Genomic DNA, 44139 nt, shown 5'->3' with positions numbered 1-44139 from the left:
GGCTGCCCCTTTGAGTCCCACCCAGCCCCGCACCTCACGCCTCCCCAGCCTCGGCGGGCGGACCGTCGCGGGCACGCCGCTCCGGTCCGCCGCCTCCACCGGAAATCAAAGATTTCCGAGCAGCCGGCGCTCCGCGCCGGCGACCTCGCGCGGTCCGCTCGCGCCCTTCGGGCACTCGCAGGCACGCGCCGACGCTCATAAACCGCGTCACCACCAATCGACGATATGGACGACGACGCACGTTCGACCGGATCGGGTCTCCTCGTGGCCGCGGCGCTGGGCGCGGCGGCGACCGTCGCCGGCGGGCGACTCCTGGGTCGGCTCACTCGCGGTCGGTTCGGAGACGCCGAGGAGTACAACGTCGCGAAGGTGTCGATTTCGGGGCCGATAAAGCGGGATAAGGGCCGTCCCTCGCCGATCTCCGGGGCGGGGGGGACGACCGCCGACGAGGTCGTCGAACAGGTCGAGGCGGCCGACGACGACGAGGACGTCGAGGCGCTCCTCGTCGAGCTCAACACGCCCGGCGGGGAGGTCGTCCCCAGCGACGACATCCGGCGGGCGGTCGCCGACTTCGACGGGCCGACGGTCGCGTACGCGACGGACCTGTGTGCCTCCGGCGGCTACTGGATCGCCAGCGGCTGTGACGAGTTGTGGGCCCGCGACGGGAGCCTCGTGGGCTCCATCGGCGTGATCGGCTCGCGGCCGAACGCGGCCGGGCTGGCCGACAAGCTCGGCATCTCCTACGAGCAGTTCACCGCCGGCGAGTACAAGGACGCCGGGGTCCCGCTGCGGGAGATCGAGGAGGACGAACGGGAGTACCTCCAGTCGCTCATCGACGGCTACTACGAGCAGTTCGTCGAGACCGTGAGCGAGGGACGGGGGATGGACGCCGAGGCGATCCGCGAGACGGAAGCGCGCGTCTATCTCGGCCCCGACGCCCTGGATCTCGGACTCGTCGACGAGCTCGGCGTCGAAGAGGACGTGGAGGCCCGGATCGCCGAGGAGATCGACGTCGACGTCGACGTCAAGGAGTTCACGCCCGAGCGCGGGCTTGCGGAGCGGCTCGGGATCGGCGCGGAACGCGTCGCGTTCGCCGCCGGCAACGGCGTCGCCAGCGTCTTCGCCGGCGACGGCCGCGACGTCGAGGTCGAACTTCGGTAGGATCGCCGGTCGTATCGCCGCCGGCTGCGACGGTGCCCGTGACGGCGACCACGGAGAGCCTTTTTACTCCGTCGGGGTATGGATCCATCCGTGACGACGCTGGTCATCTGCGTGGACCGCTCGGGGACGATCGGGCGGGCCACGAACGTCCCGATGCCTGTCGCCGGGTGGGAGGCGGTCCGTTCGCTCGTCACCGACGCGGGCCTCGCCGACCCCGAGGACGCCAGCGTCAACTGCCTGCTCGAGGCGCTTCGGGTGGCCCGTGACCTCCGCGACGAGCGCGAGGACGCGATCGTGGCCGTCGTCTCGGCGGAGAGCGAGAGCCCGGTCGGCGCGGACCGGTCCATCGCGGCACAGCTCGACGACCTCGTCGACCGCTACGACCCGAGCGCCGCCATCGTCGTCGTCGACTCCGCGGAGGACGAGCGCGTCCTCCCGATCGTCGAGTCGCGGATGCCCGTCGACGGCGTCGACCGCGTCGTGGTCCGACAGGCCCGCGACATCGAGTCGACGTACTACCTGTTGAAGCAGTTCCTCGCCGACGAGCAGCTCCGCTCGACCGTGCTCGTCCCGATCGGGATCGCGCTGTTGTTGCTTCCCGTCCTGTTCGTGCAGTTCTCCGCGGGGGCCGCGGTCGCCGGCGTCGCGGGCCTGCTCGGCGCGGCCCTGTTGTACAAGGGGCTCGGGATCGACCGGCTGGTCGCGGGGATGCCCGAGCGGGTCCGGGAGGCGCTGTACGCCGGACAGGTGTCCGTCGTGACGTACGTCGTCGCCGGGGGCCTCTCCCTGGTCGGCGGCTTCTTCGGCGTGCTGGCGGCCACGAACCTCGAGGACGCGCTCTTGACCGTGCAGGCGATGGAGTTCACCTACGCGGCCGTCCCGTGGCTCGCGGTCGCCGGGGTGACCGCGGCGGTCGGCCGCCTGCTCGACGAGCTGATCCGCGACGAGGGGATCCGGACGCCGTACCTCAATCTCCCGTTCGTCATCGTCGCGGTCGCGCTCGTCGTGCGCGGGTTCGCCGGCTACTTCCTCGAACAGGAGGCGCTCCTCGCTCCGACGGTCGTCGCCGGCTACGTCGTCGCGCCCGCCCAGCGGCTGGCGGGGTTCATCGTCGCCGGCGTCGTCGTCTCGCTCGTCGGCGTCAAACTCGCGAGCGACGTGGGGACCGAGACGCTGGAGGAGGTCATCGAGGCCGACGCGGACGCCGAGGTGGAGGGAGCCGCGGGAGAGGGCGGGGCCGAAGGCGAGTGAGTCGGGTTTTTGTCCGTTCGGGTCGCCCGGACGCGTATGGACGTCTACGGACTGATCGGCAACCCGGTCGGCCACTCGCTGTCGCCGCCGATGCACGAGGCGGGTTACGACGCGCTCGGCATCGACGCGCGCTACGTGACCTTCGAACCGGCTCCGGACGACGCCGCGCGGGCGGTCGAGGGCGCGGCCGCCCTGGGCGTGGCGGGACTCAACGTCACCATTCCCTTCAAGCGGGACGTGCTCGCGGCCGTCGACGCCGACCCCCTCGCCGAACGGATCGGCGCGGTGAACACAGTCGCCTTTCCCGACGGCGGGAGCGGAACCCCACGCGGCTACAACACGGACGCCGCCGGCGTGACCCGGTCGTTCGCGCGCCACGACGTGCCCCTCGGCGGGCGTGACGCGGTCGTCGTCGGCGCGGGCGGCGCGGGGCGGGCCGCGGCGTTCGCGCTCGCGGACGCCGGCGCGGACGTCCACGTCGCCAACCGCACGACCGAGCGGGCGGTCGAACTCGCCGCCGACGTGCCGGACGCGACCGGCGGCGGGCTCGACGGCCTCGACGAGCGGGTGCCCGCGGCCGACGTGCTCGTGAACGCCACGAGCGTCGGGATGGAGGAGGACGCGACGCCGGTGCCGGCGGAGCTGCTCCACGGCGATCTGGCGGTCCTCGACGCGGTCTACGCGCCCATCGAGACGCGGCTGCTTCGGGACGCCGCGGCCGCCGGCGCGACGACGATCGGGGGCGCGTGGATGCTGCTCTACCAGGGCGTTGAGGCGTTCGAGCGCTGGACCGGGGAGGACGCGCCGGTCGAGGAGATGAACGCGGCGTTGCGTGCGGCGTTGGAGTAGGATCGGGAGTTCGATCGTACGGAGTCGTTGACACGGACCACCGCCAAAGCCCCAGTCGCGAGGACGACGCGTGACTGCCGCTTTGAGTCCCACCTCACACCGCCCAGTACCGCACCGCACCTCACGCCTCCCCAGCCTCGTCGCTGGCGCAGTTCCGCGCCAGCGACTCCCTCGCGATCGGTTCGCGCCCGTTCGGGCGCTCACCGGTCGCGCCACGGCGGGGCGTGGTGGACCGCCTTACAGTCCGGTCGGATTCGCCAGCAGTCCGGCGGTGAGGATCAGTCCGATCGAGAGCCCGGCCGCGCCGTAGAAGAACGGCTTCGCGTCGCGGGCTGGGGTGCGTGAGAGGGGATCGAGGCCGTCGAGGAGCTTCCCGCTGCCGGCCTCGACGAGCCCCGTGATCACGAACCAGAGCGCGAGCATCGTGAGCACGAGGTGTCCCCGGCCGGTCCCGGTGAGCGTCTCGGCGGTGTACAGCGTCGCGGCCATGTGCCCGCCGGATCCGAGGAACGCGAGCGCCGCGATCCGCGTGATCCACCGGAGCCGGCCGACCACCGCGGCGAGCGCGTCGCCGCCGATGTCGCCGCGGGTCGCCGGCGGGACCACGGCGAGCGCGACGAACAGCACGCTTCCCGTCCAGAGCACCGCGAACCCGACGTGGACGGACCACATGACTGCATCGAGGATCGACATGGCCGATCGTGTGCCCGCGACGACTTAACGGCGGCGAGAGCGTCGGTGAGAACGGTGACGGTGGAGGGATCGGGCCAGCCGGCGGGAGCCCGACCGAGTTCCACCGGTCGCAGGTTTTTAAATATCGGGCGCGTGTATCGGACGATAATGGCTCTGCTACGGAAGATCAAGGAGAAGCTCGGGTTCGGGAGCGATTCGTCCGACGGCGGGAGCGGGGAGACGACGGTGACCGTCGAACGGGACGCCGAGGAGGGCGGATCCGAACCGACGGACGACGAGGAATCCGGAGTCGAGACGACGGCGTCGACCGAGGCGGCCGTCGAACCTGATGAAAGCGATGAAGGTGACGAAGGCGACGACGCGGCCGCCGAAACCGATGCCGAACCGGCGGATGAGGACGAGCGGGCTGACGCGGATGATGACGGGGTGGAAGCCAACGGGACGGAAGCTGACGAGACGGAAGCCGAGGCGGTGGAAGCCGACGCGGCCGAGGACGCCGAGCCGGTCGAGGACGACGCCGCGGAGCCGGACGGCGAACCCGTGGACAGCCTTAAGGGTATCGGCCCGGCGTACGGCGAGCGGCTCGGAAAGATCGGGATCGAGACCGTCGAGGAGCTCGCGGCGGCCGACCCTGCCGAGGTGGCCGAGGGAGCGAGCATCGGCGAGAAGCGCGCAGTCAAGTGGATCGACCGCGCGAAGGAGTTCTGAGGTGGCTCCCGGCGACCGCCCGGTTCGGCAACGCCGATGAACGACGGTTCGGACGGTCCTGACGGTTCGGCCGGCTCGGACGACCCCGACGGCTCGGACGATCCGGACCGCCGATACCACGTCGACGGCGAGGTCGTGGCCGCGGATTCCGCGACGATACACGTCGAGGACCGCGGGTTTCGCTACGGCGACGCGGCTCGCGAGACGATGCGAGCCTACGGCGGCCGCGTGTTCCGCTGGGACCGACACGCCGACCGGCTGGCTCGAAGCTGCGAGGCGCTCTCGATCGACCACGCGATCCCGGTCGCGGAGCTGAGAGCCCGGATCGACGAGACGCTCGCGGCGAACGACCTGATGGACGCGGTCTGTACGGTCTCCATCACCCGTGGTCGCGGAGCGAGCACCGCCGATCGGTTCGATCCCCGGATCGAGAGCGATCCGACGGTCGTCGTGACGGCGCACCCGCTCCCGCGCGGCGGGCTCGGGTCGGAGCCGGTCTTCGATGCGCCGGCGACGCTCCAGACCGTCAAGACCCGGAAGACGCCGGACCGGTCGGTGCCGGCCGACGCGAGGACTCACGCCCGGGTGAACGAGACCCTCGCGCGATTCGAACTCCGCGTGACGGGCGCGGACGAGGCGCTGCTCATCGATGCGGACGGCCACGTCGCCGGCGGTGCGGACTCGACCCTCTTTTTCGCCGACGGGGAGGGGCTCAAGACGCCCTCGGTCGACGGTCCGGTCGTCCCCCGCGTCACTCGATCGGAGATCGTCGACGTCGCCGAGGAGGAGGGGATCCCGGTCGAGGAGGGGAGCTACACCCCCAGCGAGGTGCGCGAGGCCGACGAGGTCTTCCTCGCGAACGCGACGTGGGAGGTCCGTCCGGTTCGGACGGTCGACGGGATCGCCGTCGACGGCGACGGTGAGGGCGTCTCCGGGGCGCTCACGACCCTTCTCTCGCGGCTGTTCGACCGCCGGGTGGAGGGGGCGTGTTACGGCGGCGGCCGGGAGTCGTAGGAACCGCTCGGGATCCGACGGCGATGGCGAGAAGTGTTCGTTGAACCACAGGACTATCAGACTAGAGGACCTAGTCAGAGGATGGCAGACGACAAGAGCGGTCGCGACAAACAGGCTCACAACGAGGAGAGACGCCAGCGCGAGCGCGAGATCGCGGCGGAGTTGGAGCGCGGAGACGAGGCCGAACCGCCGGTCGACGCCTCCGAGCTCGCCTACTTCGAGCCGGAACTCGAACCGCTGGAGTTCCCGGCGACGGGGGCGGAGATCGTCTCGGCGGTCGGCGACCGCGAGATCGAGTCGACCGCGGGGACCTACGCGATCGCGGACCTCGTTCCGGACGCGGACGGGGAGACGTTCGACTCGCCCGACGAGATCGGAGTACGGATCCGACGACCAACCGTCGCCATGGCGATGAAACGGGTCGTTGAGGCGGGCGACGAGCTCCCGAACGCGGAGATGAGCCGATCACAGCGTGACGCCTACGAGCGGACGTTCCGGGAACTCGAGGCCGTCGACGCCGACGATGACGACGAGGGCATTCGGGTCATCGCCGACTGAATCGTCGAACGGATCCACGACAAGGAGGCGATCCCCGGCTCCCGGGACGTCCGACGGCGGGCGGCGAAGTTCTGCCGGGCGAACGGGTACGAGGTCCGCAACGACGAGTGGCTGGGGATCTGAACGGGACGCGTCGAGCGTGCGACGACGCAAACGGTCTCCGGGCGACGCGCAACGTTCAAACCCGACGCGGGCCACCGGTTCGTATGGACGCGGACCGGCGGATCGCCGCCCTCGACGAGGTGCCGGAGGACAGCACGCTTCTCGTGACGCTCCGCCCGGTCGACCCCGACTCGGTCGCGGACGGCGAGGGCGACGTGGGCGCGGACGACGACGGCACGGTCGAGGCCGAGGCGATCCTGATCCGGCTCGACGACGGCGTCTCGGCGTTCCGCAACTACTGCCAACACTGGACCGACGTGCGCCTCGACAAGGACGAGGGCGCGTTCGTCCGGAACGGCGAGGTGTTCTGTCAGAAACACGGCGCGACCTTCGAGGGTGAGGGCGGCTACTGTAACTTCGGACCCTGTGAGGGCGCGGTGCTCGAATCGGTCGGCGTCGCGGTCGCCGACGGTTCGGTGTACCTGGACGACGACGCCTACGAGTTCGTCCGGCGGGGCCCGAGCCGCCGTGACGACGCCGGTGGCGACTCGCGGATCGACTTCACCGGGAACTGAGTCGGAGACGCCCGGTCCTTGTCGACTCGGGCCCCGGAAACCACAACGGCTCTTTGCGTAACGGACACGCATTAGGAGGGCGACGGAGAATCACGGACGTGAACGATCCAACGCCCTCTCGGCGGCGAATGCTCTCCGCCGGACTCGCTGCGGTCGTCGGCGCGACGGCCGGCTGTCTCGGCGACCGACCGCTCGGCGGCTCCGACGACCGCGGAGGGAGCGGCGACGGCGATCGGCCCCTGACACTCGCGCTCTCGGACGAGGGAGAGACGCTTCGCGGGGGTCGCGTCACCGATCCGACGGAGGACGATCCCCGGTGGGACGAGCCGGCGTTCGCGGCCGTTCGAGCGGGGGAGTCGCATACGACCCAGTACCGGAAGCCGTTCCTCTCGAGGGCGGACGACCCGACGTACGCCGTCCACGAGGGGACCTACTACCGATTGGGGTCCGTCGTCGTCGACGAGGCCGAGACGACGCGAGCCGTCCTTCGACTGTTCGACGACGGCGAGTCGGACGGGTCGAGCGGGACGAACGGATCGGCTGACGAACCGGCGAGCGACGCCTCCGGCGTCGTCGACGCGGACGCGCTCCCGGAGGGGGACCGACCGGCGGTCGAGATCGCACACCTCGCCGCACGGGCCCGCGGCAACGAGGGAGGTGTCCCGAACGGGCTGGTCCAGCGCGGCGGCTACGTCTACCGTGACGAGGCCGCGGCCTCGTCGAGCACGCTCCTGGAGGCCGACGGACCGACACACGTCCGATACCGAGACACGGTCTACCGGATCGAGACCGCCCGGGAGCGGTTCTACGAGCCGGTGTACCGTGCGACCGGCGAGCCGGTCGCCGAGTCGTCGGCGCGGATGGAGGCGATCCTCCGCGTGGCGCTCGTCGGCGCGCGGCTCTCCCCGGACGATCTCTCGAGTGATGCCCGGGAGGTCCTCGAGGAGGCTCGATACGGCGGGTACAGCGAGTCACACCCGTTCTCGGCCGCGTACGAGGAGGTGCTCCGCGCACTCCACGAGCGTCCGTTCATCGACGGAAACGTCAGGAAGGACGCGTTCTCGGGCGCTCGGGAGCGGGAACTGGTCGAATACGAGGATCGGTACTACGACTATCGACTCCGCTTCGGGTCGGGCGACGACCGATGAGGACTCAAAAGCGCGTGCGGCCGCCGCCGGCGTCCTCCCGCCCGAGCGCCTTCTTCAGGAAGTTCATCCAGCGCTTCCGGTCCGCGGCCTCCTGTCGCTTCGCCTCCGTCTCCGGATCCGGCGCGTTCAGCCCCTCCAACGCCTCGAGCGCACGGTCGATCCCGATGATCGACGCCGCGAGCTCCTCGCCACGCTCGTAGCTCACCTCGTTCTCCTCGATTCGCTCGAGACGTTCGAGTCGCTCGCGGCGGAGGTTCCGTTTCGCACGCTCGACGCGGTCGCGCTCCCCTGGCGGGACCGTCTCCCGGCGCTTGATCTCGAAGACGAACGACCGGAGGTCGATCGGCTCGTCCTGAACCTCGATCTCCTCGGGGATCGCCGCGCCGACCGTGGCCGCCTCGCGCTCGACGCGCTCGAGGAGTCCCTTCCGTTCGTACTCTCTCACGCTCCGCCGATAGGGACCGATCACACTTGCCTGCTTCGCTCGGCCTGATGGTGACGAGATCGAGGGACTGCGGACGGATTGAGGGACATCGTTATCTCGTCCGGCCGCCTCCAGGAGGTAGAATGCGTCTTCGAGGGATACTCACATGGCAGGTGGTCGCGGTTCTGTTACTGATCGCGGTCGCCGTCCTCGGACTTGCGTTGTTGCTTCCGCCGGAGCTTCTCGTCCTCGTCGTCGCGGTCGGTGCGATGGCACTCGTGTACTTCAGCGGGGCGGTGTACCTGCTCGGTCGTCCGGAGTGGCTCCCGAAACGGTTCGATCGGGTCCCGCTCGTCCTCGGTATCGGCTTCCCGCTCGTCGTGGTCGGCGTCGTGGGATACCACTACCGGGCGCTGTTGACTTCCGTCGCGGTGGTGTTCGGGCTGGGGCTGCTCTTCGTCTTCCTCTACTACTGGCTCGTGGTTCCGCTCGCGCTGTTTCAGAAGATCCGTCACCAGAGCGTTGCTCCAGAACCCGCCGTGTGGCCGGCGGTGACGGTGTTAGTCCCCGCCTACAACGAGGAACGCTACGTCGGGAGGTGTCTCCGATCGATCCGAGATTCGACGTACCACGGGCCCCTCTCGATCGTCGTCGTCGACGACGGGAGCACGGACGGGACCTACGCGGAGGCCCTCTCGGAGGCCGGAGCGGCGACCCGCGTGATACGAACGGCGAACGGCGGAAAACACGCGGCGTTGAACGCCGCGCTCGAGCACACCGAAACGGACCTCGTCGTCGCCGTCGACGCGGACTCGACGATCCATCCCGACGCGATCGCGGAGCTGGTTCGGGACTTCGAGCGTCACGACGACGTCGGTGCGATCGCCGGCAACGTCAAGGTGGACAACCGGGGATCGCTGGTGGCCGACCTCCAGGCACTTGAGTACGTCGTCGGGATCAACACGTTCCGGCGTGCGTTCGACCTCTTCGGGGCCGTCACCGTGGTCCCGGGCTCGCTCGGGGCGTTCCGTCGCGACGTCCTCGCCGAGGTCCGGGGATACAGCCCCGACACCGTGACCGAGGACTTCGATCTGACGATCGAGATACTCAAGCGGGGATACGCGATCCACGCCAGCGAGGCGGTCGTGTACACCGAGGCCCCCGACACCTGGCGGGACCTGTACGCCCAGCGTCGCCGCTGGTTCCAGGGGAACCTCCAGACGGTGATCAAACACCGGGAGGTGTTCTCCGACGCGCGGTTCGGGATCCTTCACCGGGTGGCGTTCCCGTACGTCTTCCTCTCGATGTCCGCGCTTCCGCTGCTCGGCGTCCTCGTGTTGGCGCTCATCGTCTCGTCGCTCTTCGTCGGGGGAAGCGGACTCCTGTTCCAGCTGGCGGGCTTTTTCGTCCTCCTTCAGGTACTCCTGTCCGCGCTCGCGATCCTGATCGAGGGCGAGGACCTCCGGCTCGCGGTGCTCGCCCCGTTCTCGCTTTTCGGCTACAAGCAGTTCCAGGACGTCGTGCTGCTCCGGAGCCTCTACGCGCTGCTGGCCGACCGCGGGGGTGCGACGGAGTGGCTGAAGCCGACGCGCGTCAGGCAGCGGTCGTCGGACGACGTTTCGGAGCGGAGTGACGGGGCTAGCTCGGTAAACGGCGGGACTGGCTCGGTAAACGGCGGGACCGATCCGGTGTCGGCCCGCGATCTCGGACCGACCTCCGAGACGAAACCCGATCCGCTCGGGATCTCCGAGAAGTGACGATAGCTCGGGATCGACACGCTCCGGAGGGACGCCGTTAAGCCGATCGCGGCCCGACCGACGGCATGGAACCGCTCGAAACCGAACTCGACCGCGCCCGCGACCTCGACGTCGACGACCTGGCCGGGGCGATCGAGTCGATCGGCTTCGAGTGTACGCGCTGTGGCGGCTGCTGTACGGGGTACGCGCCGGACGAGCCGGGCGGCGCGCCGGCCGGGGAAGGGACCGGTGAAGGGATCGGTGAGGAAGTCGGCGAGAGGAACGGGAACACGGACGGAGACGCCGACCGCGAACCGCACACGGCGACCGTCTTCCCCGACGAGGTCCGAGCGGTCGCCGACGCCGCCGAGGACGCCCTCGACGAGGAGTACGACTGGCGCGACGCGGCCCGGCCCATGCCGTACGGGCTCGTCGCGGACGAGGACGGCGAGCCCGCGGGCGAGACCTTCGAGTGGGCGCTCGCGACCGACGACTGCGACGACTGCACCTTCTACGAGGAGACGGACGGGATGGGGGCGTGTTCGGTCCACGACTCGCGGCCGCTGATCTGCCGGACCTATCCGTTCAGCGTCGCGCTCGGCGGGACGAGCCAGCCGATGGGCGAGGCGGTCGACGGCGAGGGGATGGTCCGGGCTCACGAGTGTGAAGGTCTCGGCCGCGAGATCTCCCGTGCGGACGCCGAGGAGCTGGCGGCCGCGCTCAAGGAGCGAGCGGTCCGTGAACTGGAGGAAGCGATCGCCGTGCGGGACGGCTACGACCCGAGCGCCGCCGAACGGGCCGACGGCGACGTCGTCGTCTTCGACTCCGAGGGGCCGAAGAACGCGGACGGGTCGCCGATCGATGTCGACTGATCGGAGAGCGTCACCTCACGACCCACGGGAAGGAGTCAGACGGCGTCGAGCGCCGCGTCGACGTCGGCCGCGATCGTCTCGCGTGCCGCCTCGTCGGGGAGCGTCAGCGGCGGACGGACGGCCGGGTCGGGGATGAACCCGCGATGCGCGGCAGCGACCTTGGTCGCGGGCGCGAAACCGTGGTCCGCACACCGGTCGAAGAGCGGGACGATCCCCCGGCGGTGTAGCGTCAGCGCGCGGTCGTCGTCGCCCTCGCGGATCGCCTCGCCGAGCGCGACGAACACCTCGGGGATCACCTGTGAGAGGGCGTGTATCCCGCCGTCGACGCCGAGCGACGTGCTCGGATACAGGTGAGAGTCGAACCCCTGGAGGACGGTGAACGAGTCCGGCGTCGCGCGGATCTTCGCGTCGAGCGACGAGAGGTCGCCGCTCGTGTCCTTCATGCCGACGACGGAGTCGTGCTCGGTCGCGAGCTCGCCGACCACGCCCGGATCGATCGACTCGCCGACCGTGGACGGGATGTCGTAGAGAAAGAGCGGGAGCGGCGACTCGTCCGCGACGGCCTCGAGAAACGCCAGCTGGCCCTCGGGAGCCGTGGACGTGTGGTAGTACGGGAGCGTGACGAGTCCAGCGTCGGCGCCGACCTCGCGGGCGACCGAGAGGCGTTCGCGCACGCCCGGAACGGTCGTGTCCGCCACGCCCGCGATCACGGGAACGCGGCCGTCAACGGCCTCGGTCGCAGTCTCGACGACGGTTCGGTACTCCGCGTCGGAGAGGCTGGCGAACTCGCCGGTCGTCCCGCAGGGGACCATCCCGTCGAGCCCGGCGTCGACGAGCGTCTCGGCGTGGTTCGCGAGCGCGTCGGCGTCGACGTCGCCGTCGGCGTCGAACGGCGTCACGATCGGGGGCGAGACGGCTCCGTGGCGGAACTCCGGTTCGGTCATGGGGGGCGGTTCGACGGGGCGTCACAAAGGCGTTCGTCCCCTGGCGGCGGTTGCCGGGAGCGGGGCGGGCGGAGGACCGACCGGAACGTATCGGACGGGTCGCGACACGGCTCGGCAGCGGTACAACTATGGTAACCGCTCTCGACGTACCGGTCGGAGTATATCATGGAAATCTCCGAGAAGCTCCTTTGTCTGTTCAGCGCCGAAGTCCGGGAGGAGGACGGCGAGTACGTCGTGGAAGTACCGCGCCGCGAGGTCGAGACCGGGTCCGTGGAGCCGGGAGAGACCTACCGCGTCGCGCTCATCGAGCGGGGCGAGACCGACGGCGGAGCCGCCGAACGCGACGACGCGGCCACGTCGACCGGCGACGGCCCGCAGCCGCCGGTCGAACCCGGCGAGATGCGGTACGTCGAGATCGAGGACCTCGGCAAGCAGGGTGACGGGATCGCCCGCGTCGAGCGGGGCTACGTGATCATCGTCCCCGACACGGAGGTCGGCGAGCGCGTGAAGATCGAGGTGACGGAAGTGAAATCGAACTTCGCGGTCGGCGAAGTGATAGACGAGGACGTCTAGGCGGGCCGACCGCGGTCCGAGGGATCCGCTCGTCCCCGGTCCGCGGGACTACGCGCCCGCGATCCCTGGGACCTACTCGCCCGCGACTCGGGCGTCCCAGTAGGAGACCGAGGCGACGTAGTCCCCGGGTATCGTGTTCCCGATCAGCTCGTCGACGACGCGGAACGGTTTGGCGACGACGCTCGGGAGCCCGCGGTAGAACCCGTAGGGCAACACGAAGTCGTGTTCCTCGCCCGCGAGGGTCATCCCGACCTCCCCGAGCAAGTCCGCGACCTGCCGCTCCGAGTAGAGCCGCGAGCCCATCGGGAGCAGCCACGTGTACAGCACCCGGAGACTGCGGGCGTTGAACGTGTCGAAGAACACCTGATCGCTGCTCACTCGACGGAGCTCCCGCATGAACTCGAGCGGCTCGTCCATCAGGTGGAAGAAGCGCATCGCGACCACCGAGTCGAAGTGGTCGTCGGGAAACGGCAGTCTCGAGGCGTCACCCCGCAGGAACTCGACGGTGTCGGAGAGCCCCGCGTCGGCCGCGTTCTCCCGGCCCTGCTCGAGCATCTCCCTGGAGATGTCGAGTCCGACGATCTCCGCTCCCTGATCCGCGAGCATGGTCGTGAACCGACCGGTGCCGCAGGCGACCTCCAACACCCGGTGGCCGTCGTCGATCGGTCCGAGCGCGGAGAGCACCGCCTCCTTCTCGCGCCGGTCGATGAAGGCCCCGCCGCCGGAAAAGCGGAGGTCCTCGTACTCCTCGGCGACCTCGTCGGCCTGATACCAGTCCTGACCCTTCACGTTGTCTCCGGTGGACGCCGAACGACCAAAACCGTACTGGATGCGCGTCGCCCGGCAAAACGAGCGGCATCGCCGTGATATTAATACCTTATATAATAACGATCGTATACTCCTGTATGTAGCCAACCTTTACCACCGATCGGAAAGTTCTCCGGACGTATGAGTACCAGTCCCGTGGGGTCAGCCGACCAGGACCGTCTCACCGAGACCGAATACCGCGACCGTCTGCGCGAGCTTCCGCCGAGCGCCAAGCTCGTCGCGAAAGTTCTGGAGGGCGACGCGCCCCTCTCGCAGGGCGGACTCGCGGAGGAGTCGCTGCTCCCCGACCGTACGGTCCGCTACGCGCTCAACCGTCTCGAGGAGGAGGAGCTGGTCGATTCCCGCTACAGCTTCAAGGACGCCCGCAAGCAGGTCTACTTCCTGACGGTCTAGCTCGGGTTCACCGCTCGAGCCCGCCGTTTCACCACGGAGCCCTTTTCATCCTCGGCCCCGATGGTCACGCATATGGATCTGTCGGTCGTCGTCCCGACGCTCAACGGCCGGGACCGGTTAGCCGCCTGTCTCGACGCGTTGGCGGCGCACGCGCCGGACACGGAGGTGATCGTCGTCAACGGTCCGTCCGCGGACGGCACGACCGGCATGGTGCGGGATCGCGACGACGTCGACGTGCTCGTGGAGATCTCCGACCGGACCGTCAACGTCGCCCGTAACGCCGGCATCGAGGTGGCGGGCGGCGACGCGATCGCACTGGTCGACTACGACAAGCGGATCGGCGAGTCGTGGCTCGGGGCCGTCCGAGAGGGGCTCGTCGACGCCGACGTGGTGACCGGTCCCGTACGACCGACGGAAACGGAGTCGACCGGAGAAGACGGCTCGACCGGGGAAGACGGCTCGGACGGGCCGGAGCGCCGTCGGATCGCGGGTCGGTCGGTGACGTACTTCGTCGGCGGAAACGTCGCGTTCCGACGGGAGACGCTTCGCGACCTCGACGGGTTCGACGAGTACCTCCGGGTCGGCGGCGCGCGGGACGCCTCCCACCGGCTCGCACGGATGGACCGCGAGGTCGCCTGGCGCGCGGAGGCCGCGGTCCGCGAGGAGTCGCCGAGCCCGACCGCGGCCGACGGCGGCCGGACCGCCCGCGACTGGGGGTGGAAGTACCGGGCGCTCGCGTACCGACTCGTCAAGAACTACGGGATCCGTCCCACCGCGCTCGTTCGAACCGGCAAACACGCGGTCACGGACGCGGCGTCGGTCGCCCGCGACGTGGTCCGCGGCGAGGCCACGCCCTCGGGATGGGTCGCGAACGGTCGCGACGTGGTGACCGGAATCGTCTCCGGCGGGTCCGACGGGCTGGTGGCCCGCGCGCGCGACCGAAGCCCCGCACGCAACCCGAACGGCGTCTCGACGCGCGCGGACCGCGCGGTGTCCAGATACGACGCCCGGGAGTGAACGGAGCCGTCGTGAGCGGAGGCGTTGCCGGCGAGCGGTCGATCGCCATCCCCGCGCCTTTTACTTCCCGCGTCGCCAACGGTCGGTAACGAATGGGACTCACGAAGCGGATCATCCCCTGTATCGACGTCGACCTCGACGCCGACGGCGACGCCGCCGTCTACACCGGAGTCAACTTCGAGAACCTGGAGTACACCGGCGACCCCGTCGAGCTGGCGAAGAAGTACAACGCCGCGGGCGCCGACGAGTTCGTCTTCCTCGACATCACCGCCAGCGCCGAGGGGCGCGAGACGATGCTCGACGTGGTGAACGCGGTCGCTGACGAGTGTTTCATCCCGCTCACGGTCGGCGGCGGCATCCGGACGAAAGCCGACATCAAGGAGACGCTCCGGGCGGGCGCGGACAAGGTGTCGATCACGACCGGCGCGTTGGAGCGACCCGAACTGATCGAGGAGGGCGCGGCCGCCTTCGGCAGCCAGTGTATCGTCATCTCCGTCGACGCCCGGCGACGCCATGACGACGCGGGCGAACACTTCTACGAGGACGCCGACGGCGAGGCGGTGTGGTTCGAGTGTACGAAGAAGGGCGGTCGCGAGGGCACCGGGATCGACGCGGTCTCGTGGGCGAAGGAGGCCGAACGGCGGGGCGCGGGCGAGCTGTTCGTCAACTCCATCGACATGGACGGCACGAAGGACGGCTACGACGTCCCGCTGATGAAAGCCGTCTGTGACGCCGTCTCGACGCCCGTCATCGCCTCCTCCGGCTGTGGCGGCCCCGAGGACATGTACGAGGTGTTCACCGAGGCGAACGCGGACGCCGGGCTCGCCGCCTCCATCTTCCACTTCGGCGACTACTCCATCGAGGAGACGAAGGAGTACCTCGACGAACGCGGCGTTCCGGTTCGTCTATAGGGAGACGGATCGAACGTTCGATCATATTCTGACCGAATAGACGAATTTCGACGAACTTCTCGACCGATCGACGCCGATGGAGACGAACCAACAGGTATTATCCGATGGGCCATGAACGATCATGTATGTCCACGTCACCGATGCGTGTTCGCGGCGAGCGGCCGGAGATCGTCTGCCGATCGGCGGGTGAGGAGTCCCCGGACGCCGAGGTGACGTTCTTCGAGGCCGACCGCGACCCCGACGAGCGGACGACGCGGTGGATCACGGTGCGGGCGGGGGACTGCGTGCCGCGCGAGGAGTGGCGGTAAGTCGGCGAGTTCGGTTTTTCGGCGCCGACGGATGACACGTCGCCGACCTCCGGGTCGACATCGTTTTCTCGCCGGTCGCCGACGCTCCGGGCGTGTCCGATCCAACCGCACACCACGTCGGGATCACCGTCTCGGACCTCGATCATGCCGTCGCCTTCTACACCGAGGTCTTCGACCTCGACGTCGTCGCCGAGTTCTCCGTCGGCGGGGAGGCGTTCGCCGACGCGGTCGACGTCGCCGGCGCGTCCGCCGCGTTCGCCCATCTCGACGCCGACGGCGTCCGCGTGGAGCTCGTCGAGTACGACCCCGCGGGCGAACCGATGCCGGAGCGGTCGCTCGACCGGGCGGGCGCGACCCACCTCGGACTCTCCGTCGACGACGTCGAGGCGTTCCACGACGACCTCGATCCGGCGGTCGAGACGCTGAGCGAGCCGAGGACGACCGAGAGCGGGACGACGATCCTGTTCGTCAGGGACCCCGACGGCAACCCGGTCGAGGTCCTCGACGCCTGAAGGCGGGGAGACGGTCGCGCGGCCGTCGGCCCGCCGTCGCGGACTACGCGCTCGCCTCGCGCATCACGAGCAGCGACAGCGGCAGGCTCGCGGCGACGAGCCGTAGACGCCGCCGAGGATCGGTTCGACGCCGAACTCGAGGGCGAGCAGGTAGCCGGCCGCGAAGCCGGTCGGGTCACAGACGAGCGCGAGGAGGACGACCTGTCGCCCGAAGGGCTGTGCGTCGAACCAGCGGGGAAGCAGGCTCATGGGAGGGGAGCCGGTTCTCCCGCCTCGAGGAAAAACGTTCGAGAAACGGCTCCGTCGACCGGGGACTCCGGGCTCCCTATAGGACCTTCGTGCCGGGCTCGGCGTCCTCGTGGGTGGTGAGGAGGTCGGCCTCCTCGCCCGCGGCGAGCACCATGCCGTTCGACTCCACGCCGAACAGCTCCGCCTTCTCCATGTTGGCGAGCACGACGACCTTCGTTCCGGGGAGTTCCTCGACCGCGTGAAGGCCCTTGAGCCCCGCCACGATGGTGCGAGTCTCCGCGCCGAGGTCGACGCGGAGCTTCAGGAGGTCGTCCGCGCCCTCGATCTCCTCGGCCTCCTCGATCCGTCCGACGCGGACGTCCAGTTCCTGGAACTCCTCGAAGCTGATGCGGTCGTCGCTGATGGGGTCGATGTCGGTCATGGGTTCCTCGGTCGCGGTGTCGTCCGTTTCGTGGTCCTCTTCGTCTCCGCTTTCGTCCTCGGTCTCGTCGTCCGCGTCACCGTCCTCCGCCTCGGCGACGCGCGCCTCCAGCTTCGCGTTCAGCTCCTCGACGCGGTCGTCCTCGACCTTCTCGAACAGCTCCTCCGGCTCGGAGAGGTCGCCCTCGGGAGCCTCGCGGGCCGCGTCGACGGTCACGTCGTGGACGGAGCCCTCCTCGCCGAGCTGGTCCCACAGTCGCTCGCACTTCTCGGGCGCGATCGGCTCGAAGAGGACCGCGATCGCCTTGGCGATCGCCACGCAGTCGTGGATGACCCGTGCGGCCTCCTCGGGCTCGTCGTCGACGAGCTTCCACGGCTCGTTGTGCTGGATGTACTCGTTGCCGAAGCGCGCGAGGTCGGTCACGGCGTCGCCGAGCGCGCGCACGGAGTAGTCGTTGACGGCGGCCTCGACGTCGGCGATCGCCTCGTCGATCCGCTCGGCCACCTCCTCGCTCGTCGCGTCCGCGATGGGCGCGTCGTCGTAGTTGCGGTGCGCGAAGAGCAGCGAGCGGTAGAGGAAGTTTCCGACCGTCCCGACCAGTTCGGTGTTCACGCGGTCGCGGAACTTCTCCCACGAGAAGTCGACGTCCTGTTGGAACCCGCCGTTGGTCGCGAGGTAGTAGCGCAGCGGGTCGGGGTGGAACCCCTCCTCGAGGTACTCGTCGGCCCAGACGGCACGGTCGCGGCTGGTGGAAAAGCCCTTGCCGCCGAGCGTGACGAACCCGCTCGCCATCACCGCGCGCGGCTCGGCGTGACCCGTCGCCTCCAGCATCGCGGGCCAGAAGATCGTGTGGTGCTGGATGATGTCGCGGCCGATCACGTGGACGATCTCGCCGCCCTCGGGGTGGTCGTCGTCCGCACCCTCCTTCCAGGCGGCCTCCCAGTCGAAGACGTCCGAACCGACGCGCTCGGAGTACTGTTTCGTCGAGGAGACGTACTCGATCGGCGCGTCGACCCAGACGTAGAGGACGAGGTCTTGAGGATTCTCCCCCGGGAGGTCTATCCCCCAGTCCATGTCGCGGGTGATACACCAGTCCTGAAGCCCCTGTTCGATCCACTCGCGGGGCTGGTTCCGGGCGTTCGAGGTGCCCTCCAATCGGTCGAGGAAACCGGAGAGGTATTCGGAGAACTCGGAGACCTCGAAGAACTCGTGGGTGCGCTCGCGATACTCCGCGGGGTTCCCCGTGATCGTCGAGACTGGATCCTCGACCTCCCCGGGTTCGAGGTGTCGCTGACACCCCTCGTCGCACTCGTCGCCACGGGCGTGCGCGCCGCAGTACGGGCAGGTACCCTCGACGTAGCGGTCGGGGAGGTATTGGTCGTCGACGGGATCGTACGCGACCATGATCTCCTTCTCGTAGACGTGACCCGCCTCCTCGAGGTCGCGGACGAGCGCCTGGGTGATCTCGGTGTTCGTCTCGTCGTGGGTGTGGCCGTAGTTGTCGAACGCGACGTTGAACTTCGGGAACGTCTCGGCGTACCGTTCGTGCCAGTCGAGCGCGAACGCCTCGGGCGAGACGCCCTCCTGCTCGGCGTTGACCGCGACGGGCGTCCCGTGCATGTCGGAGCCCGAGACGAACGCGGTCTCCTGGCCGAGCCGTTCGAGCGCGCGGGCGTAGACGTCGCCGCCGACGTAGGTGCGGAGGTGCCCGATGTGGAGGTCGCCGTTGGCGTACGGCAGTCCACAGGTCACCACCGCCGGGTGCTCCGTGGGGAAGTCGTCGTGGCTCATGTGGCTGTGTATCTGGTACGTCGTGGATACGCGCCAAAAGCCCGCTGGTTTCCGGGTGCGGGATCACCCTCACGACGCCTCCCATCCGGCCGCCACTCACGACGCTCCCTCACCCGGCCGCCGCCTACAACGCTCTCCCACCCGGCCGCCGCCTACAACAACCGCCGAACGATCCGAGCCGCCTCCGGCGCGGTCGGCGCGAGGACGTACACGATCGGCTCGACGCCGACCGCCCCGGTCTGATAGCAGACGAGGGTATCGGTTCCGTCCGGGAGGTCCGCGGCCGCGACCGCGTCGGCGACCGCCTCCCGCGTCGGGCGCTCGGGGTCGAACTCGACGGTCGGGTGTGACTCGGCGAGTTCCGTGACGAGATCGGGGTCGTATCGGAGGTTCACCGCCCCGCGGGCCGACGAACCGGCCTCGCGGGCGGCGAGCAGCACGGTCGCGACGTGCTCGCTCACGCCGAACTCCGGCTCGCCGGGAACCATCGCGCGCCCCTTCACGTCGACGAGTCGTCCGGGGACGGCGGCCACGTCGTCGACGGAGCCCGCGTCCGCCAGACGCTCGACGACGTTCGCGCCGACGTTCGGGATGAGCCCGGCGAACCCGGAGGCGTTCGTCAGGGTCCGGAGTCCCCGCCGGACCGACGCGAGGACCGCCTCGCGCTCGCGGAGCCCGCTGTCGGGGTCGTGGACGGAGAAATCCACGTCGGCGGCCGCCAACTCGGGCATCGACTCCTCGTGGAGCTCCGCGAGGAGGTCGCCCTCCTCGAGTTGCCGGATCAGCACCTCTATCTCGACGAGCGCCGCGACGGGAGAGAGGTCGCCGCTCGCGAGCCCCTCGCCGATCCGATCCACGAGGTCGCGCACGCGCTCGTCGGCGACGATCCGCTCGTGGCGGGCCACGTCGCCGTGGGCGTACTTCGAGACGGCCGACTGCGAGATGCCGAGCGCGTCGGCGACCTCCCGCTGGGTGAACCCGCGCTCGCGGAGGTCCTCGGCCAGCATCGAGCGCACCGTCGGGAGGAACTCGTCGACGACGACCTCCTCGACGAACTTCATTCGGTCTCACCGTCCGATTCCGCCCCGTCATCGTCGTCGAACTCCGGATCCGAGCCGATCCGGGACGCCTGCGGGCCGTCCTGGTCCTGGTACTTCGACCCGCGCTCGTCGCCGTACGGCCGGTCTGCGGGGGACTTGAGCTCCGTGAACGTGAGCTGGGAGACGCGCATCCCCGGCGAGAGCGCGACCGGCGCGGTACCGAGGTTCGACAGCTCGAGCGTGATCTGGCCCTTGTATCCGGGGTCGCATAGCCCGGCGGTCGCGTGGACCACGATCGCGAGCCGGCCGAGCGACGACCGCCCCTCGACGTGTGCGACGAGGTCGTTCGGGATCTCGACGCGCTCGGTCGTCGTCCCGAGCACGAAGTCGCCGGGATGGAGGATGAACTCCTCGCCCTTCGGGACCGTGGTCTCCGTGACGTACTCGCCGACCTCGTCGGCCTCGGTCGGGTGGATACAGGGGATGTTGGTGCGCTGGAACTCCAGGAACCGCTCGCCGAGACGGAGGTCGACGCTCGCGGGCTGGACCTGCTGGTCGACGTCCGCGAGCGGCTCGATGGCGAGGTCCCCGGCCGCGAGGCGGTCGAGGATGTCCGCGTCCGACAGGATCATGCCGGGAGAGGGGACGGGTACGACCTAAAGGCTCCCGGAAGCCGTCGAGGGCATCGATCGGACGTCCCGCCCGAGAGAACAGAGCTATACCCGCGGCGGGGCTCCTCCCGGTATGAAACAGGCGATCGTCGCCCGCCGGGACCTCGGGATGGGCGAGGGGAAACTCGCCGCGCAGGTCGCACACGCGTCGCTTTCGGCCTACGAGGACACGGGCCGTCGAAGCCGAAAGAAGTGGAAGGGCTCGGGACAGAAGAAGGTCGTTCTCGGCGCCGACTCCGAGAGCCAGCTGTTCGAGCTCGCGGACAAGGCGGACACGGAGGGGATCCCGTACGCGGTCATCCGCGACGCCGGCCACACCGAGCTCGAGCCGGGAACGGTCACCGCGCTCGCGGTCGGCCCCGCGAGCGACGACCTCGTCGACCGCGTCACGGGCGACCTCCCCCTCTACTGAATGGTCGACCCTTCTCCTGACCCCTCTCCGGACGATCCCTCCCCTCGAACCCCTCGCGAGGCCCACCCCGTCGAGCGCGCGGTCGGCATCGACGGCTTCCTCAGCGACGCCCCCGGGATCGGCGGACGCCTCCGCGAGCGACCCGAGGACTTCCGCGTCACCGAGCTGGAGGCGTTCGAGCCGAACCCGCTCGATTCAGACCGTGGCGGCTACCCCGAGCTCGTCGTCCGCGCCACGCTCCGGAACTGGGACACGAACGACTTCGCGCGTCGGGTCTCCGACGCGCTCTCGATCAGCCGCGAGCGCGTCTCGTGGGCGGGAACGAAGGACAAACGCGCGGTGACGACCCAGCTGTTCACGCTTCGCGGCGTCGACCCCGGAGACCTTCCCGAGATCCGTGGCGTCGAGATCGAGCCGATCGGGCGGGCGGGCCGCGGGCTGTCGTTCGGCGACCTCGCCGGCAACGCCTTCGAGATCCGCGTCGTCGACGCGGTCGCGGAGAGCGAGGAGCGCGTCGCGGCCATCGCCCGCGACCTCCGGTCGTTCGCGGGTGCTGACCCCGACGACCCGGAGGCTCCCGTCGCGGTCCCCAACTACTTCGGCCAACAGCGGTTCGGCAGCGTCCGCCCGGTCACTCACCTTGTCGGGCTCGCGGTCGTCCGCGGCGACCTCCGCGAGGCGGTCCGGCTGTACGCCGGCAACCCCTCCGCGGCCGAGCCGGACGACACGCGTGCCGGCCGGCGGCGCGTCGACGACGCGTTCGGGGTCGAGACCGTCGAGCCGTCGGGGGACGACCGCGATACGGGCGACGACGACGTGGGCGACGACGACGCGGGTGACGACACCGCCGAGGACGACGCGGACGCGCCCGACCACGGCCACGCTCCCGGCGTCGTCGCCGACGGCACCGGAGACGGCGACTGGCGGGCGTGTCTCGAGGCGATGCCCCGAAAGCTCCGGTTCGAGCGCGGGATGCTCTCGCGGCTCGCCGAGGAGGAGGTCGATCCGGCCGCGCCGCCCGAGCACGACGACTGGTTGTACGCGCTCGAGGCGGTTCCCTCGAACCTCCAGCGGCTCTTCGTCAACGCGGCACAGTCCGTCCTCTTCAACCGAATCTTGAGCGAGCGACTCCGTCGAGGGCTCCCCTTCGACCGCCCGGTCGCGGGCGACGTGGCGTGTTTCGCCGACCGCGACGCCCCCGGCGGGCTGTACGCGCCCGACCCCGACCGCGAACAGCGGGTGACCGACGAGCGGGTGTCGGTGATGGAACGCCACTGCGCGCGCGGACGGGCGTTCGTCACCGCGCCGCTCGTCGGCACCGACACCGAACTCGCCGACGGCGAGCCCGGCGAGATCGAGCGGACGGTCCTCGACGACGCCGGGATAGAGCCCGCCGACTTCGCGCTTCCGGGCGAGTTCGACTCGACCGGAACCCGCCGGGCGATACAGGTCCGGACCGACCTCGAGGTGACGTTCGAGGCGGGCGACCCAACCTTCGCGTTCGCGCTCCCGAGCGGGTCGTACGCGACGGTCCTGCTGCGGGAGTTCACGAAGGTCGACCCGCTGGAGCGATAGCGGGTCGACTCCCGATCCGCCGACGTGTTGATCCACGAAAATGGATCACTTCGGCGTATCGTAGCCGAGAACCGACACGACCCTGCGACGGTTCCGAGCCGTTTTTGTGCCGCCCCCGCGGATCGACTCCATGACACGGATCGTCGTCTTGGACCTCCACGGCCAGTTCACCCACCTGGAGCGGCGTGCGCTCCGGGACATGGGCGTCGACACCGCTATCCTCGACGCCGACACGCCGCCGGCCGAGGTCGACGCGGACGGGGTCGTCCTCTCCGGCGGCCCCGACATGGACCGGATCGGGCGGGCGCGCGAGTACCTCGACCTCGAGATCCCCGTCTTCGGGATCTGCCTGGGGATGCAGGTGATCGCCGACGAGCGGGGCGGGCGCGTCGCCGGCGGCGACTACGGCGGGTACGCCGACGTCGACGTGGAGATCGTCGACGAGGCGGACCCGCTCGTCGGGTCGCTCGCGCCCGACACCCGCGTGTGGGCCTCCCACGCCGACGAGGTGAAGGAGCTGCCCGACGGCTTCTCCCACACCGCGACCTCCGACGTCTGCGGGATCGAGGCGATGTCGAACGTCGAGGAGGGGCTGTACGGCGTCCAGTGGCACCCCGAGGTCGCCCACACCGAGGAGGGTGAGGAAGTGTTCGAGAACTTCGTCGCCATCTGCGAGTCGGCGTAGGACGTTTCCGCGCCATCGGCGTCCTTCCCGTCCGAGTGGTGTGGAAACGGGGGGATCGACGAGATTTGATCCGGTCGACTCGAAGTCGCTACGAGCGTGAATGGCGTCTCCGAAACTCCAGTCGCTCGGCTGTGCGAATGTGATGATGTAACTGCGGCGAACACGTCCAAAGCCCCAGCCACGAGGACTCGCGCGACTCGGAGCGCGCTTCAGTCGCTCACTCCGTTCGCTCCTTCCAGTGTTACCATCGTCGGGCTTCGTCCTCGTGGCTGCCCCTTCGAGTCCCGTCCTCCGCGACCACCCCGCACCTCACGCCTCCCCAGCCTCGTCGCCGGACTACGTCCGGCTGCCAGAGGCGCGGAGCGCCTCGCTGCGGCTCCCTGCGGTCGCCGCGTCCCTCGCGCGTCGCTCTCGCCGGCGGCCAAGCCGCCGGCTGTCAGAGAGACCTCCGGTCTCTCCCTACTCGCGCCCTCTCGGGCGCTCGGAGGCGCGCGCCACCGCACGTGATCGCTTACCTCGATCGCTTCGTGATCTGTCCCTTGCCTGCGATCGACGCGAGTTCTCGAGACGGAACGCGGAAGCCGGAGAGATTTTCATCCGCGGGCGAGAACCTCGCAGCCGTGACCGCGACACAGGGGCGGCTCGCCGGGCTCTCCAAGTTCATCTTCCGCGCGCCGCGCTGGCCGCGAACGCTCGCGTTCGCCGTGCTCCTAGGCGGGCTCACGGGGATCGCCGTCTTCGACTCCGCCTCGACGATGGGGTCGAGGTACCCCGTGCTGCTCGTCGGCCAGGACGCCTGGCAGGGGATCGTCTTCCTCGGGGCGCCGACCGTCGTCGCCGCGCTCACGACGACGACGATCGACCGCGCGCTCGGCGGCGGGCTCACCAACGACCGGTCGGCGCTTCTGGCGCTCCTGTGCGAGCTGTTCGTCGTCGTCGTGCTCGTCGTCGCCGGCGTCTTCGCCGCCCTCCTCGGACTCTCCCAGCGGTTCGTCTTCGACGCGCTCGTCGTCGCGCTCGCGTCCATCTTCGCCCTCCGACTGCTCGCCGTCCTCGCGGTCTCGCGGGTCTCGCTGCCCGTCGCCAGCGTTCCCGCGTCGGTCCAGACGGTCGTCGCCGCCCTCCTGTTGTTCGTGTACGGCGGGACCGCACGCCTCCTCATCGACGGGGGGTCCGCCTACGAGGCGTACGTCGTGTTCCTCTCGCGAACCGACCAAGGGCCGCCCGTCTTCGACGCGGTGACCATCGACCACTTCCTGTTGTTGGGTGCGCTCTGTCTGCTCTACGCTGTCGCCGTCTGGGCGTTCCTCGTCGCGGTCGAGCGCCCCTGGCGGCGCGCGCTCGACGTCTCGGTGCTGGACTTCATCCGCGGATTCATCGGCTACGCCGCCGAGGAGTCCCGCGACCTGGAGCGGTTCTTCGAGCGGCTCGGACAGGAGGCGGTCGTCCCCGTCTCGGTACTCTCGTTTCGAACCCTCACCGAGGGCGAGGACCCGGACGACCGCGACGGCGACGCGACCACCGACGGCGGCACGGTCGATCCCGACCGGCTCGGCGAGGAGAAGGCCCGCTTCGTGTTGCCGATGATCCACCCCGGTCCGTTGGGCGAGATCGGCGGCGGTGACCTCCCTCGTCGGGTCGCGCTCTCGGCAGAGGGGATCGGGTTCCCGCCGCACGCGACCGCGGGCCACGACTTCAACCTCGTCTCCGAGACGGAGGTCGACTGCGTCATCGACGCCGCCGATCGCGCGCTCGACGGCGCGACGTTCCGGCGGGAGGGAACGGTCCCGCTCTCGGTCGAGTCCGGCGAGTCGTCGATGCTCGCCCAGGGGTTCGGCGACGCCGCGCTCGCGGTCTCCACGTTCGCGCCGGGTTCGGCCGACGACGTCGACTTCGCGGTCGGCCAGTCGGCGCGCGCGGAGTTCCGAAGCGACGGGGTGGAGGACGTGCTCTTAGTCGACGGTCACAACTGCCACACCGGGCTGTCGGGGGCCGGTCCCGACCTCGGACACGTCACGCCGGGGTCGAAACGCTCCTACGACCTGTACGACGCCGCCGGGCTCGCCGGGGAGGCGACGGCCCAGGCCGACCGCGGCCGGACGGAACTCGGCGTGGCGTGGGACCCGACCGAGTGGACGCCCGAGGAGGGGATCGGCCCGCTCGGCGTCCGCGTCGCGGTCACGCGCGTCGCCGGCGTCGAGGCCGCCTACGTCCTCATCGACGGCAACAACATGGTTCCCGGGCTCCGAGAGGACCTCCTCGCGACCGTTCGCGAGGCGACCGGGATCGACCACGTCGAGGTGATGACCACCGACAACCACGTCGTCAACAGCACCCGCGCGGACAACCGGGTCGGAGACGAGATCGACGCGGACGCGCTGTGCGAGACGGTCCGGTCGCTCGCGGTCGACGCGCACGAGGACCTCGAGCCCGTCGCCGTCGGCGGCGGGACGGAACGCACGACGGTGACGGTGTTCGGCAACGACCGAACCGAGACGCTGGCGACGCAGGCCAACGCCGCGCTCTCGCTCGGGGCGGCGTTGGCGGCGGCGGTGACGCTCTTCGCCATGTCGGTGAGCGTACTGTTGTTCTTCCTGACGTGAGCGCGCGGCGGGACTCCCCACGCGCGAAGCGGTGCCTCCGCTCGACGTGAAACGAACCGCAGGCGGGGAGGATAGGTCCGCCGCCTACTCCTCGAACAGTTCGTCGACGGCGTCGCCCGCGGCCTCCGTGGCCGCCTCGGCGACCGCCTCGGGGTCGGGGTCGTCGGGGCCGTCCGGGGCGTTCAGGTAGACGTCCACGTCGAGGACGCCGTCCTCGAAGGTGATCGTGACGTCGAGGTCGGTCACGGCCGACTGGTCGTAGCGTTTGAAAACGACGCCCTCGGCCGCCTCGGCGGCGGTCCGGACGACCTCCTCGTCGGTGGGGTCGGCGTCGGCTTTCCCGTCGCTCGACGCGTCCTCGTTCATCGGTCGTTACGCGCCGCCCGCGCCCGGGCCGCCGGGACCCATCGGGCCGCCGCCGGCGCCGCCCTGGAGCATCTGCTGGAGCTCGCCCTGGAGGTCGTCGAACTGCTCTTGAACGCGCTCCTCCTGCTTCTCGAGCTGCTCGACGCGGACCTCGAGGGAGTCGACCTTGTTCTCGAGGTCGTCGTAGGCGGACTCGTAGTCGGTCTCGACGAGGACCTCGCCGATCTCGCGGTACATGCCGGCATCCTCGTCGACGTCCTCGAGGGCGTCGAGCGCCGTCTTCGACTCGTTGAGCGCCGTCTTCGCCTGCTCCTTCTGCTCCGCGACCTGCTGTGCGGTCTCCTGCAGCTCCTGAAGCTCCTCTATCTTCTCCTGTGCCTCGGGCGGCATGTTCCCTTGCATGGGTGGACCGAGACGGTCCGGAGGGAAAAACCCCCGACTTCTCTCCCGAGGACGAGAACCGTCGAGAATGGACGGAAGACGGTTCGAAACGGGAAAACGTGGGAACGCCGACCGGCGCGCTACCGATCCCGGCTCACGCGCTCGGCGACCGCGACCAGTCGCGACCAGCTGGTGATCCCCGCCCGTAGCGCGACGAGGTCCGTGGCGGTCACGCGGACGCGAACGGTGGATCCGTCCCGAGAGACGGTCGCCCGCGACCGCGACTCGTCGAGCTCGCCGACCTCGGGCGCGAGCGCGTCGGCGACGGTCCTCGCCCGGGGCTCGTCGGGGTACTCGAAGGAGAGAAGCGTCCCGTGGTCGCGGTCGGCCTCGCCCGCCGGCGTGGCGTCGGTGGGTTCGGTCGTCGACGCGTCGCGGTCGGTCACGGCGGGGGTCCGGCTACTCGACGTCGACTTCCTTGATGTCGCCGCCGCGCTCCTTCAGGAGGACGCGGTGGCCACAGTAGGGACAGCGGACGCCGCCGTACTCGTCGAGCGTGACGTCGCGCTTACAGCGGGAACACTTGTAACTCATTATTCCTCGTCGGCGAGCGCGGCGCGGATGGAGCGGCGGACGGTCCGACCGCCGGGAGTCTCGGGGCGGTAGGCCCCGCCGGTGAACGTCTCGCCCGTCTCCTCGTTCACCCAGATGCCGGTGCCGACGCGCTTGACGTCGTCGCCGTCGACGGTCGCGTTGCGCATCTCCGCTTCGATGTCCTTGACCCGCTTTCTGGCGACGCGGCCGTACCGGGCCCCGAATCGGCCCGCGCTGCCGGTGCTTCGTGCCTTGTCCTCAGCCATAGTGTGCCCGAATACCCCGAGCGTGCGTAAAAAGGCTACGAGTCGGCCACGCCCGTGCGTCTCCGTGGCGCGTTCCGTTCGTTCTCCACTCGATGGCCGCTCCCGTTCGTTCTCTTCCCGATGGCCGCTCGCTCTCCTCGCGGTAACCCGAGCGGTTTCCACCACAACGACTAATACAACTTAGTGATATTACTCGGTCGTACCATGGAGTTCGACGGCTTCAGCGACGTGAGCGAGACGGACGTAACGCGCGCCATCGGTCGGGACTGGTCCGAGGAGTTCCTCGAGTTCTCCGAAAGCGATGCCATCGTGATCGGGGGCGGCCCGTCCGGACTGATGGCGGCGAAGGAGCTCGCCGACCGCGGCGTGAAGGTGATGGTCGTCGAGAAGAACAACTACCTCGGCGGCGGCTTCTGGCTCGGCGGCTTCCTCATGAACAAGGTGACCGTCCGCGACCCCGCCCAGGAGGTGCTCGCCGACCTCGGCGTCGACTTCGAGCCCGCCGACGGCGTCGAGGACCTCTACGTCGCCAACGGACCGACGGCGTGTTCCGGACTGATCAAGGCGGCCTGCGACGCGGGAGCCAAGATCCAGAACATGACCGAGTTCACCGACCTCGTCGTCCGCGAGGACCACCGCGTCGGCGGGATCGTGATGAACTGGACGCCCGTCCACGCGCTCCCGCGGGAGATCACCTGCGTCGACCCGATCGCGGTGGAGGCCGACGTGGTGATCGACGCCACCGGTCACGAGGCGGTCGCGATCTCCAAGCTCGACGAGCGCGGCGTGTTCTCCGCGCCCGGGATCGAACACGCCAACGAGCACGACGGGGGGATGGACGCGACGGGCGACGACGAGTACGGCGCGCCGGGCCACGACTCGCCGGGCCACGACTCGATGTGGGTCGGCGAGAGCGAGGACGCGGTCGTCGAACACACCGGCGTCGTCCACGACGGGCTCGTCGCGAGCGGCATGGCGGTCGCGACGGCCTACGGGCTCCCGCGGATGGGGCCGACCTTCGGCGCGATGCTCGTCTCCGGCAAGCGCGCGGCACAGGCCGCACTCGACGAGCTCGGCGTCGACGCCGGCGACGTCGAACTCTCCTCGCGGCCCGCCCCTGCCGACGACTGACCGACGACCGGCTTCGACCCCCCGTTTCGGTCGATCTAGCTCGGATCGACCGTGCCCGCGGTGACCCGCGCGAACCCCGCGATCTCGCGCGTCGTGGTCGCGTCCGAACACCGCTCGTGGATCCCGCGGTGGGCGGCCAGCGCCCGCGCGTCGAGGACCTCGACCGCTCGACGCTTCCGGGCCCCTCGGTCGTCCCATCCCGCCGGAGCCACGGCCCGGACGATCCCGGCGAACGCCGGATTGAGGAGGCGGCCGAGCGGTCGGGTGCTCCGTGCGAGCCCCGCGATACAGACTCGACCCGGCCGCCGGTGCCGGGGTCGCTTCGTTTCGGTTCCCGCGTCGGCAACGAGACGACACCACCCGTCGACCGCGCTCGTGGGGTCCTCGAACGTGCCGGTGAGAAACGTCGCGAGCACCGCATCGACCTCGAGCGATCGGAACTCCTCGATCCCGTCGTCGATATCGGTTCCTGCCGGCATCGGCGGCCGTCTCGCGTCCGCGCGGGCGACGTGGACGTTCCGCCAGCCCGCCCGTTCGATCCGGCCACGAGCGCGGTCGAGCATCCCGGCCGAGACGTCGAGTCCGATCACGGTTCCGCCCGGACCGGCTCGCTCGCGGAGAAGCGACAGGTTCGCGCCGGTTCCACACCCCATCTCGACGACGACGTCGCCGCGCCCCGGATCGAGCACGTCGACGATCCGCCGGCGGAGCCCGCCGACGAGCGGCGTATCGGCGGCGATCCGGTCGTAGAGCCCGGCGTGGCGCGTGTACGGCGCCGTGGTCGCGGGTCCGATCACGGCTTCCTCGCCCCGCGAGTCGGCACGCGGCTCATTCCCGGCGGACCTCGAGTTCGTCGTCGACCCGGAACCGGACCCCGTCCGGCGCCTCGAAGACGAGCTCCGCGTCCCCGACCGTGACCGGCCACGACATCACCGTGGCGATGCGATCCCAGCCGGGATCGATCCCGTTCGTCGTGAAGAAGTCGGCCATCGCCCCCCGGTCGCCGACGGCGTAGAGCGGGTGTGCAATGTGGCGGCGTCCGCAGTGGGTACACGCGAACCGGATCAATCCGTCGTAGTTCACGTGACGGAACCCGTATCCGTCGTCCCCCGGATTCTCGCCGTCCGCGGGCGGGAGCGTGATCGCCACGTCGTGTCCGCAGTTCGGACAGAACCCGTCGGCCATCGATCGAAAGGTGTGCGCCGACCGGAGATGCGAGCGTTCGAAAGCGGTCTCGATGTCGATCCCCGACACGCCCGACGGCGGGTACGAGAGCGATGCGAGCGTTCCGTTGGCGACGAGTTCGTGATCGATCAGTCCGATACACTCCCGACACTGCGTCACGAGATACCCCCTGCGATAGAAGGCCTGGATGCCCCCTCCACAGCGGTAACACTTCCCGTCGATCCGCGTGGCCTCGACGCTGGGATCGTCGGTGAACGCGCCGGTTCGCCGGAGCCGGATCACCTCCCGGCCGGGCTCCGCGAGCCGATACCCGGTCTCGGTCTTCGTGACGAAACGGTCGGTGAGCTTGTCGAGGTGGTAACTGAACCGGCCGCTGTCCTCGACGCCGACGTCGGCTTTGATCGTCGAGTACGTGGCGTTGCCCGCGAGCGGTCCGGACGCGACCGTCCGTTCGTACAGCGAATCGAGGATGGCGAGCCTGACCTCGCTGTCGAGAACGGAGAACGCGAGCGCGTCACGGGATCGAGCCGAGGCGAGGCCTTCCATTCGTCGATCCACAGTGTTAGTAAGTTCATATGTATTTCGTTCCAGATGACATTTCGTGTCGCACGACGGTCCGAACGGCGCCCGACTCGGTCGGTGGACGAACGACCGGATCGATGCATCGCCGGTTCGATCGGTGTCCCGCCGGGACCGGTATTCGACCCGCCGTGCGACCGCGAATCCGTCGTGATCGACCCGGATCGTTTCTCGTCGTTCGTCCGTATTGAGGTTCCTGGACGCCTCTATGTGCGGTTTCTTCTATCGCACTGATCGCGGCTCGACCGTGTGGCTTTTTCCGGGGCTGCACCGAACGAAGGGTATGCGAAACGCCAAGATCGTCTGTACGCTGGGTCCGGCGTCGGACGACCGGGACGCGATCCGCGGTCTCGCCGCCGCGGGGATGTCGGTCGCCCGACTCAACGCCAGCCACGGGACGACGGCCCACCGCGAGGACGTCATCGAACGCGTCCGCGACGTCGACGACGCGATCGACGACCCGCTCGCGGTGATGGTCGACCTGAAGGGCCCCGAGGTTCGAACCGCCGAGATCGACGAGCCGATCACGATCGAGACCGACGCCGAGGTGACGTTCCACGAGGGCACGGACGCGACGCCCGAGCGCGTCGGGCTCACCCACTCGATCGCCGCGGCGGCTTCCGGCGACACGATCCTCCTGGACGACGGCCGGATCGAGTGCCGCGTCGAGCGAGTCGACGGGGACGGTTCGGTCGTCTCGCGGGTGGTCTCCGGGGGCGAACTCGGCTCTCGAAAGGGGGTCAACCTCCCGGGAGTCGCGATCGACGTCGACCTCATCACGCCGGAGGACGAGGAGGAACTCCGGCTCGCCGCACGCGCGGACGCCGACTTCGTCGCCGCCTCGTTCGTCCGCGACGCGGACGACGTCTACCGGATCGCCGACCGCCTCGAGGAGTACGGCGGCGACGACATTCCGGTGATAGCGAAGATCGAGCGCGCCGGGGCGGTCGAGAACCTCTCGGGCATCGTCGACGCCGCCGACGGGGTCATGGTCGCCCGCGGCGACCTCGGCGTCGAGTGTCCGCTCGAGGACGTGCCCATGATCCAGAAACGGATCATCCGCACCTGCGTCGACCGTGGCGTTCCGGTGATCACGGCGACCGAGATGTTGGATTCGATGGTCCGCTCCCGACGGCCCACCCGCGCGGAGGCCTCGGACGTCGCCAACGCGGTCCTCGACGGGACCGACGCGGTGATGCTCTCGGGCGAGACCGCCATCGGCGACCACCCGATCCGGGTCGTCGAGACGATGGACCGGATCGTCCGCGAGGTCGAGACGAGCGAGGAGTACGCCGAGACGCGCGAACAGCGGGTGCCGACCGCCGCCGCCGACTCCCGAACCGAGGCGCTGGCGCGCTCGGCGCGCTACCTCGCGCGCGACATCGGCGCGTCGACCGTCGTCGCGGTCTCCGAGTCCGGCTACACCGCCCGGAAGACGGCCATGTTCCGCCCGGGCGTTCCGGTGGTCGCGACCACGCCGGACGACCGCGTGCGCCGCCAGCTCGCGCTGTCGTGGGGCGTCCAGCCGGTCACCACCGAGTACGCCCACGACATGGAGACCGTCCTCGACAACGCGGTCGACGCCGCCCTCGACACGGGCGCGGCCGCCTCCGGCGACACGCTCGTGGTCCTCTCGGGGATGTTGACCGAACTCGAGGGGACGAACACCACGAACACGCTGAAGGTCCACATCGCGGCCGAGACGGTCGCCACCGGGAAGGCGGTCGTCGCCGGCCGCGTGGCCGCGCCGGTCCGCCGGAGCGCCGACGGCGACCTCTCCGCGGTTCCGGAGGGATCGATCGTCGCGCTCGGACCCGACTTCGAGGGCGAGTTCACCGGCGACCTCGACCGAATCGCCGGGATCGTCGACGCCCGCCCCGGAATGACCGGCTACCCCGCCGTCGTCGCCCGCGAGCTGGGCGTGCCGATGGTCTCCGGCGTGACGATACCCGACTCCGTCGCTGACGGGACCACGCTGACGCTCGACGGCGAGCGCGGCGTCGTGTACGACGGGGACGTGATCGCGCCGGCCCGGCGACGATAACGCTCGATCGGGGTTCGCCCGTTGAATCGCGTCCGTCGAGTCGCGCCCGACGAGTTGCATCGGTCGAGTCGTCTCCGTCGAGTCCCACCCGCCAGCCATTTATCGGGCACGCGTCTATCACGGCCATGAGCGGCGACGACACTCGAAGCCGGGCGAACGAGGTCCGTGACGACGGCGACGATGACGGTCGAGAGTGGCGCTTCGGCATCGACGACGTGGGCCCGGACGGGGTGACCGAGGACACGTCGACGCCCGAGAGCGAGCCGATCGAGCCGGGATCCATCGACGCCGAACACGCCGCGTTCGTCGTCCTCGGGGTCGCGCTCGTCGTCGGCGTGTTCGTGTTCGGCTTCTGAACGTCGTCCTCCGGGATCTCTCGTCCGCTCCTCGGGTGAGCCGTTGGGGACGTTCCGTGGTGCTCCGTCGTCCCCCGCGGGACTTCGTCGTACCACAACTTATCCGCCTCCCAGCCGTATAGCGGCGCATGGACGTGCTCTTCCAGGCGGGCCTGATCGGTCCGGACACGCTTCCGCTGCTGTTGTTGACGGCGGGGCTTCTGTTGGCGATGGCGGAGGCGCTCGCGCCGGGTGCGAACTTCATCGTCGTCGGCATCGCGCTCATCGGCGCGGGACTTGGCGGGCTACTGCTCGCGACCCTCGGCGTCGCCTTCGGCGGCCTGGTGTTCGTGATGGCGATCCTCACCCTCGTGTTCGGCGCGGCCGCGTTCTACGGCTACCACGAGTTCGACCTCTACGGCGGGAAGGGACAGGCCCAGACCAGCGACAGCGACAGCCTGAAGGGGAAACTCGGAACCGTCTCGGAGACCGTGACCCCGCGGGGCGGGCAGGTGAAACTCGAGGGCGGCGGCTTCAACCCGCACTACTCGGCGCGCTCCATCGAGGGCACCATCGAGGAGGGCGAGGAGGTCATGGTCGTCGATCCCGGCGGCGGCAACGTCGTCACCGTCCAATCGATGACGTACGTCGAGGACGACATCGACCGCGAACTCGCCGCCGACCGAGCCCGAAAGGAAGCGGACGCCGACGACGGCACCGCGGAAGCCGCCGGCGAGCCGAGCGAGGACGCCGACTCGGACGTCACGGAGACCGCGGCGGCAGAGGTCGACGCGGAGCGCGACCGCTCCCGGTAGTTCTCCGATCGGCGGGAGCGTCGGAGGAAGGACCGCCGACTAGGGGACCCGGGACCGCCGGAGCGATGGAACCGGACGGGTGGTCGAGTGTGCATCCGACGAGAGAATGACGCTCGTCTGACTGACATTTATGCGCGTCGATGAGGTATATGCTATCTCGACACATGATCTCCGACCCCTCCGTCGAGAGCGCCCCCGGTCGAAGCGAGCCGGACGGTAGCGAGCGGTACGCATCGGGAGCCCCTATCGGTCCGATCTCGGCGGCCCGAAGCGATCCACCCGATCGGAAACGTCCCGTGGACCGACGAAGCGGCCCGTCGAATCGAGAGGGGAACTTCCCGGATCGGGGTTCCGGCCGGTCCGACCGCGACGACGGGTCTTCGGATGAAGACCGCTTCCTTGACGCGGATCGCTCCCCGGACGAGACGGAGTCGATCGACGACGAGATCGCGCGTCTGGAAGCCGAGATCGAACGCAGGGACCGACACTTGCGGTACGTCATCGAGCGGTACGAACGACTTCTCGAGGAGAAGGACCGTCGGCTCTCCGAGGAACGCACGGAGACGTCGGACGACGTCTGGTCGGCGGTCCGCTCGACGGTCGCGCGTCTCCTCCCGGGCGATCGATAGCGTTCCCGGTTCGTCGCCTTCGGCCGCGATAGCGACAATACGCTTCTGGATCAGTAACATCTACCCCATCATATTCAGCGATCCGAAGAACATATATCGGTGAAGCATAATTGTGTTATATACACATGACTGAACACGACCTCGATCGGAGCCTCGGATTGTATCCGACCATGATGATCAGCATGGGAGCGATGATCGGGAGCGGTATCTTCGTGTTGCCGGCACTGGGTTACTCGAAGGCCGGGCCAGCGGTGATACTCGCGTACCTGCTGGCCGCGCTCGTCGTGTTGCCTGCGGCGCTATCGAAAGCGGAGATGGCGACGGCGATGCCGGAATCCGGCGGGACGTATCTCTACATCGATCGCGCGCTTGGGCCGTTCTTCGGGACGATCGCCGGAATCGGCGCGTGGTTCTCGCTCGTGTTCAAGAGCTCGTTCGCGCTCGTCGGGCTCGGCGCGTATCTCCTTCTTTTCGCACCGATCTCACAGGCTGCAGTCGTGTACGTCGCACTCGGGCTGGGTGCACTGGTCGTGATGTTGAACGTCTCAGGGACGAAACTCAGCGGAACGATCCAGGCGGCCGTCGTCACCGTCGTCGTCGTCGGGTTGTTGGCGTACACGGTCAACGCCGGTTTCGCGATCGATTCGTCGTCGTACACGCCGTTCACGACCCACGGACGGATGGGGGTGGTCACCGCGGCCGCGTTCGTGTTCGTCTCGTATGCCGGCGTCACGAAGGTCGCCAGCGTCGCCGAGGAGGTGAAGGACCCCCGCCGGAACCTCCCGCGGGCGATGCTCGGATCGATGGCGATCATGACGGTCCTGTACGTCGCGGTGGTCGGCGCGATCATCGGACTGAGCGACTCCGACGTGCTGACCACGGGCGGTCCCGGGGGTTCCGCGTCGCTTACGCCGATGGCCGACGGCGCGGGTACGCTGTTCGGCGGGTTCGGTGTCGTCTTCGTCTCGGTCATCGCCGTCGTGGCGCTCACCAGCATGGCGAACGCGGGGGTGTTGTCCTCCTCCCGATTTCCGCTCGCGATGAGCCGTGACGACCTGCTTCCGCCGGGACTCGGGCGGATCGACTCCCGGTTCAAGACGCCACGAAACTCGGTGCTTCTCACCGGAACGCTGCTGGTCTCTCTCATCGCGTTCGTCCCGGTCATCGAACTCGCGAAACTGGCGAGTGCCTTCCAGATCCTCGTCTTCTCGTTCGAGAACCTGGCGCTCGTGGCGTTCCGCGTCTCGGACGTCCCGTCGTACGATCCGGGGTTCATCGCTCCGGGCTATCCCTACGTTCAGCTGTTCGGGTTCCTCGCCGGGATCGGGCTGCTCACACAGATGGGAACGGTCCCGATCCTCGGAGCGATCGGGATCATCGTCGGCAGCGCACTGATCTATCTCGTCTACGGTCGCTCCCGAACCGAGCGGACCGGCGCGCTCGGAACGATCGTTCACCGCCGCCGCGGCGAGGAGGACGACGGGATCGCCTCGACGGAGCCTAAATGATCGATCCGGGAGCCCTCCTCGATTCCCGGGTAACTCCCGAGGCACAACGGATAAGCGTCGTCTCCGCGGAGGTTCGGGCATGACGTATCGACTGGACGAGATAGACCGACGCATCGTCCACGCGCTGATGGAGGACGCACGCAACACCTCCGCGCCGATGATCGCCGAGGGACTCAACGTCTCCGCCGGTACCGTCAGGAACCGGATCGACCGGCTCGAGGAGGCCGGCGTCATCCAAGGGTACACCGCCACCGTCGACTTCGAGCGGGCGGGCGGACGACTGACCTCGCTGTACATGTGTACGGTCCCTGCCGCCGAGCGCGAGCGACTCGCGCTTGCGGCCCAGTCGATTCCGGGCGTGATCAACGTTCGCGTTCTGATGGCCGGTCGGCGTGACCTCCAGGTCGTTGCCGTCGGAAACGACACGCGGGACCTCCGGGAGATCGCCCGGTCGCTTTCGGAACTGGACATCCGGATCGAAGACGAGGAACTCGTTCAAACGGAGATCCGAAGCCCGTACACCGCCTTCGGTCCGGACGACGCCCCGGACGCCGAGGAAGCGACCGATCTCGTGACCCTCGGCGACGGCACCGAGGTGTTCGAGGTGGCCGTCGCCGAGGCGGCCCCGATCGTCGGCTCGAGCCTCGAGACGGCCCGCGAGAACGGGATCCTCGCTGAGCAAGTCATTCCGATCTCGATCGAACGGGACGGACGGGTCGTCCAGCCCGAGGACTCGACCGTCATCGAGGCGGACGACGTCGTCACGTTGATCCCGCAGGCCGTCGCCACGGACGAAGCCTTGGACCCGTTCTTGGACCCGACCCCGTCCGAGTGATCGGTCGGCCGGGCTCGGTCTCCGTTCGTCTACGTCGCTCCTTCCCCGTCGCTCTCCGGCCCGTCGGGTCCGTAATCCCGTCGAACGACGATCACCGGATCGCCCGTTCGGTCGGCGATCCGATCCGGTAGGGTCCCGAATATCCGGTCGCCCAGCCGTGATTCCGCCTGGTACATCACGACGGCGTCGTACTCCTCGGCGAACCGGAGGATCTCCTCGTCGTGTTCCTCGCCCTCGACGACGCGAGTATCGACCAGTTCCGCGTCCAATCCGGCCTCGATCAGCCCCTCGCGCGTCTCGGCGACGATCGATTCCGCGTGTTTCCGCGACTCGCCGTCCTCGGCGACGTGAAACAGCGTTACTTCGCGGGTCGAGTCCTCACAGAGCACGTTGACGAACGCCGGGAGTCGGGAGAACTCCGCAACTGCCGGGATCGGAACGAGGATCCGTCGGATCCCCTCCGTCGGGGCCGGATTGAGTTCAGCCGCGCAGTCCTCCTCGAGCATTATCCGATCTATCGCGGTCGCCCGATCCTTTCCGAACACCAGGCGGGTCCGGACCGAACGGCTCGTCTCGCGGAACGGCTCCGCGACCTCCTCGAGTGCCGCCTGTGCTTCGTGCTTGAACTGATCGCGAGCCGCCTCCGAGGGAGTCTGTTCGGGGACTTCGAAGTGGCCCATGACCACGATGTCAAGCGGGGCGAGGTGCCGGACGAGAACCGGAGCGATCGGCTCGGGGTCGGGTAGTTCGACCGGAACGAGGATCGTGTCGGTCATACCGTTTCTCCGTGACCGACGAGAAAGTATCTACCGCCGATCCCCGATCGATCGGCATCGTACACGTGGTCACGGGAGTTCCAATGGGCGTTCTTCCCGTCAGTTTTCGGCGTCGTCGGTTCGTTTCCCTTCCCTCTCGGATCCCCGTTCCGCGAGCCGGCGGGCTGAATCGCTCAGCCCACCGGTGTGTGGCGGGGTCTCGACGTCTCCTCCCCGCTCGATCCCGATCGAGCCCGCGTCCTCGGTCGGCTCTCCGTTCACTCCCTCTGCCGCCGCCTCGTTCCGTCCGTCCTCTCCGACCTCCTCCGGAGTCGCGTCCGGCGGATACGCCCGTTCTCCGGGCGGGACGAACGCGGTTTCGACCGCGCGGACGACCTCCCGAACCGACTCCTCGTCCAGCCGGTCGGCGTACGCCTCGCGGATCAGGTCCGGGACGGCGTACTCGTAGTGTCCGCGCCCGGCGTGGCGAATGAGCCCGGCCTTTCGTATCGGGCGGTGCCGGCTGTAGGCGTGGCCCGCGTCGCCGTCGCCGCCGGCGTCGATGTGGGCGGCCACCGGATCGGAGACGCCCTCGCGTCGGTAGTGCCGCAACATCCCGCGTGACAGCTCCGGAAGCGACTCGATCCGCCCGTGGAGCTCGTCGATGACCGCCTCGCGGGTGCCGAGCTCGATCGCGTCGTCGAACCGGAGCGCGCCCTCCGCCACGTCCGCGCGCGTCACGGGGTCCACGTCGGCCGCCGGCCCGCCCTCGCCGTCGTCTCGGTCCGAATCGTCCTGGCCGGTGGCGTCGCCGTCGCCCGCCGCGGCGTCCTCGCTCTCCCCGTCACCACCCCCGGAGTCATCGTCGATCCCGGCGGAATTCGCGTCTCCCGTGGGCGTTTCCCGGGTATCTGCCGCGTTCGCGGTTTCCGCGGTCTCCTCGATCCCCCCGTCGTACGCGCCGAGTGCGGACTGCGCCCGCTTCTCCGCGGTGACGGACCGTCCGGATCCCCCGCGATAGGGTGCCTCCGCCTTGCCGAGGAGCGCCTGGGCGAACTGGTCGGCCATGTCGCTCAGGTCTCGGGCCTCCTCCAGCTCGCGTTCGAGCTGGCGGATCCGCTGGTCCTTCTTCTCGAGCTCCTGGCGGAGGTCGGCCAGCTCGGACTCGTGGCGCGCCTTCTCGTCGGAGATCGACTGGAGTTCCCCGACGAGGTCGCTCGAGACCGACTTGAGCTCCGGCCGCTCGAAATCGTCGAGTCCGGGGGTCGCGCCGGCGTCGAACGTCTCCTTGCGGTGGAACTGGATCCGGCGGATCGACTCGTCCCAGTCGGTCATCAGGAAGGCCTCGCCGTCGCCTAAGTCCTCGACGGCGCTCGCGTACTTCGAGCCCAAGATTCGGCCGACCACCTTCGTGTCGTTGTCCCAGGTGAGCCGGTGCCAGCAGAGCCAGTCGCACTGGGTGATGAAGTCCTTCTTCACGTCCGCGGGCCGCTGGCTGATCCCGACGATCCCGAGGCCGTGTTTCCGCCCGCGCTTGCCCACCTTGATCAGCATCTTGCCCGTCTCGTCCATCCCGCCGCCCTCCGGGATGTACTCGTGACACTCCTCGACGACGAGCAGGAAGGGCTTCTTCAGGCGCTTCTCCTTGGCGAACAGCTGTTTGACGACCTCCAAGAGCAGCTCGTTCGCGGTGTCCTCCTCGAGATAGCCGGAGACGTCGAGGATGATCGGCACGTTCTGTTCCAAGGCGAGGTTCGCGAGCTTCTCGGCGTGTTCGGGCGAGACGACGATGTCACACTCGTCGTCCGCGCCCGCGTGAAGGATCTCGTACTCCTCCTTTAATCCGTAATACTCCCCGTCCGTGTCGACGATCATGACCGGGAACCCGTTGGATAACAGGTTCTCGATCACGACGCTCGCGGTGTTGCTCTTCCCGGATCCGCTCTTGCCGGTGATGAAGGAACGGCCGGTGAGCACGTCGACGACCGGAAGCTCCACCGACGACCCCGGTTCCGCCGTCGCGTCGCCGCCGATCCCCTCGCTGACGTCCGCGACGTGGATCGTCTCCTGCTCGGCCATACCCGTGACAGGTAGCGCCCGCGTGATAAACCATCGCCTCGGATCGTCCACCATCGCCTCGGATCGTCCTCGTTCGTCTCGGGACGCGGGAAGGTCGGCGGCCGCGGGGAGCGTTCCGACCGCGGGGAGCGTTTCGACCGCAAGCGGGACGAAGCCGCAACGACTTACAGCCCGCCGGTCGATCCCGGATCCATGCCCACGGTCCAGGACCTCATCGACCGGCTCGAGACGGAAGCGGCGGCGGACGCCGACCCGAAGACGACCCCCGACGTGGGGATCATCATGGGGTCGGACTCGGACCTCCCCACGATGGAGGGGGCCTACGACGCGCTCTCGGAGCTCGGGTTCGCCGAACAGACCGACTTCGCGGAGCCGCCGGAGGCCCGGTTCACCTTCGAGAGCTACGTCGTCTCCGCACACCGCACCCCCGAACTCATGTACGCGTACGGCGAGACCGCGGCGGACCGCGGGCTGGACGTCATCGTCGCCGGCGCGGGCGGGAAGTCGGCGGACCTCCCGAACATGACCGCGTCGCTCGCGTATCCGATCCCCGTGATCGGGGTTCCCGTCCAGGAGAAGTCCGTGGACTCCGTGATCGGGATGCCGACCGGCGCGCCGATCGTCGCCGTCGACGCCGGCAAGTCGTTCAACGCCGGGCTGTCGGCCGCACAGGTGCTGGCGCGCGAACACGACGAGATCGAGGAGCGGCTGGTGACGTACCACGAGGACCTCAAGGGCGGCGTCGCCGGCGTCTCCGCCGACCTCCACGACCTGGGGATCGCGGGGTTCCGCGAGAAACACGGGGAGTGACGACCGGACCCGGTCGACTTCCCCGGGATCCGGCCGGCTTCCCCGGGATCCGACGTGGTTTATGACCGCCACGACAACCACGCCCGAGTGACAGTGGAACCGATCGTTCGGCGGATCGTGACGGGCGTCGACGGGCTCCGTGGCGACCCGCGGACGCCGGTCCTGATCGCCGTCGCGGGCGGGTGGTTCCTCTCGCTCGGCGTTCGACTCGTCTATCCGGCGGTGATCCCGCACCTCCGGACCGCGTACGGGATCTCCCTCTCGACGGCCGGCCTCCTGCTCACCGTGTTGTGGCTGGCGTACGCGGTCGGACAGCTTCCGGGTGGAGTCCTCTCGGACCGGTTCGGCGAGCGGGCGGTGCTCGTGGCGAGCACGCTCGTCTCCGGAGCCGTACTGGGGTTGGTCGTCGTCGTCGAAGCCGTCGAGTTTCTGTTCGCCGCGACGGCGCTTTTCGGGCTGAGCACGGCGCTGTACGGGGTGTCCCGGTTCACCATTCTGTCGGCGGTCTATCCCGACAACGACGGAACCGCGATCGGGATCACGATGGCCGCCGGCGACCTCGGGAACACCGTGCTCCCGCCGTTCGCCGGCTTCCTCGCCGTCACGTTCGCCTGGCAGTTCGGGTTCGCGTTCGCGATCCCGGGATTCCTGATCGCGGCGGCCGCCCTGTTCGTGACGCTCCCGAAGCCGAACGGCGGGTCCGGAACCGCCGCTTCGGCCGGGACCGCCCCCCTGCGGCGTGCGATCGAGACGGGCCGAACCGTCGCCGGCGCGCTCCGAACCCGGCCCGTGATCGTCGTGACGGCGATCCAGACGCTCGCCTACTGTGCCTGGCAGGCGTTCACCGGCTTCTATCCCACGTACCTGATCGACGTGAAGGGGCTCGCGCCGACGACGGCGACGCTGCTGTTCGGGGGGTTCTTCGCCATGGGCGTCGCGGTCAAGCCCGTGACCGGTCGCGCGTACGACCTGTACGGCGCGCGGCGGACGCTGCCCGTCGTGTTGACGGTCGCGACCGTGTCGCTCGCGGTCCTTCCCTCCGTGACGTCGCTTCCCGGGTTGACCCTCCTGACGATCGGGCTCAGCGGCCTGCTCGGCTACTCGACGGCGACGCTCTCGTATCTCACGTCCGCCCTCCCGTCGGCCGTCCGCGGGTCCGGACTCGGCGTGCTCCGGACCGCGTACATGGGTATCGGCGCGGGGAGCCCGGTCGTCGCCGGCGCCCTCGCGGACGCCGGCCTCTTCGACGAGGTGTTCCTCCTGTCGTCGGGGCTCGCCCTCGTCGCCGCCGGCTGCTGTCTGTTCCTTCCTCGACGGACGACACGGACGTAGCTCGGACCGCACTCGCGGCCGGGATCCGGCGGGAATAGGTGCCCGGAGACCGGTTCCCGAGAGCCCGCGCGCACGAGTCTCAACGCTTATGAGGGGGCGGTTCAAACCCCAAGACGTTACGGAGACCTATATGAGTGATTGGATAGCGATCGGCGCCTTGGCGGCCGTCGGCCTCCTCATCCCGATCGGGATGATGACGGTTTCGGCGTTGCTTCGTCCGAGCGTGCCTGAGACCGGTAAAAGTACTACCTACGAGTCCGGCGAGACCCCGACGGGCGGGACGCGGATCCGGTTCAACATCCAGTATTACATGGTCGCGCTGTTGTTCGTCGTCTTCGACATCGAGACCGTGTTGCTGTTCCCGTGGGCCGTCATCTACCGTCCGGCGATCGAGGCGGGCGTCCCCATGGCCGACCTGCTGTGGCCGATGTTGGCCTTCGTCGGGATCCTCGCGATCGGACTCGGCTGGGCGTGGCGGACCGGCGCGGTCGAGTGGGCCCGGAGTTCCCGTGCGGCCAGCAGGAAGACGGAGCGTGACCTCAACACATGAGCAGCGACCAACCGTTCATTACCGACGAATCGCGCGTGGTAACCGAGACCCGCGACAGCCGCATGGAGGGTCAGGGCGACCGGTTCAACTCCCGGCTCCGGGAGGCGTTCGGTTCCTCGCCCTTCATTCTCACCAAGTTCGATAAGTTCCTGAACTGGTGTCGTGGCTCCTCGATGTTCATGCTGCAGTTCGGGATCGCCTGCTGTAGCATCGAAATGATGCACACGTACGCGGTGAAACACGACCTCGACCGCTTCGGCAGCGGAGTCCCCCGCGCGTCGCCGCGACAGGCGGACGTGATGATCGTCCCCGGGACCATCGTCTCGAAGTTCGCCCCGCGGATGAAGCGCGTCTACGACCAGATGCCGGAGCCGAAGTTCGTCGTCGGGATGGGTTCGTGTACCATCTCGGGCGGCCCGTTCCAGGAGGGGTACAACGTGATCAAGGGCGCGGAGGAGGTCATCCCGATCGACATCCACGTCCCCGGCTGCCCGCCGCGTCCGGAGGCACTCGTCTACGGGGTCGTCAAGCTCCAGGAGCGCATCGCGAACGGCGAGGCCGCCCCCGTGACGGTGAAGCCGTACGAGCTAGAGGAGTTCTCCGACCTCGAGAAGGACGAGCTCGTCGAGACGCTCGCCGACCAGATCGACGAGGACGAACTCGTCATGCGGTACAACTTCGCCGATTCACCATGAGCCTCGAAGCACCAGACACCACAGAGACGGACGGAGTCCCCGAGCGCACCCCCGACGAGCTGGAGATGCTGCTCGGCGACCTCGTCATCGACCGCGACGACCACCTGAACGCGCCCGGCTTCGTGATCCGGCCGGACGCGGTCCAGGAGACCCTCTCGACGCTGAAGTCGGAGGCGGGCTACGACCACCTCTCGCTCGTCACCGCTCAGGAGTACGAGAACCGATACGAATCGATCTACCACCTGAAGAAGTTCGACGACCCGACCCAGGAGGTCAGCGTCGTCGTCCCCGCGGACAAGGACCGTCCGGTCTCGGAGTCGGGCGAAGCGGTGTTCCGCACGGCGGACTGGCACGAGCGGGAGGCGTACGACCTGATCGGGATCGAGTACGACGACCACCCCGACCTCCGCCGGATCCTCCTTCCAGAGACGTGGCAGGGCCACCCGCTGTCGATGGACTACGACAGGGATCGCCCGCAGATCGCCACGCTCCCGGAGCACGCGAACCCGCTCGAGGACCACCACCGTGACGCCGAGTCGGACACGATGTTCCTCAACATCGGACCGCACCACCCGGCGACCCACGGCGTCCTCCATCTGAAGACGATCCTCGACGGCGAGCAGGTGATCGACGTGGAGCCGGACATCGGCTACCTCCACCGCTGTGAGGAGCAGATGGCCCAGTCGGGCACGTACCGCCACCAGATCATGCCGTACCCCGATCGCTGGGACTACATCTCGGCGGGCCTGCTCAACGAGTGGGCGTACGCGCGGGCGGCCGAGGACCTCGCCGACATCGAGGTCCCCGAGTACGCGCAGGTGGTCCGGACCATGGGCGCGGAGATGTGTCGGATCGCGGCGCACATGCTCGCGCTGGCGACGTTCGCGCTCGACGTGAACGGCGACTTCACCGCGACGTTCATGTACGCGATCAACGACCGCGAGCGCGTTCAGGACCTGCTGGAAGACCTGACGGGCCAGCGGTTGATGTTCAACTACTTCCGGCTCGGCGGCGTCGTCTGGGACCTCCCAGAACCCCGCGGAGAGTTCTTCTCGAAGACGCGGGACTTCCTCGACCAGCTGCCCGGCTCCGTCGAGGAGTACCACGATCTCGTCACCGAAAACGAGATCTTCCAGATGCGGACGATCGACACGGGGATCCTGCCGCCGGAGGTCGCCAAGGAGTACGGGGCGACCGGGCCGGTGCTCCGCGGGTCGGGGGTAGAT

General features: G+C 69.1%; 47 protein-coding genes and 2 pseudogenes. 32 read left to right on the top strand and 17 right to left on the bottom strand.

Annotated features, from left to right (window positions below):
• Positions 1 to 225 precede the first annotated feature (225 nt).
• The 3 genes from sppA (at position 226) to OKW78_RS08895 (ending at position 3261) form a co-directional block, all read left to right on the top strand.
• Positions 226 to 1161: a signal peptide peptidase SppA gene (gene sppA, locus OKW78_RS08905; RefSeq protein WP_281194832.1), complete on the top strand. Its 936-nt coding sequence runs from the start codon at positions 226 to 228 to the stop codon at positions 1159 to 1161.
• Positions 1162 to 1251: 90 nt separating this feature from the next.
• Entirely contained in the window at positions 1252 to 2412 is a 1161-nt protein-coding gene (locus OKW78_RS08900) for a DUF373 family protein (protein ID WP_281194831.1), read from the top strand.
• A 36-nt stretch (positions 2413 to 2448) separates the two neighbouring features.
• Entirely contained in the window at positions 2449 to 3261 is an 813-nt protein-coding gene (locus OKW78_RS08895; RefSeq protein ID WP_281194830.1) for a shikimate dehydrogenase, read from the top strand.
• Between the two features lie 237 nt (positions 3262 to 3498).
• Here OKW78_RS08895 and OKW78_RS08890 read toward each other — a convergent pair whose 3' ends face one another.
• The gene (locus OKW78_RS08890) at positions 3499 to 3954 is read right to left on the bottom strand and encodes a transporter (protein ID WP_281194829.1); all 456 of its coding nucleotides are present in this window, start codon (positions 3952 to 3954) and stop codon (positions 3499 to 3501) included.
• A 147-nt stretch (positions 3955 to 4101) separates the two neighbouring features.
• Here OKW78_RS08890 and OKW78_RS08885 point away from each other — a divergent pair, with 147 nt between their 5' ends.
• From OKW78_RS08885 to OKW78_RS08865, 5 genes and pseudogenes are all read left to right on the top strand, one after another.
• Positions 4102 to 4662 (top strand): helix-hairpin-helix domain-containing protein, encoded by a 561-nt coding sequence (locus tag OKW78_RS08885; RefSeq protein WP_281194828.1) that lies wholly within the window; start codon positions 4102 to 4104, stop codon positions 4660 to 4662.
• A 36-nt stretch (positions 4663 to 4698) separates the two neighbouring features.
• Complete coding sequence (locus OKW78_RS08880) at positions 4699 to 5676, top strand: aminotransferase class IV (protein WP_281194827.1); 978 nt, start codon at positions 4699 to 4701, stop codon at positions 5674 to 5676.
• An 81-nt stretch (positions 5677 to 5757) separates the two neighbouring features.
• Positions 5758 to 6357 (top strand): annotated as a pseudogene (locus tag OKW78_RS08875) (hypothetical protein).
• 83 nt (positions 6358 to 6440) lie between these two features.
• Positions 6441 to 6911, top strand: coding sequence for a Rieske 2Fe-2S domain-containing protein (locus OKW78_RS08870; RefSeq protein WP_281194826.1), 471 nt, complete (start codon positions 6441 to 6443; stop codon positions 6909 to 6911).
• A 98-nt stretch (positions 6912 to 7009) separates the two neighbouring features.
• Positions 7010 to 8059 (top strand): hypothetical protein, encoded by a 1050-nt coding sequence (locus OKW78_RS08865; protein WP_281194825.1) that lies wholly within the window; start codon positions 7010 to 7012, stop codon positions 8057 to 8059.
• A 4-nt stretch (positions 8060 to 8063) separates the two neighbouring features.
• Here the strand turns inward: OKW78_RS08865 and OKW78_RS08860 are convergent, their stop codons facing one another.
• Positions 8064 to 8504 (bottom strand): DUF5788 family protein, encoded by a 441-nt coding sequence (locus OKW78_RS08860; RefSeq protein ID WP_281194824.1) that lies wholly within the window; start codon positions 8502 to 8504, stop codon positions 8064 to 8066.
• A gap of 122 nt (positions 8505 to 8626) precedes the next feature.
• Between OKW78_RS08860 and OKW78_RS08855 the strand changes: the two genes are divergently transcribed.
• Together OKW78_RS08855 and OKW78_RS08850 are read left to right on the top strand one after the other, a co-directional pair.
• Positions 8627 to 10240, top strand: a complete 1614-nt coding sequence (locus tag OKW78_RS08855; RefSeq protein ID WP_281194823.1) for a glycosyltransferase — start codon at positions 8627 to 8629, stop codon at positions 10238 to 10240.
• A gap of 65 nt (positions 10241 to 10305) precedes the next feature.
• Positions 10306 to 11091 carry a YkgJ family cysteine cluster protein gene (locus tag OKW78_RS08850; protein ID WP_281194822.1) on the top strand — a complete coding sequence of 262 codons (786 nt, stop codon included), beginning with the start codon at positions 10306 to 10308 and terminating at the stop codon, positions 11089 to 11091.
• Between the two features lie 35 nt (positions 11092 to 11126).
• On the opposite strand, the gene OKW78_RS08845 is transcribed toward OKW78_RS08850, so the two are convergent.
• On the bottom strand, positions 11127 to 12035 hold the full coding sequence (locus OKW78_RS08845) for a dihydrodipicolinate synthase family protein (protein ID WP_281194821.1): 909 nt from the start codon (positions 12033 to 12035) through the stop codon (positions 11127 to 11129).
• A gap of 165 nt (positions 12036 to 12200) precedes the next feature.
• Between OKW78_RS08845 and OKW78_RS08840 the strand changes: the two genes are divergently transcribed.
• On the top strand, positions 12201 to 12608 hold the full coding sequence (locus OKW78_RS08840) for a TRAM domain-containing protein (protein WP_122105301.1): 408 nt from the start codon (positions 12201 to 12203) through the stop codon (positions 12606 to 12608).
• Positions 12609 to 12680: 72 nt separating this feature from the next.
• Here the strand turns inward: OKW78_RS08840 and OKW78_RS08835 are convergent, their stop codons facing one another.
• Positions 12681 to 13397, bottom strand: coding sequence for a class I SAM-dependent methyltransferase (locus OKW78_RS08835; RefSeq protein WP_281194820.1), 717 nt, complete (start codon positions 13395 to 13397; stop codon positions 12681 to 12683).
• Positions 13398 to 13556: 159 nt separating this feature from the next.
• Between OKW78_RS08835 and OKW78_RS08830 the strand changes: the two genes are divergently transcribed.
• From OKW78_RS08830 to OKW78_RS08810, 5 genes are all read left to right on the top strand, one after another.
• Positions 13557 to 13829 (top strand): helix-turn-helix domain-containing protein, encoded by a 273-nt coding sequence (locus OKW78_RS08830; protein ID WP_122105299.1) that lies wholly within the window; start codon positions 13557 to 13559, stop codon positions 13827 to 13829.
• Positions 13830 to 13901: 72 nt separating this feature from the next.
• Positions 13902 to 14846: a glycosyltransferase family 2 protein gene (locus OKW78_RS08825; RefSeq protein WP_281194819.1), complete on the top strand. Its 945-nt coding sequence runs from the start codon at positions 13902 to 13904 to the stop codon at positions 14844 to 14846.
• A gap of 92 nt (positions 14847 to 14938) precedes the next feature.
• Entirely contained in the window at positions 14939 to 15757 is an 819-nt protein-coding gene (hisF, locus tag OKW78_RS08820) for an imidazole glycerol phosphate synthase subunit HisF (protein WP_281194818.1), read from the top strand.
• 125 nt (positions 15758 to 15882) lie between these two features.
• Complete coding sequence (locus OKW78_RS08815) at positions 15883 to 16065, top strand: hypothetical protein (RefSeq protein ID WP_281194817.1); 183 nt, start codon at positions 15883 to 15885, stop codon at positions 16063 to 16065.
• A 92-nt stretch (positions 16066 to 16157) separates the two neighbouring features.
• Positions 16158 to 16577, top strand: a complete 420-nt coding sequence (locus OKW78_RS08810; RefSeq protein WP_281194816.1) for a VOC family protein — start codon at positions 16158 to 16160, stop codon at positions 16575 to 16577.
• 43 nt (positions 16578 to 16620) lie between these two features.
• Here OKW78_RS08810 and OKW78_RS08805 read toward each other — a convergent pair.
• The 4 genes and pseudogenes from OKW78_RS08805 to dcd all read right to left on the bottom strand — a co-directional run bounded on the left by OKW78_RS08805 (position 16621) and on the right by dcd (position 20710).
• Positions 16621 to 16826, bottom strand: a pseudogene (locus tag OKW78_RS08805) (hypothetical protein).
• Positions 16827 to 16902: 76 nt separating this feature from the next.
• A complete protein-coding gene (gene metG / locus OKW78_RS08800; protein WP_281194815.1) occupies positions 16903 to 19038 on the bottom strand; it encodes a methionine--tRNA ligase in 2136 nt (711 codons plus the stop codon).
• Positions 19039 to 19190: 152 nt separating this feature from the next.
• A complete protein-coding gene (locus OKW78_RS08795; RefSeq protein WP_281194814.1) occupies positions 19191 to 20099 on the bottom strand; it encodes a thiamine-phosphate synthase family protein in 909 nt (302 codons plus the stop codon).
• Positions 20096 to 20710 carry a dCTP deaminase gene (gene dcd / locus OKW78_RS08790; RefSeq protein WP_281194813.1) on the bottom strand — a complete coding sequence of 205 codons (615 nt, stop codon included), beginning with the start codon at positions 20708 to 20710 and terminating at the stop codon, positions 20096 to 20098. The genes OKW78_RS08795 and dcd overlap by 4 nt, the downstream gene beginning before the upstream one ends.
• 112 nt (positions 20711 to 20822) lie before the next feature.
• Here dcd and pth2 point away from each other — a divergent pair, with 112 nt between their 5' ends.
• The 4 genes from pth2 (at position 20823) to OKW78_RS08770 (ending at position 26024) form a co-directional block, all read left to right on the top strand.
• On the top strand, positions 20823 to 21161 hold the full coding sequence (gene pth2, locus OKW78_RS08785; protein ID WP_122105288.1) for a peptidyl-tRNA hydrolase Pth2: 339 nt from the start codon (positions 20823 to 20825) through the stop codon (positions 21159 to 21161).
• The gene (gene truD, locus OKW78_RS08780) at positions 21162 to 22736 is read left to right on the top strand and encodes a tRNA pseudouridine(13) synthase TruD (RefSeq protein ID WP_281194812.1); all 1575 of its coding nucleotides are present in this window, start codon (positions 21162 to 21164) and stop codon (positions 22734 to 22736) included.
• Between the two features lie 130 nt (positions 22737 to 22866).
• Positions 22867 to 23421, top strand: coding sequence for a GMP synthase subunit A (locus OKW78_RS08775; RefSeq protein ID WP_281194811.1), 555 nt, complete (start codon positions 22867 to 22869; stop codon positions 23419 to 23421).
• A gap of 620 nt (positions 23422 to 24041) precedes the next feature.
• On the top strand, positions 24042 to 26024 hold the full coding sequence (locus OKW78_RS08770; protein WP_281194810.1) for a DUF2070 family protein: 1983 nt from the start codon (positions 24042 to 24044) through the stop codon (positions 26022 to 26024).
• Positions 26025 to 26108: 84 nt separating this feature from the next.
• Here the strand turns inward: OKW78_RS08770 and OKW78_RS08765 are convergent, their stop codons facing one another.
• The 5 genes from OKW78_RS08765 to OKW78_RS08745 form a co-directional block, all read right to left on the bottom strand.
• Complete coding sequence (locus OKW78_RS08765; RefSeq protein ID WP_281194809.1) at positions 26109 to 26390, bottom strand: DUF3194 domain-containing protein; 282 nt, start codon at positions 26388 to 26390, stop codon at positions 26109 to 26111.
• Positions 26391 to 26396: 6 nt separating this feature from the next.
• A complete protein-coding gene (locus tag OKW78_RS08760) occupies positions 26397 to 26780 on the bottom strand; it encodes a prefoldin subunit beta (protein WP_122105359.1) in 384 nt (127 codons plus the stop codon).
• 131 nt (positions 26781 to 26911) lie between these two features.
• Positions 26912 to 27217: a KEOPS complex subunit Pcc1 gene (locus OKW78_RS08755; RefSeq protein WP_281194808.1), complete on the bottom strand. Its 306-nt coding sequence runs from the start codon at positions 27215 to 27217 to the stop codon at positions 26912 to 26914.
• A 13-nt stretch (positions 27218 to 27230) separates the two neighbouring features.
• Positions 27231 to 27365, bottom strand: coding sequence for a DNA-directed RNA polymerase subunit P (locus OKW78_RS08750; protein ID WP_007994536.1), 135 nt, complete (start codon positions 27363 to 27365; stop codon positions 27231 to 27233).
• On the bottom strand, positions 27365 to 27631 hold the full coding sequence (locus OKW78_RS08745) for a 50S ribosomal protein L37ae (RefSeq protein ID WP_122105282.1): 267 nt from the start codon (positions 27629 to 27631) through the stop codon (positions 27365 to 27367). The genes OKW78_RS08750 and OKW78_RS08745 overlap by 1 nt, the downstream gene beginning before the upstream one ends.
• A gap of 204 nt (positions 27632 to 27835) precedes the next feature.
• On the opposite strand from OKW78_RS08745, the gene OKW78_RS08740 reads away from it, so the two are divergent.
• The gene (locus tag OKW78_RS08740; RefSeq protein ID WP_281194807.1) at positions 27836 to 28762 is read left to right on the top strand and encodes a sulfide-dependent adenosine diphosphate thiazole synthase; all 927 of its coding nucleotides are present in this window, start codon (positions 27836 to 27838) and stop codon (positions 28760 to 28762) included.
• Between the two features lie 35 nt (positions 28763 to 28797).
• On the opposite strand, the gene OKW78_RS08735 is transcribed toward OKW78_RS08740, so the two are convergent.
• Positions 28798 to 29559, bottom strand: a complete 762-nt coding sequence (locus OKW78_RS08735) for a methyltransferase domain-containing protein (protein ID WP_281194806.1) — start codon at positions 29557 to 29559, stop codon at positions 28798 to 28800.
• 31 nt (positions 29560 to 29590) lie between these two features.
• Complete coding sequence (locus OKW78_RS08730; RefSeq protein ID WP_281194805.1) at positions 29591 to 30493, bottom strand: hypothetical protein; 903 nt, start codon at positions 30491 to 30493, stop codon at positions 29591 to 29593.
• A 316-nt stretch (positions 30494 to 30809) separates the two neighbouring features.
• On the opposite strand from OKW78_RS08730, the gene pyk reads away from it, so the two are divergent.
• The 6 genes from pyk to OKW78_RS08700 all read left to right on the top strand — a co-directional run bounded on the left by pyk (position 30810) and on the right by OKW78_RS08700 (position 36692).
• On the top strand, positions 30810 to 32570 hold the full coding sequence (pyk, locus tag OKW78_RS08725; RefSeq protein WP_281194804.1) for a pyruvate kinase: 1761 nt from the start codon (positions 30810 to 30812) through the stop codon (positions 32568 to 32570).
• Between the two features lie 125 nt (positions 32571 to 32695).
• Positions 32696 to 32926, top strand: coding sequence for a hypothetical protein (locus OKW78_RS08720; RefSeq protein ID WP_281194803.1), 231 nt, complete (start codon positions 32696 to 32698; stop codon positions 32924 to 32926).
• Between the two features lie 128 nt (positions 32927 to 33054).
• Entirely contained in the window at positions 33055 to 33720 is a 666-nt protein-coding gene (locus OKW78_RS08715; protein ID WP_281194802.1) for an NfeD family protein, read from the top strand.
• A 296-nt stretch (positions 33721 to 34016) separates the two neighbouring features.
• Complete coding sequence (locus tag OKW78_RS08710; protein ID WP_281194801.1) at positions 34017 to 34349, top strand: hypothetical protein; 333 nt, start codon at positions 34017 to 34019, stop codon at positions 34347 to 34349.
• 125 nt (positions 34350 to 34474) lie between these two features.
• On the top strand, positions 34475 to 35857 hold the full coding sequence (locus OKW78_RS08705; protein WP_281194800.1) for an APC family permease: 1383 nt from the start codon (positions 34475 to 34477) through the stop codon (positions 35855 to 35857).
• A 79-nt stretch (positions 35858 to 35936) separates the two neighbouring features.
• A complete protein-coding gene (locus OKW78_RS08700; protein ID WP_281194799.1) occupies positions 35937 to 36692 on the top strand; it encodes an Lrp/AsnC family transcriptional regulator in 756 nt (251 codons plus the stop codon).
• Positions 36693 to 36721: 29 nt separating this feature from the next.
• Here the strand turns inward: OKW78_RS08700 and OKW78_RS08695 are convergent, their stop codons facing one another.
• Both OKW78_RS08695 and OKW78_RS08690 read right to left on the bottom strand, forming a co-directional pair.
• Positions 36722 to 37468, bottom strand: coding sequence for a universal stress protein (locus tag OKW78_RS08695; protein ID WP_281194798.1), 747 nt, complete (start codon positions 37466 to 37468; stop codon positions 36722 to 36724).
• 99 nt (positions 37469 to 37567) lie between these two features.
• Positions 37568 to 39526: a DUF87 domain-containing protein gene (locus OKW78_RS08690; RefSeq protein ID WP_281194797.1), complete on the bottom strand. Its 1959-nt coding sequence runs from the start codon at positions 39524 to 39526 to the stop codon at positions 37568 to 37570.
• 192 nt (positions 39527 to 39718) lie between these two features.
• Here OKW78_RS08690 and purE point away from each other — a divergent pair, with 192 nt between their 5' ends.
• The 5 genes from purE to OKW78_RS08665 all read left to right on the top strand — a co-directional run.
• Entirely contained in the window at positions 39719 to 40336 is a 618-nt protein-coding gene (gene purE, locus OKW78_RS08685) for a 5-(carboxyamino)imidazole ribonucleotide mutase (protein WP_281194796.1), read from the top strand.
• An 87-nt stretch (positions 40337 to 40423) separates the two neighbouring features.
• Positions 40424 to 41668: a nitrate/nitrite transporter gene (locus OKW78_RS08680; protein WP_281194795.1), complete on the top strand. Its 1245-nt coding sequence runs from the start codon at positions 40424 to 40426 to the stop codon at positions 41666 to 41668.
• Between the two features lie 130 nt (positions 41669 to 41798).
• On the top strand, positions 41799 to 42218 hold the full coding sequence (locus tag OKW78_RS08675; RefSeq protein WP_281194794.1) for an NADH-quinone oxidoreductase subunit A: 420 nt from the start codon (positions 41799 to 41801) through the stop codon (positions 42216 to 42218).
• A complete protein-coding gene (locus tag OKW78_RS08670) occupies positions 42215 to 42913 on the top strand; it encodes an NADH-quinone oxidoreductase subunit B (RefSeq protein ID WP_256411995.1) in 699 nt (232 codons plus the stop codon). Before OKW78_RS08675 ends, OKW78_RS08670 begins: the two co-directional genes overlap by 4 nt.
• Positions 42910 to 44139 (top strand): NADH-quinone oxidoreductase subunit C (locus OKW78_RS08665; protein ID WP_281194793.1); only part of this gene is annotated, 1230 nt, incomplete at its 3' end. The genes OKW78_RS08670 and OKW78_RS08665, both read left to right, overlap by 4 nt.

The sequence above is a fragment of the Halorubrum sp. F4 genome (genome assembly GCF_027257195.1).
Taxonomy (GTDB): Archaea; Halobacteriota; Halobacteria; order Halobacteriales; family Haloferacaceae; genus Halorubrum.
The sequence above is the reverse complement of the archived record's forward strand: the minus strand, read 5'-3'. Positions and strand labels throughout refer to the sequence as shown.

Excerpts from the sequence above, each read along its gene's own strand:
- OKW78_RS08675 (WP_281194794.1), top strand. The coding sequence starts at position 41,799 with ATGAGTGATTGGATAGCGATCGGCGCCTTGGCGGCCGTCGGCCTCCTC.
- OKW78_RS08715 (WP_281194802.1), top strand. The coding sequence starts at position 33,055 with ATGGACGTGCTCTTCCAGGCGGGCCTGATCGGTCCGGACACGCTTCCG.
- OKW78_RS08690 (WP_281194797.1), bottom strand. The coding sequence starts at position 39,526 with ATGGCCGAGCAGGAGACGATCCACGTCGCGGACGTCAGCGAGGGGATC.
- OKW78_RS08775 (WP_281194811.1), top strand. The coding sequence starts at position 22,867 with ATGACACGGATCGTCGTCTTGGACCTCCACGGCCAGTTCACCCACCTG.
- OKW78_RS08795 (WP_281194814.1), bottom strand. The coding sequence starts at position 20,099 with ATGAAGTTCGTCGAGGAGGTCGTCGTCGACGAGTTCCTCCCGACGGTG.
- truD (WP_281194812.1), top strand. The coding sequence starts at position 21,162 with ATGGTCGACCCTTCTCCTGACCCCTCTCCGGACGATCCCTCCCCTCGA.
- OKW78_RS08885 (WP_281194828.1), top strand. The coding sequence starts at position 4,102 with ATGGCTCTGCTACGGAAGATCAAGGAGAAGCTCGGGTTCGGGAGCGAT.
- OKW78_RS08745 (WP_122105282.1), bottom strand. The coding sequence starts at position 27,631 with ATGGCTGAGGACAAGGCACGAAGCACCGGCAGCGCGGGCCGATTCGGG.
- OKW78_RS08850 (WP_281194822.1), top strand. The coding sequence starts at position 10,306 with ATGGAACCGCTCGAAACCGAACTCGACCGCGCCCGCGACCTCGACGTC.
- OKW78_RS08705 (WP_281194800.1), top strand. The coding sequence starts at position 34,475 with ATGACTGAACACGACCTCGATCGGAGCCTCGGATTGTATCCGACCATG.
- purE (WP_281194796.1), top strand. The coding sequence starts at position 39,719 with ATGCCCACGGTCCAGGACCTCATCGACCGGCTCGAGACGGAAGCGGCG.
- OKW78_RS08765 (WP_281194809.1), bottom strand. The coding sequence starts at position 26,390 with ATGAACGAGGACGCGTCGAGCGACGGGAAAGCCGACGCCGACCCCACC.
- OKW78_RS08880 (WP_281194827.1), top strand. The coding sequence starts at position 4,699 with ATGAACGACGGTTCGGACGGTCCTGACGGTTCGGCCGGCTCGGACGAC.
- OKW78_RS08730 (WP_281194805.1), bottom strand. The coding sequence starts at position 30,493 with ATGGAAGGCCTCGCCTCGGCTCGATCCCGTGACGCGCTCGCGTTCTCC.
- OKW78_RS08825 (WP_281194819.1), top strand. The coding sequence starts at position 13,902 with ATGGATCTGTCGGTCGTCGTCCCGACGCTCAACGGCCGGGACCGGTTA.
- OKW78_RS08845 (WP_281194821.1), bottom strand. The coding sequence starts at position 12,035 with ATGACCGAACCGGAGTTCCGCCACGGAGCCGTCTCGCCCCCGATCGTG.
- OKW78_RS08870 (WP_281194826.1), top strand. The coding sequence starts at position 6,441 with ATGGACGCGGACCGGCGGATCGCCGCCCTCGACGAGGTGCCGGAGGAC.
- hisF (WP_281194818.1), top strand. The coding sequence starts at position 14,939 with ATGGGACTCACGAAGCGGATCATCCCCTGTATCGACGTCGACCTCGAC.
- dcd (WP_281194813.1), bottom strand. The coding sequence starts at position 20,710 with ATGATCCTGTCGGACGCGGACATCCTCGACCGCCTCGCGGCCGGGGAC.
- OKW78_RS08720 (WP_281194803.1), top strand. The coding sequence starts at position 32,696 with ATGAGCGGCGACGACACTCGAAGCCGGGCGAACGAGGTCCGTGACGAC.
- OKW78_RS08740 (WP_281194807.1), top strand. The coding sequence starts at position 27,836 with ATGGAGTTCGACGGCTTCAGCGACGTGAGCGAGACGGACGTAACGCGC.
- pth2 (WP_122105288.1), top strand. The coding sequence starts at position 20,823 with ATGAAACAGGCGATCGTCGCCCGCCGGGACCTCGGGATGGGCGAGGGG.
- OKW78_RS08695 (WP_281194798.1), bottom strand. The coding sequence starts at position 37,468 with ATGACCGACACGATCCTCGTTCCGGTCGAACTACCCGACCCCGAGCCG.
- OKW78_RS08760 (WP_122105359.1), bottom strand. The coding sequence starts at position 26,780 with ATGCCGCCCGAGGCACAGGAGAAGATAGAGGAGCTTCAGGAGCTGCAG.
- sppA (WP_281194832.1), top strand. The coding sequence starts at position 226 with ATGGACGACGACGCACGTTCGACCGGATCGGGTCTCCTCGTGGCCGCG.
- OKW78_RS08700 (WP_281194799.1), top strand. The coding sequence starts at position 35,937 with ATGACGTATCGACTGGACGAGATAGACCGACGCATCGTCCACGCGCTG.
- OKW78_RS08815 (WP_281194817.1), top strand. The coding sequence starts at position 15,883 with ATGTCCACGTCACCGATGCGTGTTCGCGGCGAGCGGCCGGAGATCGTC.
- OKW78_RS08855 (WP_281194823.1), top strand. The coding sequence starts at position 8,627 with ATGCGTCTTCGAGGGATACTCACATGGCAGGTGGTCGCGGTTCTGTTA.
- OKW78_RS08895 (WP_281194830.1), top strand. The coding sequence starts at position 2,449 with ATGGACGTCTACGGACTGATCGGCAACCCGGTCGGCCACTCGCTGTCG.
- OKW78_RS08830 (WP_122105299.1), top strand. The coding sequence starts at position 13,557 with ATGAGTACCAGTCCCGTGGGGTCAGCCGACCAGGACCGTCTCACCGAG.
- OKW78_RS08890 (WP_281194829.1), bottom strand. The coding sequence starts at position 3,954 with ATGTCGATCCTCGATGCAGTCATGTGGTCCGTCCACGTCGGGTTCGCG.
- OKW78_RS08840 (WP_122105301.1), top strand. The coding sequence starts at position 12,201 with ATGGAAATCTCCGAGAAGCTCCTTTGTCTGTTCAGCGCCGAAGTCCGG.
- metG (WP_281194815.1), bottom strand. The coding sequence starts at position 19,038 with ATGAGCCACGACGACTTCCCCACGGAGCACCCGGCGGTGGTGACCTGT.
- OKW78_RS08670 (WP_256411995.1), top strand. The coding sequence starts at position 42,215 with ATGAGCAGCGACCAACCGTTCATTACCGACGAATCGCGCGTGGTAACC.
- pyk (WP_281194804.1), top strand. The coding sequence starts at position 30,810 with ATGCGAAACGCCAAGATCGTCTGTACGCTGGGTCCGGCGTCGGACGAC.
- OKW78_RS08750 (WP_007994536.1), bottom strand. The coding sequence starts at position 27,365 with ATGAGTTACAAGTGTTCCCGCTGTAAGCGCGACGTCACGCTCGACGAG.